This is a genomic window from Vibrio limimangrovi, assembly GCF_054064025.1.
Map to the genome: position 1 here is coordinate 346,029 of NZ_JBSUGF010000006.1, position 57,671 is coordinate 403,699.

The window sequence follows — 57,671 nt, forward strand, 5'->3', positions numbered from 1 at the left end:
ACCGTTAACCATTCGAACCCAAAATAATGAAGATTGGTCGCCGCGCAATTACGATCGTCAGTATCGTGGTCAGGTGACGCTATACCAATCTCTCGCTCACTCTTACAATGTTCCAACCGTCAATCTCGGTATGGCTTTGGGTTTAGGGAGCGTAACAAAAACGTTGATGTCATTAGGCGTCAAGCAAGATCAAATTCCTCAAGTACCATCAATGTTGCTGGGTGCCTTAACCCTATCGCCTTTGGAAGTCACCCAAATGTATCAGGCTCTGGGAAATAGAGGCGATAAACAAAATTTATTTGCGCTCAGTGCCGCACTCGACGAACACGGACAAGTACTATATCGCCACAAAACACAGACTCAGAAAGTGTTGGAACCTGAAGCGGCATGGCTGATTGAATACGCGATGGAACAGGTTGTTGAACAAGGCACCGCTCGTTATTTAAATCAGATAGTCCCTGCTCATGCTCATCTTGCGGGTAAAACGGGCACTTCTAACCAAGGCCGTGACAGCTGGTATGTGGGTCTTGATAACCGTGATGTAGTAACGGTTTGGGTTGGTCGTGATGATAACAATCCCGTGGCTTTGACTGGCGCTAGCGGACCATTACGCATCTACGGTGATTACCTTAAAAAAGCGGGCTACCAATCATTAGATCAAACAAAACCAAAACAGATTGGATTGGCGAACTATAGCCCTGACACCAGCGGTGGATTAAGAGAAAGCTGTTTTGGAGAAGTCAGCTTACCTGTCTGGAATGAAACCGGAGAAGCGAGCCCAAACTGTTTGCAACCTTTGGAAGATGGCCTGAAGGAAATAGGCCGTGGATTAGCAGAAGCACCAAAGCAGATCGGTGGTTTTTTCAAGCGCTTGTTTGACTAAACAGAAACGGCAATCAGATACGGAATGTCAGATGATTGCCGCCCATAAGCAGCGGTGACAGACGCTAATTACATTTCGTTGAGGAACCATGCCAATATCGCCACGTTCGGCGATACTGGCCTACGAGATAGACGTCTCTGAAATACATCTCCATTCAAAACAGAGCTATTCACCACCAATCAGCTTGGCGTCACCAACGAAGTAGCCATCTTCACCAAATCGCTTTATGGCATCACCGTCCAGAATAACCGTTAATCTACGTACATCCGCAAATTGCCAGTTACGCCATTGGTACATGAGGTGGTTGTTTTCAATCCACCAATAGCCCTCATCAGCATCATTTGGCCTGTCTGACACCCCTGTCATCTTACCATCTGCCTGAAAGGTAATGCGGTATGGGATATTAAAACAGTCTCTTGTCAGTACCACTCGGTCTGAAAGCAGCTCTCTGATACGCTGGCCGTTTAAGCGAACGCCTTCCGCATCTTCAACCCTCGGAGTAGGCAGTATTTTCTTAGCCAATTGGGCAAGTTTCTCGACACCATTACGAATGTCGGCGTTTTTTATCGACTGAAAACTCAGGCGGAAACTATTATTCCGTTTTTCACAGGTGTAATACTTTGCACCATTGTTGATCAATATTCCGTGAGATTTTGCCAACTCTTCCAGTAAACTGGCATCAAAACCTTCGCGGTAATCTATCCAGAAGGCCGTTCCCGCGAAAGAAGGGATCACACCCGACTGTGGAAAATACGTGTTGAGTGCTTTTTCCATGGTTAACCATTTTTCGCGGTACTTCTTCAGCATTTTCTGAATCAAAGCATCGTAATAACCAAGGCTGATGAAGAGCGCCAATGTTTGACAATTATTCTTCGGTGGCAGGCTGTGCATGCGAAGCTGAACCTGTCGTATCTGTTTGATAAGTGGCGGAGATGCCACAATAAAACCAAGCCTTAGCCCTGGCGCAATAACCGAAGAGAAACTGGAGATATAGATTATCCGCTCGCTCTGATATTCACCGCGAAGAGCGGGACATTTGTCGTTGATAAAATTGATGTCATGTTCGAAATCATCCTCAATGATCAACAAATCTGCCTGTTCAGCCTTGTCCATCAACTGCTTTCTTCGCTGTGATGACATCCGAACCGTTGTAGGAAACTGATTACTCGGTGTTGTATACACAAGCTGACATGAGTCAAGCCTGTCGTCGACCACCATTCCTTCCCGGTCCACTTCCAGCGGTTGTATGTTAGCCCTTCTGGCTCTGAATTGTTGCAGCGCTTCGGGGTAACCCGGGTTTTCAAAACCCACCTTGGTATAACGTGATACCAGCAGTTTGGAAATTAAATACAAGCTGTTCTGACAACCATGCGTCAGCGCTATCTGATCCGCATCGACAAAAATGCCGCGATTCGGCAAGACTCTGGTGCGAATTTGCTCAATGAGGTCGTGATAATCGTTGTCGTCTGAGGTCCAGCTTTTATGATTAATTTTATTGAGGGATTGAATACTGCATTTTCGCCATTCTGACACAGGAAAAAGATCTTCGTCGACCTGTCCATGAACGAAAAGGTAGGGATAATTTTTGAGATTATTAGAAGCCGAACCAAATGCTTCATCACCGTCTATCAGGTACTTTTCCCAGTCCAGTTGTTGTTCTGAATCAGGGACACGCTCCGGTGCTTTTTTGGTGCTGACTTCTAGCTCAGGATTGACAAAGTAGCCCTTTCTTTCTACTGAAATGAGCAAACCTTCATCGGTGAGTTGGTCATAGACTCTGAGTACTGTATTGCGGGAAACAGAGAGGGCCTGGGCGAGCTTTCGAGAAGACTCCAGACTACGGTCTTTCGAAATAAAACCGTCGAAAATTGCTTGAGAGATACTGCTTTTAATTTGCTCTTGTAGTGTGCGGGAATCCTGGGGATCGATGTGAATATAACCCTGAAGCATAAATGACCTGGCCTTTACTTCGCCGGCCATTTACACATGCCCGGCTTTAACTACTTAACCTGAATTCAGGTTACTAAACCGTACCGCTTAAAAGCAGCACATTAAGCGCTGCTTTTAAAAGTTTAATCAGCTATCGAGTTAAAGCCAGCAACTCTGCTTTGATGATCTCTAATCCTTTACAGATCAGTTCATCTTCAATCGTCAACGGTGGTAGGAAACGGATTACGTTGCCTTTAACGCCACACGAAAGTAGCACTACCCCGGCTTTATTCGCACTTGCAACAAGCCTTTTAGTCAGTTCAGACAATGGTTCTTTGGTATCAGGGTCGTTAAATTCGATAGCGATCATTGCACCAACTTGGCGAATATCCCCAATTTGGTGCACTTCTTTCTGCATCTCAGCTAACAACTCAGCAAATGTTTGACCAATATGCTCTGCTCTCTCGCACAAGGATTCTGACTCAATAATGTTCAGAACTTCAATACCTGCGACACAAGCTAACGGAGAACCAGCGTAAGTACCACCTAAACCACCTGGGTTTGCTGAATCCATGATCTCAGCCTTGCCAACTATACCCGATAGAGGGAATCCACCAGCGATACCTTTTGCCATTGTAGTGATATCAGGCACGATTCCAAGGTATTCTGAAGCAAACATCTTGCCAGTTCGGGCAAAACCAGTCTGAATTTCATCACAGATCAGTACGATACCGTGCTTGTCACAAACTTCTCTCAGTTTTTGTGCCCAAGAAGCAGGCGCTTGGTAGAAACCACCTTCACCTTGAATCGGTTCAAAGATAATTGCTGCTACTCGGCTCGGTTCGATATCACATGCGAACAAGTCATTTAACGCATCAAGGCTTTGCTGCTCAGTAATCCCATGGTAGGCATTTGGGAACGGCAAGTGATAGATTTCATTAGGAAAAGGACCAAAACCCGCTTTGTACGGCGCAATTTTACCGGTTAGCCCCATACACATATTGGTTCGGCCATGGAAACCACCTTTAAAAGCAATAACACCGCTACGACCAGTATGAGCACGCGCCACTTTCACTGCGTTTTCAACCGCTTCAGCACCAGTAGTCAGAAAAGCGACTTTTTTATCCCCTTCACCAGGAGCGATATCAACGATTTTCTCTGCCAGTTCAATAAAGCTGCTGTATGGCGTTACCATAGAGCAGGTATGACTGAACTTTTCTAACTGCGCTTTCACTGCTGAAATGATTTGAGGGTGCGAGTGGCCCGTGTTCGTTACTGCAATACCCGCGGCAAAATCGATGTATTCGTTACCTTCGATATCCGTCAGAAGCGCATTTTTAGCACTTTCGATGTATACCGCACTAAGGTTTGCCATTCCTTTAGCCACTACTTTTTCTTTACGTTCTTGCCATTGTGCATTTGTCATAGCCTTGTTCCTTTAAAACTATCGTTTATCTGTTGTCTGTTACATGCCGCCAAGGCAGATGTATTTAACGTTCAAGTATTCATCGATACCCTGTTTTGCACCTTCGCGGCCAAAACCGGATTGCTTCACGCCACCAAACGGTGCCACTTCATTCGAGATGATGCCTTCGTTCACCCCAACCATGCCGTACTCTAGTTTTTCAGCGATAGAGAAAGCGCGAGTCAGCGTATTGGTGTAGAAGTAACTGGCTAAGCCGTAGATAGTATCGTTCGCGAGCGTGACCAACTCTTCGTCATCGCTAAAACGGATAATTGGAGCAACCGGGCCAAATAGCTCAGTCTGTACAATATCCATGTCCTGCGTCACGTCAGTCAAAATGGTTGGCTGAACAAAAAGACCACCTAAGTCGTCGCCACCAAAGGCCACTTGTGCGCCCTGCTCAACTGCTTTGTCGATGTAACCCATCACTTGTGCTTTGGCTTTGCTGTCGATAAGCGGGCCGATTGTCACGTTAGGTTCAATACCGTTACCAACTTTGAGTTCTGCCACCGCGACTTTGAATTTTTCAACAAATTGATCGTAAACCGCATCCTGAACATAAAAGCGGTTTGCACAGACACAAGTTTGTCCGGCATTACGGAATTTGGATGCCATGGCACCTTTTACCGCTTCATCAATATCGGCGTCATCAAACACAATAAACGGTGCGTTTCCGCCAAGTTCCATCGAGGTTCGTTTAATGGTGTCGGCACACTGCTTAATCAGCTGGCGACCAACGCCCGTAGAACCGGTGAACGACAATTTTTGAATATCCGGGTGTTGGCAGAAAAGGTCACCAATCGCGACAGAAGAATGATTATTTACAACCACTAACAACTCTTTCGGCAACCCTGCCTGATACGCTAATTCTGCGATGGCATAAGCAGACAGTGGAGTCTGGTTTGCTGGTTTCACAATAAAACTACAGCCAGCAGCCAGAGCTGGAGCCGCTTTACGCGTGATCATTGCTGTAGGGAAGTTCCATGGTGTAATCGCTGCAGCAATACCAACTGGCTGCTTAATTGTCATGATTCTTTTATTGCCTGCAGGTGTTGGAATGGTGTCACCGTAAGTGCGTTTTGCTTCTTCCGCAAACCACTGAATAAATGAAGCACCGTAGACAATTTCACCTTTCGCTTCCGCTAACGGTTTGCCTTGTTCCAGGGTCATGATACGAGCAAGGTCTTCGCTATTCTCGATAACCAGGTCATACCAACGCTTTAAAATAACTGCACGCTCAGACGCAGTTCGCTCCTGCCACAACTTCTGAGCTTGCTTAGATTTTTCAATGAGCTCTTCAATTCGTGTTGGCTGCAGTGATGGCACATAGCCAATCACTTCATTGGTCGCTGGATTCACCACAGCGATAGCATCATCACTTGCATCACATGTTCCCTTTAACAGGGATTTGTTTGAAACCTTGTCCATAACTTACTCTCTCACTTTCGTTTACGAGAAGATGCTATCGACAAAAAAAACGACACCTAAGTACCAGTTTTAAATTATTCGTGGTACCAGCATAAAAATTCAAACTGGTACCATCGTATTTCCGTGACTGGTTCTATTCCTTTAGCAATCGACTCTTAATATGGACATCGAAAACGGATTCAAAAAACATTTAGAAGAGGACTTTCTATGCTAAAGGGAAAAGGGAAAAAACTACTGAGTAGCATGCTTGCGGCAACGCTAGGACTTGGCGCAATGGCGACCTCAGCAGCGAGTTTTGCTGCAGAGCAGAACTGGCGCTTTGCCAACCTTTATGGCCGTGGAACAGCTTATGGACAAGTTTACGAAGATCTCGCCAAGAATATTGAAACTATGTCTGACGGTCGAATTGCCGTTCAGGTCTTATATTCAGGTGAAGGTATAGGCACGACAGGCATCTTAGGTGCGGTTAAGTCTGGTCTGATCCAAATGGGTGCACCATTTCAATCTATGCACGCTGGCGAACTTCCGGTTGGTGTTGTGGAAATTGGCCTGCCGGGTGGTACGGCTGATGTTGGTGAACTTTCAACACTATTCCATGAGAAGGGTTGGTCTGATGTTCTGACAGAAGCCTACGGTTCACAAAATATGGTTTGGTTGGACCCGTACATTCAGCCTCCTGTATACATCATCACTAAAGAAGAAATTAAGTCTGTTGAAGACTTTAAAGGCATGAAAATCCGCGCACCAGGTGCTTACGGCAAGTTCCTGAGAAACCTTGGTGCCTCTCCTGTTTCACTGGCATGGAGCGAAATCTATACCTCTCTGGCAACGGGTGTTATCGACGGTTCGATTGGTTCAAACATGATTGACCACCGCGACGGTAACCACGTTGAAGTGGCGAAATACATGTACCCACTGCCATTGGCTGGCGCACAGGTACTGCCGATTGTCGTGAACAAGAAAGCGTGGGCAAAATTATCTCCGGATCTTCAAGCCATCGTGAAAGCCGCAACTACGGTTCACGCTCAAGAACAAATGACCAAATCTATCCTTTGGGAATCTCAGGCAATTGCTGACATGGAAGCGAAAGGCCTGAAGTGGAGCCCAGAACCATCTGAAGCGGATAAAAAAGCATGGAAAGAAGCTGGTAAGTCACTTGCTGCAGAATACGCAGCAGAGGACAAATACTCTAAACAGCTTATCGACATACTGGAAAAACAGTAATGAAGAATATTGAGGTGGACTTGGTTCCACCTCTATCTTTCTGTTTGCAAGGAGGCCACATGATTGAAAAAATTCTTATCGGATACTGCCGAATCGTTCAGAGTTTAATTAGAGGTATCGGACGTTCAGTCGCCTACCTTCTGCCAATACTCGCTTCGGTTGTCGCATACGAAGTATTCGCACGATACGTTCTGGACCAACCAACAATATGGGGGTATGACACCTCTCTGTTTCTGTTCGGTTATATCTCAGCACTCGGCGGCGCTTATGCACAACAAAAAGGCGCTCATATCAACGTCGATATTATTCACGCTAAGGTTTCCGAAAGAGTTCGACGCAGTTTCGACTTGTTAACAGCCGTCCTAGCCATTGGTTTCTTAGTTGTGATGGCAAAAGTGTGCAGTGGGATGTTTTTCGAAAGCCTGGAGCTGAACTACCGCACTCAAAGTGAATGGGCTCCACCTTTACATCATTTCTGGCTGATGATTACCGTATCTGCTGTCATTTTTATTGCTCAGTACTCTGTACAAATCATCTGCAATATTTTTTACCTACTGACAGGCAGAATACTCCTTCAACAGGCAACTGGCGACTCATCCAATAGTCTGGAAGAACAGCCATTTAAAATAGATTCAACAAAAGTTAAGAAAGAGCAAATCACAGAGGAAGTGGCATATGGAGATTGAAGTACTAACAGGCGTATTATTGGCCTGTATCCTTACCGCTTTTGCTTTGGGAGCACAAGTCGGGCTCGCACTAGCAGCAATCGCCATGGGCGTTGGCTACATGACCTGGGGAGATGGTTTATTTAATATTATTCCGACCACCGTCGAGAGTACGTTTTTTAACTTTATTCTTCTGGCAATCCCTCTATATATCTACATGGGTCAGATTCTTACACGATCTGGGATCGGGGACGCCATGTTTAACGCAAGTCAGTTAGTGATCGGACGTATTCGCGGCTCACTTGCTATCAGCGTGATCGGTGTCTGTTCAATGATCGGCGCAATGGTCGGCATTATCGGTGCAGGTATCATGACATCGAGCAGTATCGCCCTTAAACCTATGCTTGAGCGCGGCTATGACAAACGTCTGGCACTGGGTGTCATCATGGCGGGCGGTTCTTTAGGCATTCTGATCCCACCAAGTATCCCGATGATCATGTTTGCCTCTGCGACACAAAACTCGGTAGGTAAGATGTTTTTAGGCGCAATGGTGCCAGCCCTTATCACTATTGTGCTTCTGATCAGCTATGTGGTTATTTCATGTAAATTGAACCCTGACCGTGCACCACTGGATGTGGACAATGATGACATTGAGATCCCGAAAGGTTATGAGCTGTTCAAAACCATCCGCGACGGTGCATCTTCCCTTCTTTTGATTGTTGCCGTGTTGGGCAGTATTATCGCTGGTATCGCAACGCCAACAGAATCTGGCGCTATCGGTGTGGTCGGCGCAATTATTCTGTCTATCCTGTTTAAGCGTTTTAAACCAGCAATGGTTCAGAAAGCAGGCCTCCAGACTGCGACTTTGGTCAGCGTAGCAATGTGGATCATTCTTGGCGCATCAGTATTCAGTAACTTCCATCTTCTGATGGGCGTACAAGGCATGGTTTCAGATATCACCTCCAACCTAGACCTGCCGCCAATCATGATCATCATTATGTTCCAGATCATCATGTTACTCCTTGGCTTCATCATTGATGAGTTCATCATTGTACTGATGTGTGCACCCATCTTTACGCCAGTGGCCGTTGCTCTGGGCTACGACCCTATCTGGTTTGGTGTACTGATGATCCTGAACATCGTTATCGCCGTTCAAACACCGCCATATGGCTTTGCACTTTTCTACCTGAAAGGCATCGCACCTAAAGGCATTACCATGCTGGACATTTATAAGTCAGTCACGCCATTTATCCTGGTTCAGCTGCTGGTCCTGTGTATCGTAATGATGTTCCCTGATCTGGTAACCTGGCTGCCGAATACCGTGATGAATTCATAAAATCAGCTAACGTCCAAAGGCTGAGTATGGCAGCCTTTGGACTCATTTTCAGCAAGTGATCCAGGATTGAATCTTTTCAGCTTGAGGGACTCCGCCAGCATGTACCACCTCTTCATCCATTACCACTGCAGGCGTTGACATTACCCCGTAACTCATGATGGTTTCCATATCCGTCACTTTTTTCACTTCAACTTCAACCCCTTGCTCTGCTGCGATTTTCTCGATGAGCTTTGCCGTATTAACGCAGTTCGCACAGCCAGAACCCAGCACTTTAAACACTTTCATATTCGTCTCCTAAAATTGCCACACTGGTAAATTAAATATCCATCCCATTAAAGTGAACGCGAGAAGTAACAGTCCGAAAAGTATGCCAAGCAGTCGCCACTGCATGACTTGTTTTAGCATGACAAATTCAGGAATACTTGCCGCTACCGTACTCATACAAAACGCCAAGGTTGTCCCGATCGGTAACCCATTTCTAAGCAGACTTTCCATCACGGGTATCACGCCGGTGGCATTTGAATAAAGTGGAATACCTATGAGTACCGACGCAGGAACCGACCACCACTGGCCAGCACCTAAATAGGTTTCAATCCAACCGTCAGGCACAAAGCCATGTAGTCCCGCTCCGACACCGACGCCAATAAACACCCACTTCCACACGCGACCTACGATCTCAGCCATTTCTTGTTTCGCAAAACCATGACGTTCAGTCAGCGTCATCCCAGAACTCTCATTCGAACCGTGATAAACGTGACTTTGTTGAGGATTTTTAGCATTGTTCATTGCCTTGGTGGCCAGAGGTTGTAGCCAGCGCTGGGCACCAATAGCGTCTAGCAACCAGCCACTTAATATACCTATTAGCATCCCGATCACGACGTACATGACAGTGAACTTCCATCCAAGCAGACTAAATAGCAACAAGACGGCGATTTCATTGATTAATGGTGAGGTAATTAAAAATGCCATCGTAATGCCTATCGGGATACCAGCAGAGGTGAACCCCAAAAATATCGGAATACTCGAGCAGGAACAAAACGGGGTGATGGCCCCAAAAAAACTGCCTGCAAGATAACCGAATAAACGCCGTTTACCCGCGAGATAAAACCGTACTTTTTCAACGTTTAACGATGCTCTAAACAGGGCTATCACGTATATCATTACAACCAACAACACCATAATTTTACTGACATCTTCAATAAAGAAGTGAATAGCATCCGCCACTTTGGTATTTGGTTGCAAAGCAAATAGTTGGTATGTCATCCAGTCAGCAAGACGTGTGAAAACCTCGAACATGTCGGCTCCTTACACTTAAATCGATGACTTCTCCGTTCATCCTCGTGTAATGCTATTCGCCGTTCAGGCACAACGTATAACCACGCCTTCAAGGATGAGTTCTTTTACTCTAATTTTAGTGCATACCTCTGAAATACATTTGGTTTAATGTCGCATTTTAGAGTGTCCCTCACCGTTCACCTTTTCGTGCTTTTATTCAGTAATAAACGCCGTTATTAGCCATTCCTCAGCTATAGTTAGTCACAGAAACTCGGTTAAGGAGTGGCATGATGGTTAATGAGACAAATACCAAAGACAAAAGTAACTGGGCTATCGGTGGTGGCACATTACTTGGTTTAGGAGTGGGTATGATCTTTCTCCAACACTCGGTACTCGCCTTCGTCGGAGCGCTGATTTCCGGCATTGGTATTGGACTAATTATCGCGGCCTTGATTAGCTGCAAAAAGTAGACCCCTTGCTTGAACGATTGACCGATGAGTAAGTACGGATATTCCTGACTTTGTCATAGTATCCATGTTGAGATTTGTACTTATGATCAGGGTATCCGTAGCATTGTTCTTATCGCAAGGGGTTTGTTATTACACTTCGACGTACGTTTTACGGACACGCTTAGTCAGTTTGATAACAAGCTCATAGGGGATAGTACCGATATGTTTAGCAACCTTCTCAATAGGTAAGTTTTCACCCCAGAACTCAACGTTGTCTCCTACTTTATCACGTGCATCAGGCCCTAAATCAACGGTAATCATATCCATCGATACGCGGCCTGAGATAGGCACCATGCGTCCATTAATATAGACAGGTGTACCTTCCGGAGCACTTCGAGGATATCCATCCCCGTATCCCATCGCTACTACACCGATGTAGGTGTCACGGTTTGATGTCCAGCTTTCTCCATAACCAACAGGTTGGTTCGCCTTATGTTCACGAATAGCAATGAGTTTGGAATTCAGCGCCATTACGCAACGTAAACCATGCTGCTTACCCGTTTCATTTTCATTCGGGCTGATCCCATAAAGTGCAATACCCGTGCGCATGTAGTCTAAATGAGAGTCAGTCCAATATAAAATGCCCGCAGAGTTGGCTAACGTTTTCGGCCCAGGGAAACCGGCGGTTTGCGAAAGAAACAGATCGATCTGTTTTTGTGTTACAGAAGAAGATAAATCGTCAGCACAGCTAAAGTGGCTCATGAACCCTACTTGCCCTGATAGCTTATTCGTTGCTTCAATTTGTTGAACATAATCATTGAGTTCGCAAGGTTGGACACCTAATCTGTGCATACCTGTATCGAGCTTAAGCCAGACAGTAAGAGGCTGAGTAATCTCCGCATGCTTAAGATCTTCCAGCTGCTCTTTACAGTGAATCGCAGTGTGGAAACCTTCGCGAGCTGCCGTTTCGAGGTCAGTTTTACAGAAACAGCCTTCAAGAAGTAATATTGGCTGCTTAATTCCTTCGCTTCTTAGTTCTAGCGCTTCTTCGATGCGCGACACCGCAAACATGTCGGCTTGTGTCAACGTTTGAGCCGTTTTTACCGCATTGTGCCCGTATGCATCTCCTTTGATGACAGCGACAACCGATTTGTTAGCGCATTTTTTCTTAAGTAAGTTGTAGTTATCGCTAAGTGCTTTTAGATTGATAACAGCTTCTGCAGTAATCATTAACTCTTTCCTGTATTACATCTCTTCCTTGGCAGCTCAGCCAACACCATTTTTGATGGGGAATATGTTGTGCTGAGCTACTTCTTTTGCGGTTATACTTCTTCTTCCGCGATGCGTTGAGAGGTTTCTTCTGCGAAGAATTCCCTCGTCAACTTGTATACAACTGGGCTCAAAGCCAGTAACGCAATTAAGTTAGGGATCGCCATCATTGCGTTTAACGTATCGCTAAGCAGCCAAATAAAATCCAGTTCCATCGTTGCACCAATAGGTAATACCAATACAAAAATGACTCTGAAAGGCATGACCGCTTTCGAACCGAATAAATAAGACGCACAACGTTCACCATATACAGACCAGCCAACTATCGTGGTAAAGGCGAATATTGCCAGGCTAATTGCCACCAGATAGCTGCCAAAACCAGGCAAAACTTGGTCGAAGGCCGCTGAAGTTAAAGCTGCACCTGATTCACTGCCAGTCCATTGACCCGAAATGATGATGACCAAACCTGTGATGCTACAAATTAAAATGGTATCGATGAACGTACCTAACATAGCGATAAACCCTTGACGGACAGGATCATTTGTCTGCGCAGTAGCATGAGCAATAGGAGCCGACCCCAGACCAGCCTCGTTTGAGAAAATACCACGAGCTACGCCGAATCGAATTGCCATCCATACCGTTGCACCAGCAAAACCACCCTGTGCCGACGTTGGTGTAAACGCGTGTTGAACAACGAGTGCTAACGCATCACCAATCTGGTCAACATTCATGATAAGAATAACCACGCCACAGCCAACATAAGCAATACCCATGATCGGTACCAGCGAACCTGCAAATGCCCCAATACGCTTAACACCACCAAGTAGCACAGCGCCAGATAAAATCATTACGACAATGCCGACAAGTAATGGTGAGAAGCTGAACGTACTTTCCATCACTTGAGCGATCGAGTTGATTTGTACGCCATTACCGATCCCAAAGCAGGCAAATGTGCCAAACACTGCAAACGCTGTACCCAGCCAAGCCCACTTCTTACCCATACCATTTTTTATGTAGTACATAGGGCCACCCACGAAACTGCCTTTTGCGTCAGTTTCGCGATACTTTACCGCCAATACTGCTTCTGCATATTTTGTTGCCATCCCCAGCAATGCAGTTACCCACATCCAGAACAAGGCTCCTGGCCCACCAACAAACACTGCCGTTGCAACTCCGGCAATATTACCTGTACCGACTGTTGCAGACAGAGCGGTCATCAAAGCTTGAAAAGGAGGGATTTCTCCCTCACTACTTTCACTGGATTGGCGACCATTCCACATTAATTTGAATGCTCGGCCAATGTTGAATAGCGGCATAAACTTAAGGCCAATATTCAAGTAAATTCCGATACCCAGGATCATGACAAGCATGGGAACACCCCACACAACCCCATTAACTTGCCCAATAAACTGCTGTATTAATTCCATTTAACTCACTCCGATTAACTTCAAGACAAATATGCTTGAGGCAATCTAAGCAATATGCAGACCATATCAAAACTATCTTAACAACTGGCATATATGAACAACAGTCAGGAATTTTATAGATAAATATTCTAAAGAAAAATTCATCCTATATGTTCGGCTCAGCCACATCAAAATCTATACATTATTCCATAATTGTGTAGAAATTTGGTTATTAATAAAATCCAACCCAAATTCAACCTGAGTCTACAAGTAAGATTCAGCATGACATTCAATTTAACAATTAATACACATTTAAGCTATATACGCACCAAAATCAATCTTTTTGCGCATTTTTAGTGCATAAATGTTGATAAACATCTCGAACGTTGTTGGAGTTTTATTGAAATTACTGAATAAATTTGAACTAAATCACATAACAGAATTATCTATTTATTTATTTAAAAATGGCATAAATGACCAAAAAACAATCAAGACTATATTTTATAGATACGGCGTTGAATTGATTTCGTAAGAAAAGAATCTGTTGCGGCTGGAGGAATAAACTTTACGTAAAGTCTAATATTAGATAACAATTCAGAATATTATGAAATTTAAATAAAATGAATTTTTATTCATAATTTAAGATTTAAATGAATAATTAACGCTTTAAATCAGGTTAAATTGCTTATAATTTAAATATACTCATGCCATTTTAGATATTGCTGTCACGGATTTTGCACTGTAGTTTGTATTAAGAAGCAATATTAATGGCTATAACCAAACCAGTTTAACGAAATGGAGTAAACGTAAGATGGAACTTAAACAACCTTATCTATTATTTTTGGGTGATGCTGCAGATTCTCTCGCTGCGAAAGTGGCTCAAGGAATTAAAACATGGCGTCCAGAATATTGTGTTGGTCAGTTACGCTTAGAGGGCTGTAATGCTGATGTGGGTCTTGACGATTTAAGTGTTGCACAGGCCGTTGAAGCAGGTGCAAAAACCTTAGTCATTGGTGTCGCCAACCGCGGTGGCATCATTTCTAAAGAGTGGATTTCAATACTGCTCGAAGCGTTAGAATCCGGGATGGATATAGCCGCAGGCTTGCACAACAAGCTAAGTGACATCCCTGAACTGGTTGAATGTGCGAAGAAAAATGGTTGTAGCCTGTTTGACGTTCGTTACCCGACACAAGTTTACCCAGTTGCTAACGGCAAAAAGCGTACCGGTAAACGCTTACTTACCGTAGGTACGGATTGTTCTGTAGGTAAAATGTATACCTCTCTGGCAATTGAAAAAGAGATGAAAGCCCGAGGCATTGATGCCGATTTCCGCGCTACTGGTCAAACAGGCATCCTAATTACCGGTGACGGTGTGAGTGCAGACTGCGTAGTTGCAGATTTCATTGCAGGTGCCATTGAGACGATCACTCCGGATAATGATCCACAACATTGGGACGTCATTGAAGGTCAAGGCTCACTATTCCATGCTTCTTTTGCTGGTGTGACTACGGGTCTTATCCATGGTTCACAAGCAGACGCTTTAGTTTTGTGTCATGAACCAACCAGAACTCATATGCGCGGTCTGCCTGATTATCAATTGCCGGGCATTAAAACATGCATGGAAGCGAACATCGCAACGGCCAAGTTAACAAACCCAAATGTTGAATTTGTTGGTGTTTCGATCAACACCTCAGGACTGACTGAGAGCGAAGCGTTAGAGTATATGGACAAAGTTGAGTCTGAAGTAGGCTTGCCAGTTGTCGACCCATTCCGTCAAGGTGTTGCTCGTATTGTAGATAAATTAGCGGGGCTGTAATGAAGGTTAGTCTTTATACAAAAAGTTGGCCTATTCTTGGTAGTTTTACTATCTCTCGTGGTAGTAAAACCCATGCTGAGACCGTGATTGTTGAGATCGAGCATCAAGGTGTAATGGGGCGCGGAGAATGCGTCCCTTACGGACGATACGGTGAATCCATTCAAAACGTATTGGCTCAGATTGAGGGCATTATTCCAAAAATTGAAACGGGAATTAGCCGCGAAGATTTGCAACCACTGCTACCGTCGGGTGCAGCTCGTAATGCAGTAGACTGCGCAATGTGGGATTTGGAATGTAAACAGGCCAAGCAATCTATCTGGAATAACATTGATGTGGTCGCAAAAAGCTTAACTACCGCATATACACTTTCACTAGATACGCCCGAAAACATGGAAAAAAAGGCAATAGAACATTCGCATCGACCGCTGCTTAAGCTGAAGTTAGGCGGTCCGGATGATCTCGCGCGTGTTCAAGCCGTTCGCCGTGGCGCACCAAATTCTGCGATCATTCTGGATGCAAATGAAGCGTGGACGGTAGAGACATATCAGCAGCTTATTCCTGAGCTTATAAAACTTGATGTTTCAATGATTGAGCAGCCATTTCATGCTGATGACGATCATGTACTTGATGAACTTGAGCGCCCGATTGCAATTTGTGCCGACGAGTCTTGTCATGACCGAATGAGCCTTAATAAAGTGATTGGTCGATATGACATGATCAATATAAAGCTGGATAAAACAGGCGGTTTAACCGAAGCACTGGCCCTTAAAGAACAAGCTGAAGAGGCTGGTTTACGTATTATGGTCGGTTGTATGGTGGCTTCATCATTAAGTATGGCACCTGCATTTGTCGTCGCCCAAGGAGCAGAAGTTGTCGATTTAGATGGTCCACTACTGCTAAGTGAAGATATCGAAAACGGCTTTGAATTTGAAAATAATTCGATGCTGCCTTTCCACAGCGAATTGTGGGGATAAGGGGGGAAAATGGAACGTATTGTATATCTCAATGGAGAGTATCTTGCTGAAAGCGAAGCAAAAATTTCAATATTTGACAGAGGATTTCTTTTTGCCGACGCTGTCTATGAAGTAACCGCAGTATTGGATGGAAAATTGATTGACCATCAAGGCCACCTCGCCCGCTTAGAACGTTCATCTAAAGAACTTGGAATTAAAATGCCAGTAACTGGCGAGCAGTTGATGGATATTCAACGACAGCTGATTGAAAAAAATGGCTTAGTCGAAGGCGGTATCTACCTCCAGTTAACTCGCGGCGACGAAGGCGATCGCGATTTTTCATATAGCAAAGATATTGAACCAACACTGGTGCTGTTTACTCAATCGCGCGGTTTAATTGATAGCCCGAAAGCTCAGACCGGGATCAAAGTGATTTCGTTTGATGATATTCGCTGGCGTCGTCGTGATATCAAAACAACCAGTTTGCTACCTGCGTGTTTGGCGAAACAGGCAGCATATGCTGCTGGTGCAGAAGACGTATGGCTGATTGAAGATGGTTTTGTCACTGAAGGTGGCTCAAGTAACGCTTACATTGTTACGAAAGACAATGTATTGGTCACTCGCCCTTTAAGTAATGATATTCTACACGGCATTACTCGCGCATCATTGATGACACTCGCTAAAGAGTTGTGCCTAACCATTGAAGAACGTTTTTTCACAATAGAAGAAGCGTATCTAGCAAAAGAAGCGTTTATCAGCTCTGCAACGACCTTTGTGTGGCCTGTTGTTGCTATCGATGATAAACCAATTGGCAATGGAAAACCGGGGGAAATAGCCTTGAAACTGCGCGATATCTATATCAAGACTGCCAGAGAATTAGCGGTTTAATCCAACCAAAAAAACTTAACCATTGTGGCCAAGTAACATTGGCCACGGTTTTTTGGCGATCTTGTTCTTACTGACTAAGTGTCAGGATGCAGACTCAACGCGCTACGGCCGGATAAGTAAAGAAAAGAAGATGAACAAAGTTGAAAAGGAAGTGCACTAAGACCGCACACCAAAGACGCCCGGTAAAATGGAAAACTAAGCCATAACCTAATCCAGCCAGCGTTGCGAATAAGACCAGTAATCCTCCACCAGCAATATGCGCTACGCCAAATAATACACTTGCAATGGCTAACCCTATCATCCAGTTGAAACGGCGACTTAATGATTGTTGGATAAATCCCCGAAACAAAGCTTCTTCCGCAACACAGGTGATCATTAAGTTATTGATTGCAAATAACCACCACCAGTTTGGCAGACTTATCTCAACTTTTAACACTCCCAACAAACACGCTATCGGAAATAAAACGAACAAGAGAATAAGAATGACAGAAAGCCGTTGAAGCTCAACTCGCTTTTCACTCCCCAATAGTACCGGATAAGCGAAAAGAAGCGCAAAAAAAGCAAGCGGCTTATCCAAATTCAAATACATCGAAAAAGGAATACTTTGTGGACCAGCGAAAACCTTATCGAGCACTTGCAGGTTATTGAATCCCGGCATGAGATGGGTAAATAACATCGCACACCAAATCAATACTGTAATCCAACCGAATAAATAAATTGGCTTCCCTCTCTGCCTGTCAGCAAATTCTGGCAGCTTATAAGCGATACCAAGCGCGACCAGAGAAGTAATAAAAGCAATAGGCTCGATACGTTTAACAATTAACGCGCTCACTAACGTCACCGCCAACAATAGCAACATTGCTGACTTGTGCCGTGTGAATGCCGCTCCTATCGCAAGAAAAAGTGGCAGCCAAATCCATATCGTGGCTTCAAGAAACATGAAAATATCCCTATATAAATGGCGATTCGTTAATTGTGATTGAATTGTATAGGAAAATAGATGAACACGAGGAATAAACTGACCGTGCTATCGTGTAGATAAAAAAGACCTCTATGAAAGAGGCCTTAAAACAATTGTGACTTACTGTCGGGTTAATTGGCCGAATACACCGGATAATCAGTTAGGCCTTTTTCGCTCCCACCAAACAGTGTTGCTGGATCATGTGTAGCCAGTGGGTAACCATGTTTAATTCGAGCCGGGAGATCAGGATTTGATACAAATGGACGCCCGAATCCAATCATATCCGCTAACCCCGATTCTATTGTGTTTACGGCTTTTTCACTGTCGTAACGACCCGCGTAGATAATGACACCTTGGTATGCATCGCGCACAGCACGCTTAAACTCTGCAGGTGTATCTGGAGCATCATCCCAGTCAACTTCTGCAATATGCATGTAAACCACGTTAAGCTTGTTCAGTAGTGCTGCCGCAGCGGTGTAGGTTTCAACGGGCGTTTTATCAATCGTGCCATTTAGCGAGGTAAATGGAGCCAAACGAACGCCTACGCGATCTGCACCAATCTCATCTGTCATTGCTTCAACAACTTCACCCAAGAAACGTAAACGGTTTTCGATGCAGCCACCGTATTCATCACTGCGGTTATTCGCTTCTGAATCAATAAATTGGTTTACTAAGTAGCCGTTAGCGGCATGCAATTCTATACCATCAAAACCAGCTTCAACTGCATTGACTGCTGCCTGACGATATTCTTCAATCACTTGCTTAATATCTTCTTTGGTCATTTCACGTGGTTCTACAACATCAACAAAACCAGGTTCGTCAGTACCGTTGTCGATAAACACTTTTACGTTTTCAGCCTTAAGTGCCGAAGACGAAATCGGCTTATTACCGCCGATATTATCCGGGTGTGTAACGCGACCAACATGCCACAGTTGAGCGAAGATTGTGCCACCTTTTGCGTGTACTGCGTCTGTAACCAGTTTCCAGCCTTCAATTTGCTTCTGGCTATAAATACCCGGAGTCCAGGCATACCCTTGACCCATAGGAGAAATTTGTGTGCCTTCCGCAACAATCAAACCCGCACTCGCACGTTGAGCGTAGTATTGGGCCATCAATTCATTGGCCACGTTGCCTGGTTGACTTGCCCTCGAACGAGTCATCGGAGGCATAACAATCCGGTTAGACAACTGAAAACGACCTACTTTAAGCGGTTGAAATAATGCGTCAGTCATAAGTTCCTCAACTAATCTGTGAATACTCGTTTATGCCGAGGATTTTAGCAGCGAACCATAGACCGATTAACAAACGAAAAGACAAAATATTTTTGCAATAATTGCAAAAGTAGCAATTTTACAGCTGGCCGCTCTTACAGCGTAAGCCGGGGTTTAATAAAATCAATAAATGCCGATATGCGACGCGCGACATGGGAAGACTTGTAGTACACCGCATTAATTAACTCTCGCTCAGATGACGTCTTAGTATACGAATCCAAAAGTACCACTAAGCGCCCTGCAGCTATATCTTTATTCACCATATATCCAGAAAGACAACTGATGCCATTACCAGACAGAACAAGCTGGCGAACTGTTTCACCGCTGCTGCAGGCGATAGTGGGTTCAATATGATCAACACCTTGTACTGGCCATACATTCAAAGCTCTGGGAGAAGTAAAGCCAATGATATCGTGTTGCTTGAGATCTCCAGGTATAAAAGGAAAGCCTCTTCTGGCGAGGTAATCGGGAGATGCGACAACAAACAAAGCACTCTTACCTAAAAATGAAGAATGCAGAGAGGAATCCGACAGCTTACCGATACGGATGGCCACATCCGTGCGCTTTTCCAGCAGATCGACGTAACCTTCGTTGGAAGACAACTCTAGCTCAATATCGGGATAGGTATTCCTGAATTCTTGGGCAATAGGAACCAGTTGATTCAACATAAACGGACTGGCGGCATCAACCCGAAGCTTTCCGCGCGGCAATTCTCGGCTTATGACCAAGTCTTCTTCGGCCTGACGAAGATGCTGTAAACCAGAGCGAACCGAATCTACAAATCGCTTACCTTCTTCCGTTAACTCTAAGCGACGAGTCGTTCGATTTAAGATGGTTATTCCCAGCTGCTTTTCTACTCGGCTCACTGAGCGGGAGACTTTGGCAACTTGAATACCCAACACTTCAGCGGCTTGTGAAAAACTGCCACTGTCTATGACATTTACCAGTATTTCGAGATCATCGGATCGTGTCAGCATCTCAATTCCGTTTATTGCAAAAATGACAAAATTAGTCTCGCTATCATAACGAACCCAGTAAAGATGAAAAGCGCTGAGTGGCCATTTCTGCCTGTAAAGATATACCCCCTTGTCCGGATAACCAGCCGACTTGGTTTTTCTAAAATCGACAAATAACGTGCCTAATTCGGTCTTTTTTACCACTCTGACTCACTTCATCGCGTACTTGTGAGCTTGATCTCAGCATCAATTTTCTTATCCCATTCGCGTCGTAAACGCACCAAAATACGGCGCAATGCGACATATATGTGCATTGCGTGAGCGCTATTCTCCGACATGAAAGTAAACAAAAGCACCAATAAATCTTAACTAACATGAGCTGTGATGCTGTTTTCACCGTGGGCTAAAGTCGCCTTAATGGTCTGATAAATAGGTTAATTATACGCTGTAGTCATCGTTAAGGGATTTCACTGGTAAAGGAACCACTAGAACTATAATACGCCTCAACAAGGAGACCTTATGTCCTACGAAAAATCAAACCGCGCCGTTGTATACAAAGGCCCGGGCAAAGTTGCTGTCGAGTCGATCCCTTATCCGGAACTCGCGTTAGGCAATCGTAAGTGTGAACACGGCGTGATCCTTAAAGTGCTGACGACAAATATCTGTGGCAGCGACCAACATATGGTACGTGGACGTACGACCGCTGAGGAAGGCCTAGTACTCGGCCATGAAATCACAGGTATCATTTTAGAAAAAGGCCGCGATGTCGAATTTGTTGATGTTGGCGATATCGTTTCAGTACCGTTTAACATCGCTTGTGGCCGTTGCCGCAACTGTAAATCTGGAATGACTGGTATCTGTCTCAATGTAAACCCTGCTCGTCCTGGTGCGGCATACGGTTATGTTGATATGGGCGGCTGGGTTGGCGGTCAATCAGAATACGTGATGATCCCATATGCAGACTTTAACTTACTTAAGTTCCCAGACCCAGATCAGGCAAGAGAGAAAATTCAGGATTTAACACTACTGTCTGATATCTTCCCTACAGGTTTCCACGGTTGTGTAACCGCTGGCGTAGGCCCTGGTTCAACGGTTTATATTGCAGGCGCAGGCCCTGTTGGTCTGGCAGCAGCAGTATCGGCGCAACTACTTGGCGCAGCATGTGTCATCGTTGGAGACATGATCCCTGATCGTCTAGAGCAAGCACGTAGTTTTGGTTGCGAAACCATTGATCTACGTGAAGACGGCAGCATGGAAGACAAAATTGAAGCTATTCTTAATGAGCGTGAAGTTGACTGTTTTGTTGACTGTGTTGGTTTCGAAGCACATGGATGTGGCTGTGGCGGCCATACTCAAGAAGCTCCAGCTACGGTACTGAACTCAGCGATGCAGATAACTCGTGCAGGTGGTTCGATTGGTATTCCTGGTCTATACGTTACGGACGATCCGGGTGCGAAAGACGAAGCGGCTAAACAAGGTGCGCTGAGCATGCGCTTTGGTTTGGGCTGGGCGAAATCTCATTCATTCCATACTGGCCAATGCCCTGTAATGAAATATCACCGTGGTCTGATGCAATCAATTTTGTTCGATAAAGTAAAAATCGCTGATGCGGTAAACGTACAAATGATTTCACTCGATCAAGCACCGCAAGGCTATGCCGATTTTGATGGTGGAGCAGCGAAGAAATTCGTTATTGATCCACACGGCGAGTTTAGCTCTTAATTTAACCGAGCGTGAAGCTTAATCAAGGAATCAAGATTTTAGGGGCTCGGTTATTAAGTTAACTGAAATTCAACGATAATAACTGCGATCGTTTAAATGGGCTTGACTCCCCCTAATGCGGACTGATTTTCAGTCCGCTTTTTTATATTTAGCTTTCATTAACTTCCTTCAAGATAATTAAATAGTCAGTTCAATTTCCATCACCTAAAACTAGTCAACCGTTAATTAGTGTAATTTTATTCCATTTCCTTTTAAAATATATCAACTGATAATCAATCATTTTGTTGAAAATTTCAGGATCATCAACTTCACACGTTATCCCATGTTTAATCGCAACAACCTTATTGTAACGACAATTTAAATATTGATAATATCTGTCACATTGAACGTTCAGGTAATCACGTAGGTATACTCATGGATCTTGCAAGTAGATTGGATCTGCTACTCGAAGTTTCTATCCAGGGCTCATTCGCACAGGCTGCAGACGCGCGTGGCATTGACCGCTCAGTCCTATCCAAACAGATAAGAAAACTAGAGGAGTCCCTTGGTCTCAGGCTGCTTAACCGCTCAACGAGGTCTCTGTCACTAACTCCAGCTGGTGAAGTAATCGTCAAACAAGCGCAGCAAGTCCGGGATGTCTTAGACAAAACCCGGCTACTTGCAGATACGTTTAGTGATACACCCAAAGGTAACCTTAGAATTTCCAGTACATCGCTCTTTGGTCGGAAATACCTCAAAGACTGTATCGTTGCTTTTCTGAAAAAATACCCCGAGGTCAGTGTTGAAATCGTACTAAATGATCGAAAGGTTGATCTCATTGGAGAGCGGTTTGATTTAGCTTTTAGAGTTGGAAACCCGGTAGACTCTAATCTGGTAGCAAAAAAACTCGCGGATCATCAATTACTTTTACTTGCATCAAAAGAGTTTGTGTCCGAGTACGGCTATCCAGAGACTCCTGAAGATCTGGCTGCCTTACCTGCAGTTATTTATTCCAATGGCACTTACCAAATGAACAAAGTACAACTGTCGTCAATGAGAGACGAAGAAGAGCATACTGTTACCATTACGGCTCAAAGCCGCTATCATGTCAATGAAGTAGAGTTACTGATGGACGGAGCGCAGTCAGGTTTAGGCTACGCTATCGTTGGCCAATTAATGCTCACAAAACATATGGATGAGATGCAATTAATTCGGTTATTACCTGATTATAAAATTTCATATACAGGTGGCTTGTATGCCTTGTATCCGCACCGGAATCAACCTCCGCTCGTAAAGCTATTTATCGAAACGGTCGAAAACACGATTGGCAATCCACCCATATGGGAAAGCTATATGACGTAGATTAAATAAAGCGATTAATATGTAGAAATACTCAATTTACGTCAGCTTGGAAAAGAATAAGATTTAATATAGGGGACAAATCCCTGTCCCAAATTTATTCAAGACAATTTTTTGAGGTGTTTTTTGTTTCTAGGAGATACATAATTAGTCATGTAGTCTCATTGCGTTGAAATGATAGTCAACATTAAGAACTGCTCGATATTGGATATTATCGCGAGCATAAGCAACCTCATTAATCACGACCTGACTATCATCAATATTAATATTGCTTACGTTACTGTAACTAAACAAACCAAGTTTATTTCTTAATTGTGTTCCTGACATCGATTTTAGTGAATCCGACAAATCAAACCCTGCATTTAATGCTTGTTCTCTACTTTGGTAAGTGCCGACTTCCATATTTGTTTTTTCAGTAACGGTTGTATTTGAAGCAAATACTGATGATGCCATTAAAATACCAGCAGTTAGTACGAATAGTTTTTTCATAATAATACCCTTTATTGTGTAAATTAATATTGATAGGAGTCTATCTCGTTCTGTTGGGGTTATTATTAATGTTTAAAGTTAGAAGATAAAGAGAGGTTTCAGAATTTCACTATGGACTAAATGGCACCAATCAACCATCAGCCCAAAGCCAGTTGCGTTCCAGCTTACACCCTAAAGTCAGTTTGGAATTATGATTTGGATCAAAATCGCCCTATTTTCAAAAAATTCGCGCCCAACCAGTTAGATTGGGTGCTAATCGAAAAGACATTACTTCACTTTGACGATTTCAGGCATCTGGTATTCACCGCTTTGAATCTCTTCATCCGGTCCGTACAAACGCAATATTGAGTAGAACGGTTAGTTCGGAATTGGCAGGAAGTTATCGTCTGCCTCATTGCCGTTAGTATCTGCAGTGTAGTAACCGTCCGAATCCGGTGTTAACGTTCTGTCGCCACGGCTATGACGATTCATCGCGTTGTGTTCCATCGGACGAGTGTCATTAGCGTAAACCGTTACCGGCCAAAATTCACTGGCGTTTGGCGCTTTAAATCGCATCACATAATCGTGTTTAGAACCATCAAACTGGGCGCTCGCTACACAATCATCGATATAGACTGCAGCCTACCAACAATGGAAGGGCATTTTGGTTACGTTTATGGCGTGAAGTGGAGAAATGATCCACTCACAAAGAATACTTAATTGAAAAGCCTAATTTAGACAAAACTGATTGATAGATTCACATTTCCGACTTAACACCTCGAAATTTAGGACAATAGTTTTAAATAGGTTGCTATGCTAACTAAATGTAACAAGATATAAATATAGTACGCTCTAGTGGAATGAGGCGGTCTGCTAATCACCCATAAGAATGAATGGATTGGACTCATCCACTACGATTGACATTTAATAGCAGGAACAACAATGACATTCCGGAAGTCAACCTCATCTCTCTCCCTACACATTCAGTACACTGCTCTGGCACTATTCGCCGCGATATTTTTCATTGCCGTGAGCGTCTGGTTTCGACCAATTTTCCCCATAGACGAAACCCGCTACGTTTCTGTCGCTTGGGAAATGTGGTTCAACAACAACTGGCTAGTGCCACACCTCAATGGATTACCGTACGATCACAAACCACCGTTTATGTTCTGGTTGTTCAGTGTCGTTTGGTCCCTGTTTGGTACATCCGATACGGTAACTCGGATAGTGGTACCCGGCTTTTCTTTGCTTAACCTCTACCTGGTAGGGAAGCTGGCAGAGAAGATTTATCCAGAATCACCACAAGCAAAGTGGTTGTCACCTCTCATTCTGATCAGTTTCCTTGGTTGGTTCCTGTATTCAAGCATGATCATGTTTGATCTAATACTTGCGGTATTTGTTCAACTTGCCATGTTAACTTTTTGGCGATACACCGAGACTGATCGTGGAATATGGTCTTCTCTGAGTGGGGTGTGCCTCGGACTTGGAATGCTGACTAAGGGACCAGTCATCTTCGTTTATTTTATTCCTTTTCTGCTGTTAGCACGTCTTTGGCATCCTAGTCCTGCTTCTGTTAACAAAGCGTTTTTCAAAGCAGTTATCAAAACTGTGGGGATTGCAGTTGGAATCGTCTTACTCTGGGCAGTACCAGCGGCAATATCCGGAGGAGAAGAATACGCGAAGGCTATTTTCTGGGGACAATCTGCCGGGCGGATGCAAAACTCGTTCGCTCATGCACGACCTTTTTACTGGTATATTGCACTGTTACCCGCATTACTTTTCCCGTGGCTTTTCCTTATTAGTTTTTGGCGCACCCGTCCATGGATTTGGGTAGGACGAAGAGATACTTTTTGTTTCTCGTTGTTTGTGTTTGTCGTTGGCATATTTAGTTGTTTCAGCGGAAAGCAGATTCACTATTTACTTCCGATTTTCCCTTTTATTGCTGTTTGGATCGCGAAGCGATTAGATCCACAAAAGATGAAAACTGAACCAGCTATCGTAGGAATACTTGCGCTAATTACGGTCGCCATTTTCAGTGCCCCGCTATGGATTGAAAAAGCATTTCGCAGCACAGAAGTCACTGCTGTTTATTGGTTTTGGGGGCTATTACCCGCGCTGTTGATCATGATGCTGTTATGGAAGAAGAACCTTCCTGTTGATCGTCTTGCGCTTAACATCGGTGCATTGCTGTTGAGCTTATCCGCCTTGATAGCTAGCTTGTCTCCAGTATTAAGTAACGTTTATGACGTCACAGAGACAGGCCGTCAGATCCACCAGTTACAATCCCAAGGACAAAGTGTTTCGTACGTTGGTAAGTATCACAACACCTTTGGCTTTGCTGGTAAACTGGAGCAGCCGTTGAATTTGATTTCATCCTCAAAGGCTGATAGAAACGCATTTTTGAGCACTGAGCCGGGTTATACTATCTGGGTTCAACGTAATAGAACGCAACCACTGGCAGCTAATGCTATCTTCATGACACCGTACCGCGGTAGGTGGCTGTTCATTATAGATAATCAAGTACTTGCAAAAGTGCTACAAGAAGCGGATAACAAGAGCACGACTTCTGCCCCTTAACGAAAGTACTATCTAAAACTCATCATTTAGGACGCAAACCGATAATGGAGAGTGAATAAATCGACGATTATTTAGGTTTTTCTTCGATACGACTTCGTGACTCAGATCTGGATAGTTCCAGACCGGGAGTCACTGTTGGCTCTTCTTGGGATTAATCGATTCAAAACGATCAAGTGAAAACAGGAACTGTATATGCTTATTACATTTCGTTGCAAAAGCTATGCGAATGTCACGATGTTCGGTGACATTGGCCTGCATATGATAAAGATGATGGGCCATAGTGGCACAGTACCCGGTGCTATTCTTGCCCCAGACCTTCCTGAGGCACTTTCTAAGTTAACGTCGTCACTAACGGCTGAAAATAAAACGGCTCAAAAAGACACCTCTGCCACTTGGGAAGCAGAAAATGATGAAGAGGAAGCGCAATCTGAACAGCCAGTAAGCCTGAATCGCCGCGCCTTTCCACTAATCGAACTATTAAAGTCAGCGATAGATGCCCAATGTGACGTAATGTGGGACACCCCATAGCATTTGCGTCAGACAATCAGAGTATTTCATGCCAGCGAATCAAGGCTTTTGATACCGCAACGAGTTCATTCGCGGATGGTTGGGCATTCGCTCCAGCGGCGATTACTCCCAATTCGTAAACGGCACAGAAAACATGGAGTTGATTTAATTTCGTTCAATATCGCACATCGACTATAAGTTCTAATCAATATGACGTTATTAAAATAGAATGCGACAAATTTACAACGACTTTTGTTGCAACCAATAACTTAAAAAAGGTCAAACAAAGAGAAGAAATCAGTTCCATACTTATAAAAAATAATTGCTTCGGAGGATATATGTCGCTGTCTTCTTCCATTGATTCATTGTCGATATTCCTCGTGCTTCTCGTAATCTTTGTTTTGATCTGCCTAATTTTCGAAACTGGTTATCGAATGGCGAGAAAACTCTCCCGCGAAACCTTCAATCAGTCAATCGGCCCTATGGCAACGGGGTTAGCCAGTCTGCTTGCCTTTATATTAGCCATTACCTTCAGTATGGCAGCAGTCAAGTCCGCAGATCGCAAACAAATAGTTTTAACCGAATCTAATATCATTGGCACAACGGTATTGCGGACATCACTGCTATCAGAGCCTTACCGAAGCCAAAGCCGTGAGTTATTACGTGAATACGTGTCACTGCGAATCGTAAAAAATAATTCTGAAAATCAATATGATATCCCTGAAGCAATCCAACGTAGTGAACAAATCCACGTTGCTTTGTGGCAACAAGCCGTCGCGGCTCATGAAACGACACCGCCAGCACTGATAATGCTCTACATCGACTCACTTAATGAGTTGATAGATATTCACTCAGAACGTGTGAATAAAGGCACGCGCGGTCGCATACCTGTAAGTATATGGATCACGTTAGGCATATTGACCTTCTTGACTATTTCACTGAATGGGATTCAGGTAGGCTCGCAACACCAAGGCCGGGCGATGATAGCAGCAATCCCGTTTGCTTTAGCCTTTTCTTTAGTCCTTACATTAATTGTGGAGTTGGATAGACCTAACCGCAGTATTATCGTTATCAGCCAACAGCCATTGATCGATCTGGAAAGCAGCCTAGGAACTCTTATTCAACCTATGAACTTAGAAGCTCTCTCAGTCGGGAACGAATAATGGTCGCATTAACTCGATGACAGCCTACCACCGATTACATTGACAATAATCAGCTTCGAGTGTCGAAAGGATGATACTCGCTTTAGGTGCCTTCTGATATAAACATCGGTAGCGTCTTTATCACGCAGCCTGGCAACTACATGCTTAACGGAATAGTCCGATAATCTAATCTACAGCAGCTCACTTCTGGGTTTTATACATACAAGTTAAACTGATCATGAATATTTCTCATGTTGCATATTACGTAAAAACATTGTTCTTCTAGCTAGCATCTGGTTATAAAAAACACTCAGGAAATAACTATAAAACATACATAAGTTAAATGTCAGTTAGGTTATTTAATAAATAATTAAAGAAAGCCTGAGTGAAATCGCACCGAATTAACTTGGGTTTGGCCTCAAAAGTTGGATAGAAAAGCACCATGAATAAAGACTTCACATTTACCATTAAGAGCATCTGTCTTGATGAAAATTATCATCCTTCAGACAACACGCGTTTAACCACCAACTTTGCTAATTTGGCGCGGGGAGAACATCGTCAAGCGAATTTACGTAATGCTTTAAAAATGGTTGATGATCGCTTTAATTCATTGGCGACTTGGGATAATCCGACCGGAGACCGTTATTCTGTCGAGCTTGAAATCATCTCTGCTGATATCAACCTTGATGGCAGTGGCGAGACTTTCCCTTCAATTGAGGTATTGAAAACAAATATTGTTGATCATAAAACCAATCAACGTATTGAAGGCATCGTCGGCAATAATTTTTCTTCTTATGTTCGTGATTACGACTTTAGCGTATTACTTCTCGATCATAATAAAAATCAAGCTAAATTCAGCATTCCGGATAATTTCGGTGTTCTACATGGGAATATCTTTAAGTCTTTCGTCAACTCGGAAGCTTATAAAAATAATTTCAAGAAACCGCCCGTAATTTGTCTCAGTGTTTCAGATAGCAAAATCTATCATCGCACTGATAATCAGCATCCGGTACTGGGTTTTGAATACCAGCCAAATGAATCTTCATTGACTGAGCAATATTTCAAAAAAATGGGATTACAGGTTCGGTATTTTATGCCAGAAAATAGTGTGGCGCCTTTCGCTTTCTATTTCTTTGGTGATTTGCTCAATGACTACACGAACCTTGAGCTTATAAGCACGATAAGCACAATGGAAACATTTCAAAAGATTTACCGACCTGAAATTTATAATGCGCATACTACGGCGGGTAAATCCTATCAACCCAATTTGAAGAACAAAGATCATTCACTGACACAAATTATTTACGACCGTGAAGAACGCAGCCAATTGGCAATTGTGCAGGGCAAATTTGCTGAAGACCACTTCATCAAACCATACCAAACCGTTCTTGAGCAATGGTCTGCTAATTACGCTTAATAATTAACGAATATACAACGGCTTATACTATGAAAAAACTATTCCCTACCTCAACTGCGGGCAGCTTACCTAAGCCAACATGGCTTGCACAACCGGAAGTACTTTGGTCTCCTTGGAAATTAGAAGGCCAGGAACTCATTGACGGAAAACACGATGCATTACGCGTAGCATTACAAGAACAGCAACAAGCGGGTATTGATATCGTTAGTGATGGTGAACAAACACGCCAGCATTTTGTGACGACATTTATTGAGCATCTAAACGGTGTGGATTTTGAGAACCGTAAAACCGTTAAAATTCGTGATCGTTATGATGCAAGTGTCCCAACGGTTGTTGGTGCAGTTTCTCGCCAAAAACCTGTTTTTGTTGAAGATGCCAAATTTTTACGTCAGCAAACCAACAAACCTATTAAATGGGCGCTGCCTGGCCCTATGACCATGATCGATACACTTTATGATGATCATTATAAAAGTCGTGAAAAACTAGCCTGGGAATTTGCCAAAATTCTGAACGAGGAAGCCAAAGAGTTAGAAGCTGCAGGTGTTGATATTATCCAATTCGATGAGCCCGCATTTAATGTCTTTTTTGACGAGGTCAATGACTGGGGAATCGCAACGTTAGAAAGAGCAATTGAAGGGCTGAAATGCGAAACGGCGGTACATATTTGCTATGGCTACGGCATCAAAGCCAATACCGACTGGAAAAAGTCGCTAGGCTCTGAATGGAGACAATATGAAGAAGTGTTTCCTAAGCTGCAAAAATCTAACATCGATATCATCTCACTAGAATGTCACAACTCTCATGTGCCAATGGAACTACTTGAACTGATTCGAGGTAAAAAAGTGATGGTCGGAGCGATTGATGTCGCGAGCAATAGCATCGAAACTCCAGAGGACGTTGCCAACACCCTAAGAGAAGCGCTAAAGTATGTCGATGCAGATAAACTCTATCCTTGTACCAACTGTGGCATGGCACCTTTATCTCGCCAAGTAGCAACGGGCAAGCTGAACGCATTAAGTGCAGGTGTAGAAATCCTTAGAAAAGAACTCTCTGCCTAGTATTCACTGATTATATTATCTACGACAGGGTTACGTTGTTCACGCGTGATTAGATTCAACGCCAATGATCACACTCGTAACCCTTTGTAGATATGGGATGACAACCTTTTCGGTTTTTTCATCATTTCGTTTTCCCTTGCTCTGGTGACGTGACCTATCAGCATTGAAGTTCACGAATCACCCTAGCAGGATTACCACCAATGACAAGATTGTCACCGAAGCTTTTAGTGACCACACTTCCAGAGGCAACGACCACATTATTGCCTAAGGTTACGCCAGGGTTTATCGTCGCATGCCCACCGACCCAGCAATTATTTCCTATGTGAACAGGTTTTGCAGACTCAACCCCACTCGCTCGCTCAATGGGATCAAGTGGATGCGTCGCAGTATAGATCCCCACTTGCGGTCCCAGCATACAGTTATCACCAAAATGAACTTCGGCACAATCTAAAATGACACAATCATAATTAGCAAAAAAGTTAGAGCCAACATAGATATTACAGCCATAATCACAATAAAAGTTTTGATGAATTGAGATGTTATGACCCGCTTTTCCTAGCAAGTTTGACAGAATATTCAATCGATTCTCTTGTTCCTCAAACGCAGAATGATTGAATGCATAGAGCAATTTCCTAGCTCGCGAACGCATTAGACTCAAATTGTTATCACTTGGGTTATAGAGCTCTCCTGCGAGCATTTTCTGAAGTTCATCCACGAATCATTACCTTGTCTGAATTGAAAAAACTGAAATGATGCGATTAATACTTTCACCTATGGTCAAATATTGACGTTTTATTGAATTAATCACAACGCTGTAATCGGTAGTACTCACGAGTAACTTTTCATTACTTTGAAGACAAGAGCTGGCTTGTTCTTGTCTACTTTGAATAACAACCATTGGAATACCATCACAGAGTCCCGATTCAAATAATGAGGCGTCCAGATATGGATTATTGCCTGTGGACACGTGAATAATTCCCTCACATCTCTGCTCTATCAATGCCTGGAAGGTTTTCAATCGAGAGAAATGCTCGTTCTTGCTTCGAAGCACTATCAGAGGTTTATTCAATTGACTCGTGATCTCTAAGAGCTGAGAAAGAAATTCTGTTACTACAAGATTTTTATTCAGGCTTTCAGAGATGATGACTCCAATGACAGAGTTCTTTCTAGTCGTAAGCGCTCGTGCCAGTGCGTTAGGACGATATCCTAACCCCTGCATTGCAACGGTTACTTTTTGTGTAATTTCAGCTGATACCGAAAGACCATTCACCACTCTTGATACACTCGATTTAGATACTCCCGCATAATTTGCAACGTCCTGCATCGTTACCATTGCACAACTCTCCTGAAAAATTGGCTAATCTTTATTTCATAAGGCCATCAAGCACTACTCGGAAGCGAGTATACACAAAAATAGACAATAATGAACACATACAAACAATTTAAATGTTCAGGTGTTGATAAAAATGTTCATTTGTGTTCTTATCTTTTCAGTGAAAGCGATTAAATACATGGGAAAGGCAACAATGATTAAACTGATTATCACCGATATGGATGGCACTTTTCTTAACAGTCACGGGGATTACAACCGCGAATTATTTCGAGAAGTCGTCGCGACGATGCAAGAGCATGGTGTCAAATTCGCCCCTTGTACTGGCAAGCAAGTTGAACGTGTTGAAGAACTCTTCGGAGACCAAAGCAAAGATTTTTGGATACTCGGAGATAGTGCAACGCGTATCAAACATCAAGGAGAGTTTATTTATCAGTCTCTTCTCAACAATACGTTAGGCCTGAATATTATTCAGAAACTAGAAGCTATCGAAGGCTCCCACATTGTCATTGCGTGTACCCCTGAATTTGCAGCGATCAAACGAGATACGCCTGAACATCTACGCGCCTTAGTAAGACGCTCTTATGCTCAGGTGGAAATGGTCGATTCCTATGACGATATTTGCTCTGATTTCGTCAAAATCACCGTTTATGATGAGAATAAACAGTGCCCAACAATCCGCCCTCAACTTTCTCACTTTGATGAACAGGCGTATATCGTTGTATCGGAAGCCGCTTGGATAGATATTGCCAATGCAGGCGTACACAAAGGTACTACCGTTGAAAAGCTACAAACCATTATAGGTGCAACAAAAGCTGAAACTATGGTATTCGGAGATGGATTCAATGATATTGAACTGATGGAACGCGCTCACCTGAGCTTTGCTATGCGTAACGCTTTTGAAGAAACGAAAGCGGCGGCAAACTATATTACCCGTTCAAATGATGAAGATGGTGTGATGCACACGATTTTACAGTTCTTAGCACTCCAGCAAAAATCCTAAGCCGCTTTATAAGTGGTCATGGAAAAAGACATAGCCACTTTTAAAATCAAAACTCGACAAACATAAACGAACAGATATGAACATAAATCGCGTTTGTCTATAATGGTCGCATTTGCGCATGAATAGAAAATGATAATGGAAAAATTTTCACCAGAAGAACGCCATCAGTTAATCCTGAATTTACTGAAATCACATAATAAAGTGATGGCAACGGATCTCGCAGTACAGCTAGGGACGACCGAAGCTACGGTACGCCGCGACCTGCGTTTTCTCGCTAATGAAGGACGGTGTAAACGCATTCACGGTGGCGCGTTATCTCTTGTTCCACCTTCAGGGACTCAGGAGCAACGCCTTGAAAACCGCAACAGCGAAAAGCAAGCCTTAGCGCTCGCGGCATTATCCATTATCAAAGCAGAACAAGTTATATTCTTAGATGCGGGCAGTACCCATATGATGCTCGCAAATTTGTTACCTAACGACATAGGCTTAACCGTTGTCACCAATAGCCCTGCTATCGCGACACGATTGCTGGAAAGACAACATATCCGAACCATTCTTATCGGTGGCGAGCTGAATTATGCGGTTGGTGGGGCCATTGACATTACAGCGGTAGAAGCATTAAACAAATTTCGCTTTGATCTCTGTTTTATGGGGATCTGTGGTTGGTCATCTGAAGCAGGATTCAGCGCGATTCACTATCAAGATGGTGAATTCAAACGCCATGCGGCCTCGAAAGCGGGCGCTATTGTAGCGTTATGTACAGAAGACAAAATTGAGGCACTGGCGCCCTACCCATTTATGAGGTCTGAAGATGTGGATTACCTGATCTGCTCTTCAAACAATTCCGCCGTAAAAGATTACTTTAATCAACTAGACTGCACCGTGATTACTAGCCACCCTCTTTGATGGTAGAGACCAGATAGCAAATGGGTATTTTAACAAGTCAGAATGACCTGTTATTTATTGCGTAAGTCTCGCTTGATTAAATTCTGCCTGTAAAAAGAAAGGACTGAACGTATCCACATTAAGTCCTTTTTTGCTCCAGAGAAATCCGCTTTCCGATACAAGCTGTAGCGTTTATCCGAATATCAGCAATTCCAACGATTGGTATTATTAGCTAAGTGATTCAGCTTGTTGTTGGCGCATCTGCAGTCGACTCACCAACCACATCACAAAGCCACCAGCAAATAACATGGCTGCGACATAACCGGTGTAATTGGCACTATAACCATTGATAAACACTAAGCTACCCGCTAATGGACCAATCGCATTAGCCGAGTTAAAGGCACACTGCAGTAATGCCCCAATCACCGCGTGTCCCCCTTTGGCAACACGCATCAACATCGCTTGTATTACTGTGCTTAGACCTAGGCTTGCACCCAACAAAAACACTACCAGGTACAGGAACCAAAGATTATCGGCAGCCGATACGTACAAAATGGCTAGCAGCACACAATAAACTAAAGCAGCACCGGTCACTTTTGCGACCACCCTATCGTGCACATGACCAAACAGCCAGTTGCCCAAAGTCGATCCCACACCAAAAATCACCATCGCAATCGAGATGTAGTATTGAGGCACTTGAGTCACGTCGATCATAGTATCAGCTAGATAGGTATACAGGCAGAACACACCACCAAAGCCAATCACCGCGATGAATACAATTGGCCAGATCAACGGGTTTTTCAGTACTGCCAAATCACTTTTTAGCCCCTCACCTTCAGCCTGCAACGAAGGCAATACCCGCCATAACAGCACACAAGCGATAAAGGCTCCAATGGAAACCAGCATCAACGACCAACGCCAACTAATGTTTTGTGCCAATATAGTCGCTAATGGCACACCGACGATTGTGGCGATGGTGAGACCAGAAAATACCCGTGACATATATAACGTACTGCGTCCTTCTGGCGCTAGGCGGGCACCAAATAGCAGTGCCGTACCAAAATAAGCGCCATGAGGTAAACCACTTAAAAAGCGGAACAATACGATTTGCTCAAAAGAAGTTGCAGCAGCACTTAAACCATTAAAGGCAAAAATCAAAAAAGCGAACAACACCAGCGCAGTGCGACGATTCATCTTGGGAGTCAGCATCATAAGTAAAGGCGCACCGACTACTACGCCAGCAGCATAGGCACTGATAATATGCCCAGATTCCGCCGCTGAGACACCAAAGCTATCCGCCACCAACGGTAACATCGGCATCACCGAAAATTCTGTTAGCCCCAACAGAAAGGTGCCAATAGCTAGCACAAACAGTATAACGCCACGTGAACGGTTTAATGGAATGTGCGTACCATCTGAATTCATTGAGAACTCCAAAAATTGATCTGAAAAATACGAAATTAGACGACACTTGAATGACTACGCTGCTGCGGAGGGATATCGAAAAGGCTCATCAAGCGACAAAAAATTCACCGACATTCGTTATTTAACTATAACGCCACATCAGTTCGAATTACGGCAACAACGACATATCATTTTTTACATCTGTAGTTATATTACTCCAAGAATTCCAAGACTGATAGCCTGAACTGGCGATAAAGATGATTGACACTTGTCGTGGTGGGCAGCACTTAATAAGGCTTTGCATGCACATGCTATTTCGAGTCACGAATGACTGACGGGAGTATGATCATAAAGCAGTTCTAAACTGACACACAGAGAATGTTGAAAGTGTTTCCCACACTAGACAAAAGTCATTGATGAATCCCAGCAGCAACTGCGGTTACGCCCCCCTTTTTTAGCGGCATACATTGCTCTGTCAGCCCTGTCGATGGATTCCTCTACGCTCACATTGGGTTCAAGCATAGTAATCCCGAAAGAGGCGGTGACTTTAAGAGGCCTGGTGGGGTCACCATCAATATCAATCACAGCCATACCACTGCGTAGTCGTTCAACGACGTCGAAAATAGCCTCTCTATTCGTTGTCGGAAACGTCAGCAGAAATTCTTCGCCACCGTATCTATACACTTTGTCATAAGGCCTCAAATGCGCCTTGATATGACGCACCCAGGCCACTAATGCCTGATCCCCTACAGCATGACCATATGTATCGTTAACGGCCTTAAAATAATCTAAGTCCATCAATACAATTCCGCACTCCTGCACGCCTCTTTTCACCAACTCACGCATTGTTCTTAGTTGAGAAAGCATACTGATACGGTTTTCAGCCCCAGTCAGAACATCACGATTGTTGATTGACTCTTCCAGCTCTTTTTTGAGGGTGTAGACTTCCATTTGCAGACGATCAGAGGCTTTGTGGAAGTTATCGAAATCTACCGATGAACATGGCTCTGAATTGGTAGCAGTTAGAAGCAATCGCACTGCATACTGATGTAAGTGACGATGCTCAGCTTCAATAGCCAAAAATGCTGGATGCTCGCGGATAGTACGTGGTAACGATCCATAATACCACTGCCCAAACCGGCATTGTCGATGAGCGTCTCCCACCACATCTCGGTTATCAAAAGGTAGATGACATACTATGGATCGGATGATCTCCTTCGACCACTGTTCATGGTTATAAATAGCTTGATCCAACTGCTGTAATGCCGTTTGTAACTCAGTCCTATCCATATTGAGCATAATTTTCTCCAGTAATACAGGAACGCTATTTTGACGTAAGTGAACACATGAAAACTTCATCCTTTATGTCAACATTATGAACTCCATGGAATATTAAATCTAGTTTCTTAACCTTTACCTGAAAGTAAGCAATTTGCAGAAAGCCTGAGCAAAAGTGACACCGAAGAAGCTTATAAACAATCATACTAATTTATAACACTTCCAAATGTAATCGGTTACAATTTTCATTGACACACGCTTAACTGTTAATACAAAATAAAAATGAAACTTATGGCATACACTTAATTTGCATATAAATAATAAGGTTATGAATGCTTAGTTTTATGTATGAATCTGAGTCTTTATAGCTCTACTAGCTGTGTATGGACGATTTTATTTATACAAAAAAGTCAGGAATATGAAAAAAACAAAAGATACAGTTGGCCTAGGTAACGGTAGTCACTTACGAGAGAGACCACCCGGTGTTGAAGGAGAAATGAAAAGAGCGAACTTGCTTGAAACCATTCAAAGTAAACGTAGAACGCAATTACGAAAAATAATTGAAGAAAAGCAGAAGCGCTATCATAGCCCGCAATAATAAGTGCTCTTTGCGCTTCGTATAGACTGCCATATTTTTTTAATTTAAAACTTAGTTGCATTAAACCATGAGAATAACGAGTTACCATCGCAACCTAACTCATACCGAACCGTTTAATGCAACTCGCAATGTCCGTAACTTACGGACATTGCACCTTAAAACTCAAAGATAACTCTGCTATCAGTAACGTACTACGGTTTGATTCCTGCCATTGTGCTTCGCTTGATACAGCGCATCGTCAGCCGATTTAAGAACCGCGTTAATCGGCTCATTCGTGCCATCCCAGTGGGATACACCAACTGAAATCGTCACGTTACCAACGGTCAAAAATTCGTGTGATTCAATCGATTTTCTTACTCGTTCTGCAACCACGAGCGCCTGATCCAGATCCGTTTGCGTCAGAAAGACAATGAACTCTTCCCCACCAGCGCGACATACTGCATCACCCTCCCTCGCCTGATCCTGAATTAACGTCGCAACGCTCTTTAGTAACGCATCTCCCGCATCATGGCCGAAGGTATCATTCACTTTCTTAAAATAATCAACGTCCAATGCAAGTACGGAAAATGGCGTGTTTTGCTCGCGGAGACTTGCTACCGCCTTGTCTAACCCTCGACGATTTAATAAACCGGTCATCGAATCCGTTAAGGTGTCTAAGTGAAGCTGATCAATGGTGTTAGAGACAATATTCATCGCACTTACAAAACTGCGTTTCAGATAACTCGCCTCAAAGTACCACGGCTTGATCTGCGTGAAATCATTCTCGTCCGAAGTATGGTTCTCAAAGTTCTTCACTGCGCTGGCCAACTGCCACAATGGTTTGGATATGAATACTGAAGAAATCCAGATAAGTAAAAGTGTGAGTGCGCCGATAGGAAGCGTCTCTAGAAACACATTCCACATTTGCTGATCCAGCATCGATAGCGTGAGATCTTTAGGTCTCTGCGCAACGATCCCCCATCCCGCATGCTTTACTGGTGCGTATCCGGCAAGCATCTCCGTACCCAGAGAATTTACGATGTCCTGCTGCCCATATTTTCCCTCAATAACGGCATCGACGGCCTCATTGTTGACGACTTGCTGCCCTATCCTACGTTTGTCAGGATGGTATATCAGGGTGCGATTCTGGTCGACAACATAAAGATAAGAACCATCTTTATAGCTATGTTTACCCAGTAACGTCATCAGTATGTTTTTTTGCTCGAGATATATGGTGCCTGCAACGTACCCCATATACTCTCCATTACCCGAAAATATAGGATATGAAAGACTGGTTAAATAATTTCCAGCAGGAGAGACAAACGGATCCGTAATTTTCGGCGCTTGCGAGTGCAAAGATTGCATCAAACGCTCGCTGTTCAGACGCATACCTTTCACTTGCAACGTTTCAGGCGAAACAGAAACAATCACGCCTTCTGAATTGACGATAACAACCGAGTTAAAGGAATTGGTTTGGCGCCTTAAGCGATCTACTTCTCTCTCCAGAACCTCGGGATCATCCATTGTCGTACTGAGTGTACGAGCGCTGTATTCAAGCTGTGACATCGCAGAATCGATGAAGGAATCCGTCATTTCCGCCAATTTCTCAGCGTAAACACGATTCGACTCCATAGTGTTGCGCATAATCAGATCATGCTGCACTCGATAGATCGAGTAAAAAGCATTGAGCAATGTAACAACGACACTGAACACGCATAGAATCAGGATTAGCTTTCTTAAATTCAATTTGGCCCACATCTAACTATTCTCTACTACTTATTCTATGAATGCTCTGGCTAATCTAAACGTTCGAATGTCGCGGTCAAGTAAAATTGACTATAGTTTCAAAGTTTAATCAGTACTGCCTTGCTGATGCATGCATCCAACCTCAAAAACGCGTTGGTATTGGGGCAGGTAGTCAATATCTCGCTGGTGACCACTGGGATCAAGCTGGGTCATGGATATGTCATCCAGTAACAGCTGACCACTGTCAAGATCTTCTAATCCGGCAAGCACTCGCAACAGACTGAATTTTCCGGCTCCATTGCCACCCAGTAGAATGTTGTGACTTCCGGCTTTGATACTGAGCTTTTCGATCACCTCTATCATCAGCCCATGCTTAATGGTTATTTCCAACAAACATAAATGACAACAGTTATCATTTATATGCGAGTATTTAACTTCGTAATAGTGAAAATCTAGATAGGATTATTAATGCAATTTACCTAATAACCATAATGTATGCATTGAATAAAAAGCATCTGTTAATAAGAATATAAATTGATATTTATCACATTGACTCATTAGTCAATTACATTATATTTCATTTAAACCTATTTAATTCAGTCCGAATCCTGTTGTTCTACTTTACTTGATAGAGAGCATCTCAGGCTGTTATGTAAAAATAAACCGAGCAGCAATGCTGCTCGGCTTGGCATGTAAGTTCTTATTAAAATCGATACCTAATGTCGAATCCATTTAACCAGGGCGTTTAGAACTACCCTAGGAATTGAATAATCGGTTAGTGTGATATTACTCAGTAAAACGCGATTGCAACTCTGACAACGTCAGATTAACGCTTTGATAACCACCAGTTGCTAAATACCAGTTGGTAGGATTCAAATAGTAAACCTGATCTTCTTTCCATGCCGGTGTATGCGTAATCGCTTCTTTTGCAGCGAGCGTCTGTTCCGCTTGACCTTTCTCACCCGTAGCGGCTCCGCGATCAAGTACAATCAACCATTCAGGCTTACGATCCAACGCTCGTTTTAGCTTTTGTTCACCCAATAACTTGGCCGCTTTCGCTTCTTCAGAACCAGATTTTGGCCTTGATTGCGGCTTTGCCGCCGTAGAAGGCGCAACAACTGAAGACAAGCCCGATAACTCATACAGCATCCCGAATCGATCACCTGGGGCATGAAGCATAACGTTATCTTTTATGGTGAAGAGTACTAAACCACCACCTTCTTTGCTCCCTAGAGACTGGAGCGTCTTAATTGACTTGCTTAGATCAGTTGCTAATTTATTTGCTTGCTGTTCTCGGTTGAAGATTGCTCCTAACGTTGTCAGATTCTTGAGGATTCCGGCCTCATAAGCAGACGGGTCAATGCTCATATCAATCGTTGGTGCCAACTCTGTCAGTTCCGGATATGCTGAACTCGAACGTCCAGCAACAATGATAAGATCTGGATCGATGGCTTTGATTGCCGCGTAGTCTGGTTTGAATAGAGTTCCCACCTTTGCTACTTTCTCATCAGTGTACTGACTTAAATAAGTAGGAAATAACGCATCAGGAACTCCAACAGCGGATACTCCTAGCGCATCCATAGTGTCTAACGAAGCGAGGTCAAACACCACGACTCGTGTTGGTTGTTGTTCTATTGTCGTAACACCTTGTCTATGGTCAATATCGAGTGGGTAAGCCCATGCCAATGTTGCTGGAGAAATACTGGCGACAAGTGCCATAAGGGTAATTTTAATGCTCTTCATAAGTCTCTCTCGGCTGAAGTTCGCATCCGAATCATCAGTCCTGTTATTCATAAAAGGGAAAGTAATAATGCGGGACCATCGAGGGGACAGATCTCCCCTCGAATGAACATTCCGAATTAGAAGTTGTAAGCCACAGACACGTGATATTTACGCCCATCCAGGATGTAGCGATAATCCGCATCTTCTTCTGGATTCACTTCTTCGTTAAAGACGTTGTATACCCCTGCCTTTAGGTTAAGGTCACGTTTTGGCTTGTACACCAGACCTAAATCGTAAAAGGTGTAATCCGGAATAGTTAGACCATTAGTCGAACTGCCACTGGTACCAGTTTGCCAACGGCCGGAGGTCTCTCCTCGATAATTACCTTGCGTCCACAGCAACAGTCGCTCGGTCGCTTGCCATTCCAACGAAGCATTGAACATGTGTTTGGCGATATCGTTGAGTGGCTCACCTGCGTATTCACCCGTCTTTTGCTCAGTTTTGGTGTAAGTGTATGAGTTTCGGTACTTCAGGTCTTGAGTAAATTGGTAATCAAGGGTGAACTCAATCCCAGACATTTCCGCTTCTGCGATATTTTCATACGCCGTATAGCCATACTGATGTGCAGGGTAGTATGTGCCGTTGTAATAACACTCGACATCCGCTTCACATACACGGCCTGTGCGGTTGATCTTGTCTTTAAATTCAGAGATGTAAGCCGTTAGAGTTGTTGATAAACCAGAACCGTAAAGGTCGTCATAGCCGATACCAATTTCGTAGTTTAGACTCGTTTCCGGTTTTAACTCTGGGTTCCCAATAATTACACCCCCACGAGAGCTCGCGCCGAAATCATTCGCACTTTGACGTAAGCTAGGCGCTTTGTAGCCCGATGTCACACCGCCCTTAATGACTACTTCATCAGTTACGCCATAAACACCATAAATCTTAGGGCTAAATTGGCTACCAAAGTCTTGGTTGTCGTCGAAGCGGCCACTTAACACAATAGAAAGATCATCAATCGGTGCCCATTCGTTCTCCGCGAATATAGAGTATTGGTAGCGCTCCATTTTATTGACTGCATCAGCAACCGGAATCACAGGTGGGGTTAATCCATTGGTGGCACCATCTTCTAAACGCTCATTCTTATAGGTCGCGCCAATAGTCAATGTATTATGATCCCAAAACCAGTTAGCCTGAGAATTCAAAGTCAGCACATCAAATTGGATACCATTACCAGTAGTTTCGTTTGTGCGTGTTGAGTTATCGGAGTCATCGTAGTTAAGATACGTTTTCCAACGCATATCGTCATAATGACCTTCATGTTCGATGAAGAAAGTATCACGAACCGATTTGTCGTAACTCAATTCCGCATCACTGATACTACCATCGCGATTGGTCACCGTTTCAGCGATACTTACACCCGGCGTGTGAGTTCGTTCTTGCACATATCGGCTATATCCAGCAGCGATATTATTTTCCTCATTGATCACCCAGTTTAGTTTCGAAGAAAAGTTTTTACGTTTATATTCCGGATCTGATGCATAACTATCATCACCGCCGATAAAATGGCTTTCGTCTTGGTTTAAGAAAGATCCACTCAGTTGAAGAGAAAGTTTTTCCTCAATCAGAGGCGCATTCAGAACAAAGTTGGTTTGCATCGCATCTTCATTAACTTTGTTTGCGCTGTCTGCTTTAGTGTACTCTGTAGAAACACTTCCCCCCCACTCGTTGCGAACTTTTTTAGTGATAACGTTAATAACGCCACCCATCGCATCAGAGCCATACAGTGCAGAGGCTGGACCGCGAATAACCTCGATTCGTTCTATCTCTGAGACTGGCGGCAAAAAGTTGATCGGTGTGCCCGCTTGATTTCCATTGAGCCCGAATGCGTCGTTACCTTGTACAGGTCGGCCATCAATCAAAAATAACGTGTAGTCAGACGCCATGCCACGAATCATGATAGATTGCTCAACTCCGCCTCCCATCACTTGGACACCTGACATATTTTTTAAAACATCAGTAATATCGGTATACGCTCTTTTCTCAATTTCTTCCGCAGAAATCACCGACATCGTTGCAGGAGCACGCTGCAACGTTTGTTCGAAACCAGATGCCGTGACAACGACAGTTTCATCCGCAGAATTTTGTGCTTCTTCCGCCCAAGCTGCGCTTTGACTGATTAGGCCAAGTGACACTGCCAATGCAACTTGAGAGGGGGTCCAACTGAACATTTACAACTCCTTAATGTGAATAATTATCAATATCAAGCTTGATATGGGAATTATTCATAAAATTGATTTCGGAAATAGATCAATATGTGAGACACTTTGGACCACAAGTGGAACAATTCTCATTTGCAACACAATTCGGTGAATGCATAAGGAGCTGTATATGCAAGATCTAAGTGCTGTGCGCGCGTTTCATGCCCTTTGTCAGCATAAAAGTTTAACCGCAGCAGCAAAATCTTTGGGGCAACCAAAATCCACACTCAGTAGAAGACTCACGCAACTTGAAGAAGATCTTGGCCAGGCACTGGTAGCCAAACAAGGTAACCGGTTAACGCTAACCAAAGCGGGTGAAGTATTTTCAGTTTACTCTGAACAGTTATTAGAACTCGCAGGCAAAGGGAAAGAAGCACTCCATGAACTGAACAATCAAGTAACCGGAGAGATTACGCTTATCGTTCACCCAAACTTGACACGTCGATGGATGAGTCAAGTACTTGATATGTTTATGCAAAACCACCCAGACATTAAAATCCGCATATACAGTCAATTCCATCATGGAGAACACACTATTGATGCGGACCTCATTATTTGGATTGGAGACATTACTCCGATGGGATACCGCCGGGAACAACTCGGGCTTTGGCATTATGCCGCTTACGCTTCCCCTGCTTACTTGTCAAAGCACAGCAGACTCAGTCATCCAAAAGAGTTGATCAACCATCCTTGGATTGACTTTATTGCTGCGCGACAAGAAGCATTGTCATTGCATCATCCCACTTATGGCGATTATGAACTGCCTGCTTTAGAAAGCCGTCTACAAAGCGATAACTTAACGATGCAAGCGGACGCAATCGCAAAAGGAAGAGGTATCGGCTTACTGCCAACTTGGCTTGCGAATGGGTTTGAAAAATCCCATCCCGGCAGCTTAATGACTTGCCTTGACGGTTGGTTATCTACTCCAGCCACGGTGAACTGTTTTTACCCAATTGGCAGGCACCCGTTGAGATTGAAGTTGTTTATTGATGTATTACGTGAAACCCGCCCAGCAGAATGGGTATAGGCAAATAACAGGATACCCGTTGTTTTTCATATAATTGATTTATAATGTAAAAAATTAGGCGTCATCATTTTCTATCGTAATTACGTAACCAAGCTACCAGGATGATAAAAATAGTTTAAAGCCGAGCATCAAACTTGCTCGGCTTTAAACGTTGATTGGTTGTACCCCTGACAGCGTAACGCTAATGCGCCGGTAATTATCAATGGCTATTCCAAATAATCCTCTTAGCCCAATTGCAACTCCACGTTAAAGCTTCGTTAGAGCCAAACGGAGTACGATTACCAAGAGTAATTCAGTACCGCGTTCATCGATCGCCCAGGGTTGTAGTAGTTCGCTGTACCCGCACCCACAACATACTGCTTGTCAGTTAAGTTATGCACGTTAAGTGATAGTTGGGTAGATTTTGAAATACGGTAAGCGAATGCCGCATCAAAAAGCGTTGCTGCTTCGCTTTTTGCGGTATTGGCAGCATCAAAGTAATAAGTTCCCACGTAACGCGTACCTAAGCCGACATCCATCGTTTCATTAGGTAGAGTGTAGTAACCCCATAAAGAAGCACTATGATTTGGCGCTGCTGCAAATTCATTGCCATCCAAAACGTCACCGCCTCGAGTGCTACCACGAACCACTTCAGACTTCATGTATGAATAACCACCCGTTACATTGAAGCGATCGGTTATTTCCGCCTTCATTTCTAAATCAAGACCACGCACACGAGTTTCGCCAATAGTTTCACGTTCGATAGTGCCATTATCCTGAACGATCGCCATCGTGACATCATTCTTTTCGAGGTCGTAAACCGCAGCAGAGAACAGCGCATTCATAGCCAGTGGCGCGTATTTAACCCCTATTTCTAGTTGCTCGCCTCGTTCTGGTTTTACACCGATGCTTGGCGGTGCCACAGACTCAACCTGACTGAGATAGGTTGACCACTCATCCGTCACTTTTACCGTAAACGCACCACGCAGAGACGTCTCAGAGAAATCATCGCTTGAATAACTATTGCTGATGTCACGGCTCGATAGATCCATATAATCATGTCGCGCACCCAACGTTAGGATGTATCGGTCATCCAATGATAAATTTTGCTGAATGAACACCGATTTCGTTGTCTCATCCTGGTCATTTTTGCTGTATGGCGCTCCGATTGCGGGGATGCCCGAGTACGATGGATTAGCGATATCTATGTCACTCACATCACCAAATACTGATGCGTCCTGAGTCGAAGCATCACGGTACTCTAAGCCGATCAAGGAACTGCTATCAATACGCTCAAAACTTGCGTCGTATTGCATAATCATATTCCCGATGAGCTGCTCAGATTCAGTATCTGTCCCAAAGTAATCACGAGAGACAACGCTGCTTGTACGACTCTCAGAATCAGTCAAATACACATAACCGAAATCGTCTTCAAGTTTGCTGTAACGTAAGTTGCTGCTTAGAGAGATCCCGTTGTCAAAGTAATGTGCGAACTGGGCAGTAACATTGATACGTTCAACATCATGTTTGTTGTAATCAGGCTCACCGTAGAAATCACTGCGATCGTACTCTTTGTCCAATGGGTAACCACCGCTGTTAGGAGTCGTATCTCGACCAAGATAATCCACAATAAGGGTTGCTGTGGTTTGCACCGAAGGTTGCCAAGTAAGCCCGCCCATCACAAACTGAGAGATATTTTTTGAATGATCGTATTCGAGATCGCTGTCTTTGATTTTAGTCGTGAAACGATAAGCGACGGTTTCCGACTCGTTAAGCACGTCACCAAAATCCAATCCGAGTTCTTTATTATCGAAAGAACCATAAGAAGCATAAGTATTGCCAATACGTTCAAACTTAGGTCTTTTACTGACAAAGTTCACTGAACCACCAGGGTCTGCTGGGCCAAACAGCGTTGAGTTTGCACCACGAATGACTTCAACACGTTCATACGCATACGGATCTTCACGTACGCCACGCATAGAACCTAACGTCATACCATCACGGTAGGTTGTTGCCTGAAATCCCCGGATTTTGAAGTAGTCATTTCGATCATCAGAGCCGTAATAATCCGTGATTAAACCTGGGGAATACTGAAGAATTTCTTCTGTGGTGGACGCATTACGCTGGTTGATCTCTTTTTCAGTAATAACAGAAACTAGTGCAGGGGTATCCTGAACATTGGTGGCAACTTTACCGCCAACCCAGAGTTCTTCAGCAACCGTGGTATCAGCATCACTCGCTATTGGTTGCCCATAAACCGTAATAGTGTTTACACGATGAGCTTGATCTTCTTGAACACTATCTTGAACTTCTGAATAAACAAAACCTGAATAAGAAAGGACAGGCACAAAGCAGAGAAGTATGTGCATCGCACTAGAACGTTCCCTACGACTTCTAATATTTTCCATTTTTATAATCCTATACTGCTACTTTTATTGTTATTTTATACTATTGATAATGCAAACGATAATGCTTACTATTTGTGGTAATTTAAATTGATATATAGTTATCAACCGATGCCGAGAGAGAAATAACTCAATGGAGCTACGCCACCTCAAATACTTTTTAGCTGTCGCCGAAACACAAAATATTCGTTTAGCGGCTCAAAAGGTGCATGTCACTCAGCCTGCCATTTCGCGAAAAATCAAAGAATTAGAAACCGAGTTAGGCATTCAGCTATTCGACCGCTTACCTAAAGGATTACGCCTGAACCGCGCTGGAAAGATTTATCAAAAACAACTTGGAGCGATAATCAGGCAAATTGATGATGCGAATGAACGCGTCCGTCAGTTTACCCATACCGAATACGGATCTCTCGCGCTAGGAGCGCCTGACTTTGTACTGTGGGAAGGGCAAGTTAATCAATGTGTTAACCAGTTTCGCCATGATAATCATGAAGTAGAACTGGAAGTGTATTCAGACACACCAATGGTGCTGCTAAAGCGTTTAGAATTAGACCAAATTGATGGGGCTTTCCTGTATCATTTCTCTGATCTTTCTTCCGAATACTCCGTTCACCCTATTTCCCAAGACAGACTAGTTCTCGCCTATCCATCCGATTGGAAAAAGGCCATCTCACCGTCCATCAGCATCGATGAACTCAATCTCATCCCTTCTGTGCGCTTACCGAGAAGCGCTGATCCGTACTACTACGATTGGCAAGAAAACGTATTTAATGAGATAGGCTGGACGCCACAAGTGACTCAGTGGGCACATGGTGAAAGTACTATGCTTGGCTTAGTCGCGGCTGGCAATGGCGTTGCGATCGTTAACGAACGCCACTTTACACGACCATCGAATATGCTCTGCTATACACCACTGGATGTATTACCCCACACATCACCACTAAGCTTTGTGTATAAAAATACTTCTGATAATCCGGCCCTGATGGAGTTTTTGCAGCTACTGTCCAACTAACTGTTGTCTTTGGTGTATCCGCTATTTCAGCTTGTGCCGACCGATTGGAATCATCATAGGAATGTTCGAAACCGGATCGATAATGATGTGGTTGTTCAAACCAAATACCGTTTGAATGGTGTCATTGGTGAGCACGCTGGAAGGTTCACCATGGGCATGAACCTGCCCGTTAATCATCGCTAACAAATAGTCTGAATAGCGGGCAGCTAAATTGAGATCATGCAGAACCATCACTACGGTAATCCCTCGCTGAAGATTCAAATCCACCAGTAAATCCAGCACTTCAACCTGATGGGTCACATCTAAAAACGTGGTCGGTTCGTCGAGCAACAGAATATCTGTCTCTTGTGCAAGCGCCATTGCTATCCAAACACGCTGACGTTGCCCACCAGACAACTCATCCACTTCTCTGTCTATCAGGTCTGTAATCTTTGTGACTTCTAGCGCATTGGATACCGCTTCGTCATCTTTGCTATTCCAGCGGGACATTAATCCATGATGTGGGTGACGACCACGGCTCACAAGATCGCCAACCGTAATGCCTTCCGGAGCAACCGGAGACTGAGGCAATAAGCCCAAAGTGCGTGCCAAAGTTCGTGTCGGGCTTTGATGGACAGACTTTCCGTCCAGCAGCACCTGACCGCTAGATGGCGCAAGTAGGCGAGATATCGTTCTTAACAGCGTCGACTTACCACAAGCATTAGCGCCAACAATCGAGGTGATTTTTCCTGGAGAAATATTGATCGAGAGATCTTTTACTATGGTTTTTTCGCCATAACCAGCAGACAACTGCTCTACCACAAGTTCATGAGCTTTTGTCACAACGCTCCCCCTTTACGATTCACGCGTATAATTAAATAAATAAGATAAGGAGCACCTAACGCGCCCGTGATAACCCCAACCGGATAGCGGCTTGGAAGTAAGAACTGTCCAATGTAATCCCCAGTTAACACTAATACCGCACCGACTAGCGCAGCGGGAATGAGCAAAGAGCCGTTTGAACCAACGATGCGAGCTGCGATAGGTCCGGATAGAAAAGCCACAAATGCAATAGGGCCTGTCACAGCAGTGGCCACCGCAATTAAACCGACGGCACAGACAATAACGGCTATACGGGTAAAGGTGACATTCACACCCAGAGCGGCGGCTGTGTCGTCCCCCATACGCAACGCTTCTAATGACTTGGTTTGACTCAGCAGCAGGCCACCGAAGAAAATCAGTGAAACCAACAATGACACACTTTGATCTATTTGTACTGAATTGACACTTCCGGTTAACCAACGCATCGCCTCTTGCAAATCCCACGATGAGGCTTGCGACAGTAGGTAGGCGATATAACTTTCAATCATGGCTGAAACGCCTATACCGACCAAAATCAATCGAGTGCCCGCCACACCATTTTTGTACGACAGGCCATACACTGTCAGCGCAACCGCTAAGCCAGCCAGAATAGAGAAAACCGCAACGGCAGAGCCATCCATATTCAGAACAATAATCGCAAACACTGCCGCAGCACTTGCACCGGAACTCACGCCCACGATGTCAGGGCTGGCTAACGGGTTACGCAGCATGGTTTGAAATGCAACACCCGCTAAGCCAAAACTCATTCCAACTAATAACGAAATTATCGCTCTGGGTAATCGTAAATGCCCAACGGTAAAACTCGCGCCGGGGATATTTTCTCCCTGCAATACTTTCCAAACGATAGCCGGAGGGGTATAGGATTGTCCTAAAACCAACGTTAAACACCAGGCTGAAACCGCTAAAATCATTAAGCCAATAATGATCAACACCCAGCGTCGCATGCGTTGCTGACGAGCCGTTCTCACCCGTTGTAAAAGAAGTAACTCAGCGGACATCATAATTCCCTTACTCGCTGACAGCGCACTATCCAGATAAAACATGGCGCGCCAATAAATGCAGTAACCACACCGACAGATAACTCACTTGGACGGGAAATGATTCGCCCAATAATGTCTGCCAGCAGAAGCAAACTTGCACCGCCCACCGCCGAGAAAGGCAACAACCAGCGATGATCAACACCCACTAACAGACGACAGAAATGCGGTACAACCAAACCGACAAACCCAATCGGGCCACAAATTGCGGTAGTTGCACCACAGAGCAAAATAGCGCCAAGTCCGGCAGCACTTCGAGCCAGAACCACATTCTCACCCAAACCAGCGGCGAGATCGTCTCCCAATGCCAAGCTATTTAATTTTCTTGCCGTTAAAGCGGTAATCACTAAGCCGACGATCAGAAAAGGCGACACAAGAACGATGGTTTCAAATGTTGCCCCACCGACACCGCCGATCTGCCAAGAACGTGCCCCGCCCGCAATATCATTCCGTGGTAACACAACAGCAATAGTAAAGCAGGACAATGCGGCAGAGGTTGCTGCGCCTGCTAACGCCAGCTTAAGCGGTGTGGCCCCGCCTCGCCCCATTGAACCGATGGTGTAAACAAATACCGCGGTAAGTGCAGAGCCTAAAATCGCCATCCAGACATAGCTCTGGATTTGATTCATCCCAAACCAAGCCAATCCAATGACGACGAAAAATGAAGCGCCAATGTTGACACCGAGAATACCGGGGTCTGCGAGTGGATTGCGAGTAACTCCCTGCATCACCACGCCTGCTAATCCTAAAGAGCCTCCTGCAATGACTGCCAACACAGTACGTGGGATACGCATCGCGACCGCGGCTTCGCCCACGGTATTTAGGTTGCCTTGAATTGCGCTGAAAATTTCTGCCCAGGATACTTCTCTCGTCCCTAACGCAGCAGAGAGCAGGCACAGAAGAAGCAACATCACCAGCAAAGCAACGAAGGACACTGAGCGAGAAACCTCAATCCCCCACAACGAAAACTGATTACTTTTTGAAATAGAAGTGCTCATTGCGCTTTACGTGCCGCCGCGGCCAACGCCTCAAGATAATCATCTAACACCCATGAGATAGACAACGGAGTTGGATTGGCTGCGGTGGCTAACGGCCCACGGCCTAACATCACGATCGACCCCTGCTTAACCGCATTCATTTTTGCCATCAGCGGGTTGTTCTCAAGCGGCTTCAACAGTTGTTCATCACCGTAGGTAACGAAGATATCAACATCATTAAACGCATCGATGTGTTCAATACTGGCTTCACCGGAAAATTGGCCAGAACGGCTCAAATCGCGAATGCTTTGCGATGAAACGAGATTTAAGTCGCTGAAGAATTTCACTCGCGTATCGTTGCCAGTGTAAAAGTGCATAACACTCAAATCGGTTGGATCCAAATGGGTAATAAACATCGCAGATTTGCCTTTAAGTTCTGGATATTTTGCAGATCGCGATGCTATGTCTTGCTCAATGCTCGCAATCAGTTCTTCGCCTTGTTTCACCATTCCCATACCAGTGCTGTTTATGCGGATCATGCTTCTCCAGTCTGTTGCCCAAGGTGTGTTTGGATATGCCACGACAGGTGCAATTAGACTTAGTGTTTCATAGTCAGCACGGCTCAAACCTGAATACGCCGCAAGAATGACATCCGGTTGCGTCGCAGCAACCGCTTCAAAATCAATACCGTCCCCCTCATCAAACAGCGTCGGAGTTTCTGCACCAAGCGCATCCAATCTCGCATTCACCCAAGGAAGAACCCCATCCCCATCATCGTCACCGAATTTCGCCGCAGCAAAACCGACAGGGACCACACCAAGCGCCAGTGGAACTTCGTGATTCGCCCACGCGACTGTCGCAACTCGCACTGGTTCTTGTTTAATTATCGTGGTGCCAAAGGCATGCTCAATTTTGATGGGATACTGAACGCTATCGTTAGCCCAACTAAACGCAGTGGTTAAAGAAAAAAGTAAAACGGTAATAACGGCTTTGAGATTCAACATACGATTGGCTTCTATTTTGGCGTCAACTTTATAACAGCGGCATCTCGTCTGAGATGGCATTTGACTCTGTCCTATGAGTTAGAACATGATAATGCAAACTAATTTCAAATGACACTAAGTATCATTTACAAATAGTTTACGACTGATAACCAAAACGAATGTATAAAAAACAGAGAAAGTAAAATGACTCAAATAACGACACTGGAAGAACTAAGAGAGCTCTATAGCACACCTCATCCGCTGGCTGTGGCTAAAGACATTAAGCACTTTGACCAACACACTCGAACTTTCATTGAAAACAGCAGACTGTTTTTTCTCTCATCGACTAATCAAGACGGATTTTTAGATGTCTCTCCCCGCGGCGGTGACGCAGGGTTTGTCAAAGTATTAGATGATAAGACTCTGGCTTTTCCAGACAGTCCAGGTAACAACCGTTTAGATACCTTAACCAACCTCATCACCAACCCAAAAGTCGGCATGCTGTTTGTGGTTCCGGGCATTGAAGATGTTATACGTGTAAAAGGAACGGCTTCTATCCACTGTGATGACGAAATCCGAGAACGTTGCTTGGATGGAAAAACCAAACCGAAGCTGGTAATAACGGTGACCGTTGATTCTCTGTTGTTCCACTGCCCTAAAGCATTAATGAAGTCCAAAATCTGGAGTAACGAGTCGTTTGTAGACAGAGCGTTTTTACCTTCTCTGCTTAAGATTATTCAGGATCAACAAGTCGAAAAAGAACAACGAGGGGATTGATACTAGAGAAGTTTTAAAACAATATAACTTCGAGACGATTGGTTTTGCAAGAATAGCTTGGTTCTCTACCCCCAATAATCCCACTCTTCACCAAGTTTGGCAGCTCGAAGGTACAAAAAAGTCAGCCGGTAACCGGCTGACTTTGCATACACTGCAGATCGATCCTGAACGATAAAATCACTTCTTCATCATCTTTGCTAAATCAGCAAATGGGTTGTATGTTGCTCCTTGGTGTTCATCTTCACCCGGCTTGATTTCACTGCCGTAACGTTCATGCTCCAGGTATTTACTATGCTCATGGTCGTGGCAATAAAGACACAACAACTCCCAATTGCTGCCATCTTCTGGATTATTAGTGTGGTCATGATCTTTGTGGTGAACCGTCAATTCACGCAGATTTGAGTACACAAACTCTCTAGCGCACCTTCCGCACACCCAAGGATAGAGTTTAAGTGCTTTTTCTCGATAACCAGCCTCTTTACGTGCATAACTAGCACTGGTTCCGTAGTAATCTGATGACATGTTTGTATCCTATGAATTATTTAATCTCGGATGCTAGCACGAGCCAAAATTAGAAAAAGTGATCAATATTAAGCCTCTCGTTACTCTTCATGACCAGAGATACAGAGGCTTGCAATGTCGAGCGAGAAACCGCAATCAGGGCATTACAAAGTTATTTTAGTCCTGACTTCTAGCTTCCTCAATAGAGTCTAAACAGCCGTGGACAACAGAAAGCCACGCTCACTGTTAAAGGCCACGCATTTGAATTCGGCGCAAAAACTCAGTGACAATTCTGTCATAGAGAAGGTCGCCTAAGAACGCATCTTCAACATGATGGTCAATGCTTGGGTTGTCATTGACTTCAATAACATAAGCTTTATCGTCAATCTCTTTGACATCAACCCCATAGATACCACTACCAATTAAGTTCGCAGCCTTGATTGCGGCATCGATAACCGCTTTAGGGGCATTTTTTATATCAAGAGTTTCAAAGCCGCCTGAAGTCACTTTGCCAGTATCATGATGTTTATAAATTTGCCAGTGACCACGACTCATAAGGTATTTACACACAAAGATTGGTTGACGGTTTAGTATGCCAATGCGCCAATCAAAGTCGGTTGGTAAATACTCCTGAGCTAATACCAAGGCGCTTTTTTCAAAGACTTTCTGACATTGAACGGTCAGCTCTTCACGATTTTTTACCTTAACAACGCCAATGGAAAAAGCCCCATCTGGCACTTTTAAGACCATTGGAAAACCGATGTTGAGCGCTGCCTCTTCCAACATATTATCCGCACCAGCACGTAGGATCATACTGTTAGGGATTGGTACTTTATTTAAGGTAAGCAACTCGGTCAAAAACACCTTGTTTGTGCATTTCATGATCGATTCGGGATCGTCCATGACCACTAGACCTAGGTTTTCTGCGGCTTTCGCAAATTTGTAAGTAAAATTGGAAATATTGGTCGTTGCACGAATAAACAGACCATCAAACTCACCTAATCTGCCCAAGTCGTTCGGCCCAATGACTTCCATATTAATGCCTAAGCGATTCGCTGCACGTTGAAATCGTCGAATTGCTTTCGGATCAGAAGGCGGCATTTTCTCTTCTGGATCGATCAGAATTGCGATGTCGTAACGGTATTTTTTGCTTTTCTTTCTATTGCGCCATACTTTGTGTGAAAACATTTCTAATGATTCGGCAAAGAAATCTTGCTCGCTATCATTCAATGACTGAAACGCACACGCTTCTAGTCGCGCTAATTGCCATTTTTTATTTACACGGACGAAACTTGCATCAAGAACTGGAACCATGAAATGCTCAAATATCCGCTGAGCCGTATTTTCTAAACCTTTTGTCTCAGTTCGACCAAAATAAATCTTGGCATCTATCTTATCTTGATTGGCAAAGTGACGTTCAAAATCGTTTTGTCTCAGGTTTAGCATGAACTGTTGGCTGAGATCATTAATCGTCATGACTCGTGGTATGACTCGATGATTTCTTGCTTCGGCCATCAGCGAGCAATAATATCCATTACTCATGTATTCATAAGAACGGCAGAGGTTTATAAGCTGAATGCTTTTGTTTTCAGTGAAAGCACCGCTGGTCAGGTAATCATTAATTGAAACAACATTTTCAGATGGAAAATACTGTTTCCAGTCGCTTAGTTCATCGGTAACAATAAGGATGTTTGCCATGCGTTAATTCCTATTGAGAGATTTCCGTTTTTACTCTTAAATAACAGCATTAAACCGACTAATCGAGGCTGCAATGAACTATAGCAACGCTCAACTCTGTGATTTAGATGCACTGCTCCACTTGGAGAATCAGGTATTCACCAGTGATAAAATCAGCCCTAGACAAATGAAACGATTTATTCAATCCGATCACAGCCAACTCTTTGTCGCGAAAGAGGGTGAGCAGCTCGCTGGATATGCCTTAGTGCTTTTTAACCAAGCGACACAACTTGCACGTCTCTACTCTATCGCCGTGTCTCCTGATTTTAGAGGCAGAGGCGTTGCAGACAAGTTAATTACACAATGCGAAGAAAGCACTGTTGGACGCGGATACATTACTCTAAGACTCGAAGTTAGAGAAGATAATTCAGCAGCAATAAATCTGTATGAAAAGCATGGATTCAAACCGTTGAAAACGTTGATTCATTACTATGATGATCTGGTTGATGGGCTTAGGATGCAAAAGCGACTTGTGACGCTGGGTCCAAGATTGACGCTGCCGATGCCACTCTATGTGCAAACGCTTCCATTCACTTGTGGGGCAGCTTGTTTGCTAATGAGCTTTGCTGCTCTCGGCGGGACTAAGCAGCCGACCCGTAAGAAAGAAGTCCAGCTCTGGCGAGAAGCGACGACCATTTTTATGGCCGGTGGACATGGTGGTTGCAGTGGTCAGGGCTTAGCGCTCGCTGCACACCGCCGAGGTTTCTCTGTTGAGTTGTGGTCACACTCGAAAGATACGCCATTTATCCATTCCGTCCGCGACCCACTGAAAAAATCGGTCATTGAACTTGTCCATGCTGATTTTGTTGATCAAATCGCACAAACTGATATCAAAGTTCAGGAAGAGCCCCCAAAAATCAAGCAAATAGAAGAATGGATCGAAAAAGGAGCCGCGGTTTTATTATTGATTAGTACCTATCGTTTCAACGGTTGCAAAGAGCCACACTGGATTGTTCTTAGCGGAATGAGTGAACAATTTTTTTATTTTCACGATCCATTGGTGGAAGACCCTAAAAACGTGGTGTCTGCCGCTTCTATACCGGTAGGAAAAAGCGCTCTGGATCAAATAGTAGGATTTGGTAAACAAAAACATACCGCATGTGTTGTCATTTTTCCCAAATAAATTGAAGGAGCCGTTTTTGAAACTTCATTAGAAGACAGAGACTAAAAAAGAAATGACTGACTAATAACACTGGTAATAGCTGCGAATTTGTTGTCAACATAACATTCGACGACTATGAATATTATATTGAGATTAACACTGTGTTCGGCTCAAAATGGGTGAAAAAATGGCGTCGTCAAAGGAAATTAGATTTTGTGACCAGTGTCTATGCGAAACGACACATACTATCGTGCATAAAAGACCATCTTTACAGGCAAAAATGGTGGAACGTTTTGCGGAAAAGGCAAAAGAAGGGGTGATTGAAAAATTGGATGAGGAGTTAGATCTTTCAACGAGTCACAGTATTTGTGAGAAGTGTGGAAAGATAACGTCCTACTGAGTTTGGAAATAGCGCCCATATATTTATAGTTGCGTACATGTATAACAACAACTATTACGTGACTACACAATAAAATGGCCTGATTTAGACGGTAAATCAGGCAAACTTCTACGAAATACCAAGAGTTACGAAACAATTTTAATCAACTCAATAAGAGAAATAACTCTCAGATAAATGGCAAAAGTGACGGTCCGCCAAGTAACGGGATGGCTGCAAAGGTCCATTTCCTATTTTTCATAAAACGTCTTTGTTAAGGATTGATACACATAACCTTCAATCAGCAACGTAAAGCCAAAAGAACAATCCATTCCCCTTCACTTTCTAGCTTCAAACGGGAAAAGAGTAATGAAAATTGACTGCCGTATCATAACGACAATCTAGGTTGGATGAAGTCGATGAAAGCCGAGATTCGCCTTGAGACTGAAGACGACTTGTAATAAACAGCATTGACTTGCTCTCGTCCAATATCAGCAAACTGTTCAGACTCTAAAAGAGGGATTAGTCGTCCTTCTTCAATATCTTTTTTCACCATAAAACCGGATAAGCACGCAATACCATTGCCAGCTAAGACTAACTGACGAACCGTTTCACCATTGCTTGAGGTAAAAGTTGGCTTTAAGACATCAAACCCTTTTAATGGCCAGTTGTTGAGAATCTTAGGGCTAGAAAAACCGATAGTTTCGTAATGCGCTAAATCTGCGGTTAGCTTGGGAATCCCGCGACGAGAAATGTAGTCCGGAGAAGCGACAATATAGAGAGGACTCTTACCCAGTGGACGGGCATGTAATGTTGAATCCGTTAATTTCCCGATACGAATAGCAAGATCGGTTCTTTTCTCGATGAGGTCAACAAAGCCTTCGTTGGATGTGAGCTCGAGCTGAATATCAGGGTAAGAGTCCTTAAATCCCTGAACAAGAGGGACTAACTGATGGAATACGAAAGGGCTAGCGGCGTCGACACGTAACTTGCCTTTAGGCAGCTCTCCTCGCGAAATGATCTCTTCCTCAGCCTTCTGGAGTTGCGCTAACCCGATTCGAACAGAAGCAACAAATTGTCGTCCTTCATCCGTGAGTTCTACACGCCGAGTGGTGCGATTCAATATCGACACGCCAAGTTGTTTTTCTATCTTGCTTACCGAGCGGGATACTCGTGCTAGTTGAACATCTAGTACATCTGCAGCTGCCGAAAACCCACCACTGTCAACAACTGCTAATAAAATTCCCAAGTCATCAGAACGTGTCAACATCACTAACCCCACACAAGTCATACACCCAACAAACTATTGCACTTATAACAAATATCATTTGCCATAAACATCGTTTTTCACAATTAGTGATTTACGCATAATCCGACTCTCGAAAGAACAACAAAATATGACTCAATTAATAGGAAGAGAGATTATGCCGTTAGCACTTCTTGCATTGACGCTCAGCGCCTTTGCTATTGGAACAACCGAATTCGTTATTGTAGGGCTTATTCCAACCATGGCCTTAGACTTACAGGTATCCCTGCCCTCTGCAGGACTCTTAGTGAGCCTATATGCTCTTGGTGTTGCGGTTGGCGCACCAGTATTGACAGCACTAACAGGCAAGTGGAATCGAAAAAGTGTTTTACTTGCCGTCATGTCGCTATTTGTGGCAGGTAATGTATTGGCATGGCAAGCTCCGGGTTACAACACTCTGATTTTAGCTCGCATTCTTACTGGACTAGCACATGGTGTATTCTTTTCAATCGGTTCGACAATTGCTACAGGACTGGTTTCAAAAGAAAAAGCAGCTAGTGCCATCGCGATCATGTTTACAGGCTTAACAGTCGCGCTGGTAACAGGGGTGCCGCTAGGTACTTACATTGGACAATCTTTTGGTTGGCAGGCGACGTTCTTGATAGTAGCGGTTCTTGGTTTGGTTGCTTTAATCGGAAGCGCGTTTTTGGTGCCAAGTAACCTCAAGCAACCTCCTGTGACTAAGTTGACGTCACAACTAAAAGTATTGACGCAACCTCGCTTGCTACTGGTCTACGCAATCACTGCTTTGGGCTATGGCGGCACATTTACTGCCTTTACTTTTTTAGCCCCGATTTTGGAAGAAGTATCGGGATTTGATTCAAGTGCGATTAGCTTGATCATGTTGGTGTACGGCGTTTCTGTCGCAGTGGGCAACATTTGGGGTGGAAAAATGGCTGATAAAATGGGCCCGATTAAAGCACTCAAAGTTATCTTTTCTGCTCTTGCTACTGTTCTGCTTGTCTTTAACTTTTCTGCAGTC

The 57,671-nt window shown here is 43.9% G+C and carries 51 protein-coding genes (2 of these 51 cut by a window edge); 23 read left to right on the forward strand and 28 right to left on the reverse strand.

The annotated features are described in order from the left end of the window. Positions 1-883 carry the end of a penicillin-binding protein 1B gene (gene mrcB, locus ACWYU8_RS07470; protein ID WP_457518498.1) on the forward strand. Its footprint begins 1,460 nt before the window's first position, so only the last 883 of its 2,343 coding nucleotides appear in the window; the start codon falls outside the window, past its left edge; it ends in the stop codon at positions 881-883. Between the two features lie 165 nt (positions 884-1,048). Here the strand turns inward: mrcB and pdxR are convergent, their stop codons facing one another. The 3 genes from pdxR to ACWYU8_RS07485 form a co-directional block, all read right to left on the reverse strand. Next, positions 1,049-2,833: a MocR-like pyridoxine biosynthesis transcription factor PdxR gene (pdxR, locus tag ACWYU8_RS07475; RefSeq protein ID WP_457518500.1), complete on the reverse strand. Its 1,785-nt coding sequence runs from the start codon at positions 2,831-2,833 to the stop codon at positions 1,049-1,051. Between the two features lie 130 nt (positions 2,834-2,963). After that, on the reverse strand, positions 2,964-4,238 hold the full coding sequence (gene gabT / locus ACWYU8_RS07480) for a 4-aminobutyrate--2-oxoglutarate transaminase (protein ID WP_457518502.1): 1,275 nt from the start codon (positions 4,236-4,238) through the stop codon (positions 2,964-2,966). Positions 4,239-4,277: 39 nt separating this feature from the next. Further along, positions 4,278-5,705 carry an NAD-dependent succinate-semialdehyde dehydrogenase gene (locus ACWYU8_RS07485; RefSeq protein ID WP_457518504.1) on the reverse strand — a complete coding sequence of 476 codons (1,428 nt, stop codon included), beginning with the start codon at positions 5,703-5,705 and terminating at the stop codon, positions 4,278-4,280. A 207-nt stretch (positions 5,706-5,912) separates the two neighbouring features. Here ACWYU8_RS07485 and ACWYU8_RS07490 point away from each other — a divergent pair, with 207 nt between their 5' ends. From ACWYU8_RS07490 to ACWYU8_RS07500, 3 genes are read left to right on the forward strand one after another with little or no spacing between them, the layout of a single operon-like run. Further along, entirely contained in the window at positions 5,913-6,929 is a 1,017-nt protein-coding gene (locus tag ACWYU8_RS07490) for a TRAP transporter substrate-binding protein (protein ID WP_457518506.1), read from the forward strand. A 59-nt stretch (positions 6,930-6,988) separates the two neighbouring features. Continuing rightward, positions 6,989-7,615, forward strand: a complete 627-nt coding sequence (locus tag ACWYU8_RS07495; protein WP_457518508.1) for a TRAP transporter small permease subunit — start codon at positions 6,989-6,991, stop codon at positions 7,613-7,615. Continuing rightward, positions 7,605-8,930 carry a TRAP transporter large permease gene (locus ACWYU8_RS07500; RefSeq protein WP_457518510.1) on the forward strand — a complete coding sequence of 442 codons (1,326 nt, stop codon included), beginning with the start codon at positions 7,605-7,607 and terminating at the stop codon, positions 8,928-8,930. Before ACWYU8_RS07495 ends, ACWYU8_RS07500 begins: the two co-directional genes overlap by 11 nt. Positions 8,931-8,978: 48 nt before the next feature. Here the strand turns inward: ACWYU8_RS07500 and ACWYU8_RS07505 are convergent, their stop codons facing one another. Together ACWYU8_RS07505 and ACWYU8_RS07510 are read right to left on the reverse strand one after the other, a co-directional pair. After that, complete coding sequence (locus tag ACWYU8_RS07505; protein WP_457518512.1) at positions 8,979-9,215, reverse strand: thioredoxin family protein; 237 nt, start codon at positions 9,213-9,215, stop codon at positions 8,979-8,981. A gap of 9 nt (positions 9,216-9,224) precedes the next feature. Beyond that, on the reverse strand, positions 9,225-10,226 hold the full coding sequence (locus tag ACWYU8_RS07510) for a permease (protein WP_457518514.1): 1,002 nt from the start codon (positions 10,224-10,226) through the stop codon (positions 9,225-9,227). A 266-nt stretch (positions 10,227-10,492) separates the two neighbouring features. On the opposite strand from ACWYU8_RS07510, the gene ACWYU8_RS07515 reads away from it, so the two are divergent. Then, on the forward strand, positions 10,493-10,675 hold the full coding sequence (locus ACWYU8_RS07515) for a hypothetical protein (RefSeq protein ID WP_457518515.1): 183 nt from the start codon (positions 10,493-10,495) through the stop codon (positions 10,673-10,675). 129 nt (positions 10,676-10,804) lie between these two features. Here ACWYU8_RS07515 and alr read toward each other — a convergent pair whose 3' ends face one another. After that, positions 10,805-11,884, reverse strand: coding sequence for an alanine racemase (gene alr / locus ACWYU8_RS07520; protein WP_457518517.1), 1,080 nt, complete (start codon positions 11,882-11,884; stop codon positions 10,805-10,807). A 92-nt stretch (positions 11,885-11,976) separates the two neighbouring features. Beyond that, a complete protein-coding gene (locus ACWYU8_RS07525) occupies positions 11,977-13,350 on the reverse strand; it encodes an alanine/glycine:cation symporter family protein (protein WP_457518518.1) in 1,374 nt (457 codons plus the stop codon). A gap of 790 nt (positions 13,351-14,140) precedes the next feature. On the opposite strand from ACWYU8_RS07525, the gene dgcN reads away from it, so the two are divergent. From dgcN to ACWYU8_RS07540, 3 genes are read left to right on the forward strand one after another with little or no spacing between them, the layout of a single operon-like run. Beyond that, positions 14,141-15,145 (forward strand): N-acetyltransferase DgcN, encoded by a 1,005-nt coding sequence (gene dgcN / locus ACWYU8_RS07530; RefSeq protein ID WP_457518520.1) that lies wholly within the window; start codon positions 14,141-14,143, stop codon positions 15,143-15,145. Then, positions 15,145-16,119: an N-acetyl-D-Glu racemase DgcA gene (gene dgcA / locus ACWYU8_RS07535; RefSeq protein ID WP_457518522.1), complete on the forward strand. Its 975-nt coding sequence runs from the start codon at positions 15,145-15,147 to the stop codon at positions 16,117-16,119. Before dgcN ends, dgcA begins: the two co-directional genes overlap by 1 nt. A gap of 9 nt (positions 16,120-16,128) precedes the next feature. After that, entirely contained in the window at positions 16,129-16,986 is an 858-nt protein-coding gene (locus ACWYU8_RS07540; RefSeq protein ID WP_457518524.1) for a D-amino-acid transaminase, read from the forward strand. Positions 16,987-17,080: 94 nt separating this feature from the next. On the opposite strand, the gene ACWYU8_RS07545 is transcribed toward ACWYU8_RS07540, so the two are convergent. From ACWYU8_RS07545 to ACWYU8_RS07555, 3 genes are all read right to left on the reverse strand, one after another. Beyond that, positions 17,081-17,926 (reverse strand): CPBP family intramembrane glutamic endopeptidase, encoded by an 846-nt coding sequence (locus ACWYU8_RS07545; protein ID WP_457518526.1) that lies wholly within the window; start codon positions 17,924-17,926, stop codon positions 17,081-17,083. 152 nt (positions 17,927-18,078) lie between these two features. Further along, on the reverse strand, positions 18,079-19,179 hold the full coding sequence (locus ACWYU8_RS07550; RefSeq protein ID WP_457518528.1) for an alkene reductase: 1,101 nt from the start codon (positions 19,177-19,179) through the stop codon (positions 18,079-18,081). Between the two features lie 134 nt (positions 19,180-19,313). Beyond that, on the reverse strand, positions 19,314-20,195 hold the full coding sequence (locus ACWYU8_RS07555) for a LysR substrate-binding domain-containing protein (RefSeq protein WP_457518530.1): 882 nt from the start codon (positions 20,193-20,195) through the stop codon (positions 19,314-19,316). Positions 20,196-20,693: 498 nt separating this feature from the next. Between ACWYU8_RS07555 and fdhA the strand changes: the two genes are divergently transcribed. Further along, a complete protein-coding gene (gene fdhA, locus ACWYU8_RS07560) occupies positions 20,694-21,896 on the forward strand; it encodes a formaldehyde dehydrogenase, glutathione-independent (RefSeq protein WP_457518532.1) in 1,203 nt (400 codons plus the stop codon). Between the two features lie 414 nt (positions 21,897-22,310). Continuing rightward, a complete protein-coding gene (locus tag ACWYU8_RS07565; RefSeq protein ID WP_457518534.1) occupies positions 22,311-23,237 on the forward strand; it encodes a LysR family transcriptional regulator in 927 nt (308 codons plus the stop codon). A gap of 144 nt (positions 23,238-23,381) precedes the next feature. Here ACWYU8_RS07565 and ACWYU8_RS07570 read toward each other — a convergent pair whose 3' ends face one another. Together ACWYU8_RS07570 and ACWYU8_RS07575 are read right to left on the reverse strand one after the other, a co-directional pair. Further along, positions 23,382-23,723 (reverse strand): DUF3316 domain-containing protein, encoded by a 342-nt coding sequence (locus ACWYU8_RS07570; protein WP_457518536.1) that lies wholly within the window; start codon positions 23,721-23,723, stop codon positions 23,382-23,384. A 357-nt stretch (positions 23,724-24,080) separates the two neighbouring features. Continuing rightward, a complete protein-coding gene (locus tag ACWYU8_RS07575) occupies positions 24,081-24,332 on the reverse strand; it encodes a DUF1214 domain-containing protein (protein WP_457518637.1) in 252 nt (83 codons plus the stop codon). Positions 24,333-24,644: 312 nt separating this feature from the next. On the opposite strand from ACWYU8_RS07575, the gene ACWYU8_RS07580 reads away from it, so the two are divergent. The 5 genes from ACWYU8_RS07580 to ACWYU8_RS07600 all read left to right on the forward strand — a co-directional run bounded on the left by ACWYU8_RS07580 (position 24,645) and on the right by ACWYU8_RS07600 (position 30,403). Beyond that, positions 24,645-26,279, forward strand: a complete 1,635-nt coding sequence (locus ACWYU8_RS07580; RefSeq protein ID WP_457518538.1) for an ArnT family glycosyltransferase — start codon at positions 24,645-24,647, stop codon at positions 26,277-26,279. A 192-nt stretch (positions 26,280-26,471) separates the two neighbouring features. Beyond that, a complete protein-coding gene (locus ACWYU8_RS07585; protein ID WP_457518540.1) occupies positions 26,472-26,807 on the forward strand; it encodes a DUF1840 domain-containing protein in 336 nt (111 codons plus the stop codon). 317 nt (positions 26,808-27,124) lie between these two features. Continuing rightward, the gene (locus ACWYU8_RS07590; protein WP_457518541.1) at positions 27,125-27,949 is read left to right on the forward strand and encodes a bestrophin-like domain; all 825 of its coding nucleotides are present in this window, start codon (positions 27,125-27,127) and stop codon (positions 27,947-27,949) included. Between the two features lie 421 nt (positions 27,950-28,370). Continuing rightward, positions 28,371-29,345, forward strand: coding sequence for a DUF1852 domain-containing protein (locus tag ACWYU8_RS07595; RefSeq protein WP_457518543.1), 975 nt, complete (start codon positions 28,371-28,373; stop codon positions 29,343-29,345). Positions 29,346-29,374: 29 nt separating this feature from the next. Then, complete coding sequence (locus ACWYU8_RS07600) at positions 29,375-30,403, forward strand: methionine synthase (RefSeq protein ID WP_457518545.1); 1,029 nt, start codon at positions 29,375-29,377, stop codon at positions 30,401-30,403. 157 nt (positions 30,404-30,560) lie between these two features. On the opposite strand, the gene ACWYU8_RS07605 is transcribed toward ACWYU8_RS07600, so the two are convergent. Together ACWYU8_RS07605 and ACWYU8_RS07610 are read right to left on the reverse strand one after the other, a co-directional pair. Next, on the reverse strand, positions 30,561-31,118 hold the full coding sequence (locus ACWYU8_RS07605) for a sugar O-acetyltransferase (RefSeq protein ID WP_457518547.1): 558 nt from the start codon (positions 31,116-31,118) through the stop codon (positions 30,561-30,563). Positions 31,119-31,124: 6 nt separating this feature from the next. After that, positions 31,125-31,736, reverse strand: a complete 612-nt coding sequence (locus ACWYU8_RS07610) for a LacI family DNA-binding transcriptional regulator (RefSeq protein WP_457518549.1) — start codon at positions 31,734-31,736, stop codon at positions 31,125-31,127. A gap of 193 nt (positions 31,737-31,929) precedes the next feature. On the opposite strand from ACWYU8_RS07610, the gene ACWYU8_RS07615 reads away from it, so the two are divergent. Both ACWYU8_RS07615 and ACWYU8_RS07620 read left to right on the forward strand, forming a co-directional pair. Continuing rightward, positions 31,930-32,736, forward strand: a complete 807-nt coding sequence (locus ACWYU8_RS07615; protein WP_457518551.1) for an HAD family hydrolase — start codon at positions 31,930-31,932, stop codon at positions 32,734-32,736. Between the two features lie 135 nt (positions 32,737-32,871). Further along, on the forward strand, positions 32,872-33,642 hold the full coding sequence (locus ACWYU8_RS07620) for a DeoR/GlpR family DNA-binding transcription regulator (RefSeq protein WP_457518553.1): 771 nt from the start codon (positions 32,872-32,874) through the stop codon (positions 33,640-33,642). Between the two features lie 207 nt (positions 33,643-33,849). Here the strand turns inward: ACWYU8_RS07620 and ACWYU8_RS07625 are convergent, their stop codons facing one another. Then, complete coding sequence (locus ACWYU8_RS07625; RefSeq protein WP_457518555.1) at positions 33,850-35,046, reverse strand: MFS transporter; 1,197 nt, start codon at positions 35,044-35,046, stop codon at positions 33,850-33,852. A gap of 378 nt (positions 35,047-35,424) precedes the next feature. Continuing rightward, positions 35,425-36,384, reverse strand: a complete 960-nt coding sequence (locus ACWYU8_RS07630; RefSeq protein ID WP_457518557.1) for a diguanylate cyclase — start codon at positions 36,382-36,384, stop codon at positions 35,425-35,427. 337 nt (positions 36,385-36,721) lie between these two features. Here ACWYU8_RS07630 and ACWYU8_RS07635 point away from each other — a divergent pair, with 337 nt between their 5' ends. Next, complete coding sequence (locus ACWYU8_RS07635) at positions 36,722-36,901, forward strand: hypothetical protein (RefSeq protein ID WP_457518559.1); 180 nt, start codon at positions 36,722-36,724, stop codon at positions 36,899-36,901. 180 nt (positions 36,902-37,081) lie between these two features. On the opposite strand, the gene ACWYU8_RS07640 is transcribed toward ACWYU8_RS07635, so the two are convergent. From ACWYU8_RS07640 to ACWYU8_RS07655, 4 genes are all read right to left on the reverse strand, one after another. Then, positions 37,082-38,638 (reverse strand): sensor domain-containing diguanylate cyclase, encoded by a 1,557-nt coding sequence (locus ACWYU8_RS07640; protein ID WP_457518561.1) that lies wholly within the window; start codon positions 38,636-38,638, stop codon positions 37,082-37,084. Between the two features lie 93 nt (positions 38,639-38,731). After that, complete coding sequence (locus tag ACWYU8_RS07645) at positions 38,732-38,989, reverse strand: ATP-binding cassette domain-containing protein (protein WP_457518563.1); 258 nt, start codon at positions 38,987-38,989, stop codon at positions 38,732-38,734. Between the two features lie 423 nt (positions 38,990-39,412). Further along, positions 39,413-40,369: a siderophore ABC transporter substrate-binding protein gene (locus ACWYU8_RS07650; protein WP_457518565.1), complete on the reverse strand. Its 957-nt coding sequence runs from the start codon at positions 40,367-40,369 to the stop codon at positions 39,413-39,415. A gap of 116 nt (positions 40,370-40,485) precedes the next feature. Then, positions 40,486-42,579, reverse strand: a complete 2,094-nt coding sequence (locus ACWYU8_RS07655) for a TonB-dependent receptor domain-containing protein (RefSeq protein WP_457518567.1) — start codon at positions 42,577-42,579, stop codon at positions 40,486-40,488. A 160-nt stretch (positions 42,580-42,739) separates the two neighbouring features. On the opposite strand from ACWYU8_RS07655, the gene ACWYU8_RS07660 reads away from it, so the two are divergent. Beyond that, positions 42,740-43,636, forward strand: a complete 897-nt coding sequence (locus tag ACWYU8_RS07660) for a LysR family transcriptional regulator (RefSeq protein WP_457518569.1) — start codon at positions 42,740-42,742, stop codon at positions 43,634-43,636. A gap of 278 nt (positions 43,637-43,914) precedes the next feature. Here the strand turns inward: ACWYU8_RS07660 and ACWYU8_RS07665 are convergent, their stop codons facing one another. Next, positions 43,915-46,023: a TonB-dependent siderophore receptor gene (locus tag ACWYU8_RS07665; protein ID WP_457518571.1), complete on the reverse strand. Its 2,109-nt coding sequence runs from the start codon at positions 46,021-46,023 to the stop codon at positions 43,915-43,917. A gap of 130 nt (positions 46,024-46,153) precedes the next feature. On the opposite strand from ACWYU8_RS07665, the gene ACWYU8_RS07670 reads away from it, so the two are divergent. Further along, positions 46,154-47,032 carry a LysR family transcriptional regulator gene (locus tag ACWYU8_RS07670; RefSeq protein ID WP_457518573.1) on the forward strand — a complete coding sequence of 293 codons (879 nt, stop codon included), beginning with the start codon at positions 46,154-46,156 and terminating at the stop codon, positions 47,030-47,032. Between the two features lie 21 nt (positions 47,033-47,053). Here ACWYU8_RS07670 and ACWYU8_RS07675 read toward each other — a convergent pair whose 3' ends face one another. Genes ACWYU8_RS07675 through ACWYU8_RS07690 form a run of 4 tightly spaced genes read right to left on the reverse strand, consistent with a single transcriptional unit; the run spans position 47,054 to position 50,911 of the window. Next, positions 47,054-47,854, reverse strand: coding sequence for an ABC transporter ATP-binding protein (locus ACWYU8_RS07675; RefSeq protein WP_457518575.1), 801 nt, complete (start codon positions 47,852-47,854; stop codon positions 47,054-47,056). Next, complete coding sequence (locus ACWYU8_RS07680; protein WP_457518577.1) at positions 47,851-48,891, reverse strand: FecCD family ABC transporter permease; 1,041 nt, start codon at positions 48,889-48,891, stop codon at positions 47,851-47,853. The genes ACWYU8_RS07675 and ACWYU8_RS07680 overlap by 4 nt, the downstream gene beginning before the upstream one ends. After that, on the reverse strand, positions 48,891-49,928 hold the full coding sequence (locus tag ACWYU8_RS07685) for a FecCD family ABC transporter permease (RefSeq protein WP_457518579.1): 1,038 nt from the start codon (positions 49,926-49,928) through the stop codon (positions 48,891-48,893). Before ACWYU8_RS07685 ends, ACWYU8_RS07680 begins: the two co-directional genes overlap by 1 nt. After that, a complete protein-coding gene (locus ACWYU8_RS07690) occupies positions 49,925-50,911 on the reverse strand; it encodes an iron-siderophore ABC transporter substrate-binding protein (RefSeq protein WP_457518581.1) in 987 nt (328 codons plus the stop codon). Before ACWYU8_RS07690 ends, ACWYU8_RS07685 begins: the two co-directional genes overlap by 4 nt. Before the next feature lie 183 nt (positions 50,912-51,094). On the opposite strand from ACWYU8_RS07690, the gene ACWYU8_RS07695 reads away from it, so the two are divergent. Further along, on the forward strand, positions 51,095-51,667 hold the full coding sequence (locus ACWYU8_RS07695; protein WP_457518582.1) for an MSMEG_1061 family FMN-dependent PPOX-type flavoprotein: 573 nt from the start codon (positions 51,095-51,097) through the stop codon (positions 51,665-51,667). 177 nt (positions 51,668-51,844) lie between these two features. Here ACWYU8_RS07695 and ACWYU8_RS07700 read toward each other — a convergent pair whose 3' ends face one another. Next, positions 51,845-52,189, reverse strand: coding sequence for a YajD family HNH nuclease (locus tag ACWYU8_RS07700; protein WP_444493613.1), 345 nt, complete (start codon positions 52,187-52,189; stop codon positions 51,845-51,847). Positions 52,190-52,414: 225 nt separating this feature from the next. After that, on the reverse strand, positions 52,415-53,866 hold the full coding sequence (locus ACWYU8_RS07705) for a RimK family protein (RefSeq protein WP_457518584.1): 1,452 nt from the start codon (positions 53,864-53,866) through the stop codon (positions 52,415-52,417). Positions 53,867-53,939: 73 nt separating this feature from the next. Here ACWYU8_RS07705 and rimI point away from each other — a divergent pair, with 73 nt between their 5' ends. Further along, entirely contained in the window at positions 53,940-55,028 is a 1,089-nt protein-coding gene (gene rimI / locus ACWYU8_RS07710) for a ribosomal protein S18-alanine N-acetyltransferase (protein WP_457518586.1), read from the forward strand. Between the two features lie 743 nt (positions 55,029-55,771). Here rimI and ACWYU8_RS07715 read toward each other — a convergent pair. Then, entirely contained in the window at positions 55,772-56,653 is an 882-nt protein-coding gene (locus tag ACWYU8_RS07715) for a LysR substrate-binding domain-containing protein (RefSeq protein ID WP_457518588.1), read from the reverse strand. Between the two features lie 154 nt (positions 56,654-56,807). Between ACWYU8_RS07715 and ACWYU8_RS07720 the strand changes: the two genes are divergently transcribed. Further along, positions 56,808-57,671 carry the 5' portion of an MFS transporter gene (locus tag ACWYU8_RS07720; RefSeq protein ID WP_457518590.1) on the forward strand. Its footprint extends 336 nt past the window's final position, so the window shows 864 of its 1,200 coding nt (coding positions 1-864); the start codon lies at positions 56,808-56,810; the stop codon falls past the right edge of the window.

Bases quoted from the DNA above. Each gene is read 5' to 3' on its own strand.
- ACWYU8_RS07510 (WP_457518514.1), bottom strand. From the start codon at position 10,226: ATGTTCGAGGTTTTCACACGTCTTGCTGACTGGATGACATACCAACTA.
- ACWYU8_RS07705 (WP_457518584.1), bottom strand. From the start codon at position 53,866: ATGGCAAACATCCTTATTGTTACCGATGAACTAAGCGACTGGAAACAG.
- ACWYU8_RS07655 (WP_457518567.1), bottom strand. From the start codon at position 42,579: ATGTTCAGTTGGACCCCCTCTCAAGTTGCATTGGCAGTGTCACTTGGC.
- fdhA (WP_457518532.1), top strand. From the start codon at position 20,694: ATGTCCTACGAAAAATCAAACCGCGCCGTTGTATACAAAGGCCCGGGC.
- ACWYU8_RS07635 (WP_457518559.1), top strand. From the start codon at position 36,722: ATGAAAAAAACAAAAGATACAGTTGGCCTAGGTAACGGTAGTCACTTA.
- ACWYU8_RS07650 (WP_457518565.1), bottom strand. From the start codon at position 40,369: ATGAAGAGCATTAAAATTACCCTTATGGCACTTGTCGCCAGTATTTCT.
- ACWYU8_RS07680 (WP_457518577.1), bottom strand. From the start codon at position 48,891: ATGTCCGCTGAGTTACTTCTTTTACAACGGGTGAGAACGGCTCGTCAG.
- rimI (WP_457518586.1), top strand. From the start codon at position 53,940: ATGAACTATAGCAACGCTCAACTCTGTGATTTAGATGCACTGCTCCAC.
- ACWYU8_RS07620 (WP_457518553.1), top strand. From the start codon at position 32,872: ATGGAAAAATTTTCACCAGAAGAACGCCATCAGTTAATCCTGAATTTA.
- dgcN (WP_457518520.1), top strand. From the start codon at position 14,141: ATGGAACTTAAACAACCTTATCTATTATTTTTGGGTGATGCTGCAGAT.
- ACWYU8_RS07615 (WP_457518551.1), top strand. From the start codon at position 31,930: ATGATTAAACTGATTATCACCGATATGGATGGCACTTTTCTTAACAGT.
- ACWYU8_RS07695 (WP_457518582.1), top strand. From the start codon at position 51,095: ATGACTCAAATAACGACACTGGAAGAACTAAGAGAGCTCTATAGCACA.
- ACWYU8_RS07700 (WP_444493613.1), bottom strand. From the start codon at position 52,189: ATGTCATCAGATTACTACGGAACCAGTGCTAGTTATGCACGTAAAGAG.
- alr (WP_457518517.1), bottom strand. From the start codon at position 11,884: ATGATTACTGCAGAAGCTGTTATCAATCTAAAAGCACTTAGCGATAAC.
- ACWYU8_RS07565 (WP_457518534.1), top strand. From the start codon at position 22,311: ATGGATCTTGCAAGTAGATTGGATCTGCTACTCGAAGTTTCTATCCAG.
- pdxR (WP_457518500.1), bottom strand. From the start codon at position 2,833: ATGCTTCAGGGTTATATTCACATCGATCCCCAGGATTCCCGCACACTA.
- ACWYU8_RS07715 (WP_457518588.1), bottom strand. From the start codon at position 56,653: ATGTTGACACGTTCTGATGACTTGGGAATTTTATTAGCAGTTGTTGAC.
- ACWYU8_RS07600 (WP_457518545.1), top strand. From the start codon at position 29,375: ATGAAAAAACTATTCCCTACCTCAACTGCGGGCAGCTTACCTAAGCCA.
- ACWYU8_RS07660 (WP_457518569.1), top strand. From the start codon at position 42,740: ATGCAAGATCTAAGTGCTGTGCGCGCGTTTCATGCCCTTTGTCAGCAT.
- ACWYU8_RS07610 (WP_457518549.1), bottom strand. From the start codon at position 31,736: ATGGTAACGATGCAGGACGTTGCAAATTATGCGGGAGTATCTAAATCG.
- ACWYU8_RS07625 (WP_457518555.1), bottom strand. From the start codon at position 35,046: ATGAATTCAGATGGTACGCACATTCCATTAAACCGTTCACGTGGCGTT.
- ACWYU8_RS07640 (WP_457518561.1), bottom strand. From the start codon at position 38,638: ATGTGGGCCAAATTGAATTTAAGAAAGCTAATCCTGATTCTATGCGTG.
- ACWYU8_RS07580 (WP_457518538.1), top strand. From the start codon at position 24,645: ATGACATTCCGGAAGTCAACCTCATCTCTCTCCCTACACATTCAGTAC.
- ACWYU8_RS07685 (WP_457518579.1), bottom strand. From the start codon at position 49,928: ATGAGCACTTCTATTTCAAAAAGTAATCAGTTTTCGTTGTGGGGGATT.
- ACWYU8_RS07550 (WP_457518528.1), bottom strand. From the start codon at position 19,179: ATGACTGACGCATTATTTCAACCGCTTAAAGTAGGTCGTTTTCAGTTG.
- ACWYU8_RS07500 (WP_457518510.1), top strand. From the start codon at position 7,605: ATGGAGATTGAAGTACTAACAGGCGTATTATTGGCCTGTATCCTTACC.
- ACWYU8_RS07570 (WP_457518536.1), bottom strand. From the start codon at position 23,723: ATGAAAAAACTATTCGTACTAACTGCTGGTATTTTAATGGCATCATCA.
- gabT (WP_457518502.1), bottom strand. From the start codon at position 4,238: ATGACAAATGCACAATGGCAAGAACGTAAAGAAAAAGTAGTGGCTAAA.
- ACWYU8_RS07630 (WP_457518557.1), bottom strand. From the start codon at position 36,384: ATGAAGTTTTCATGTGTTCACTTACGTCAAAATAGCGTTCCTGTATTA.
- ACWYU8_RS07665 (WP_457518571.1), bottom strand. From the start codon at position 46,023: ATGGAAAATATTAGAAGTCGTAGGGAACGTTCTAGTGCGATGCACATA.
- ACWYU8_RS07495 (WP_457518508.1), top strand. From the start codon at position 6,989: ATGATTGAAAAAATTCTTATCGGATACTGCCGAATCGTTCAGAGTTTA.
- ACWYU8_RS07595 (WP_457518543.1), top strand. From the start codon at position 28,371: ATGAATAAAGACTTCACATTTACCATTAAGAGCATCTGTCTTGATGAA.
- ACWYU8_RS07545 (WP_457518526.1), bottom strand. From the start codon at position 17,926: ATGTTTCTTGAAGCCACGATATGGATTTGGCTGCCACTTTTTCTTGCG.
- ACWYU8_RS07525 (WP_457518518.1), bottom strand. From the start codon at position 13,350: ATGGAATTAATACAGCAGTTTATTGGGCAAGTTAATGGGGTTGTGTGG.
- ACWYU8_RS07670 (WP_457518573.1), top strand. From the start codon at position 46,154: ATGGAGCTACGCCACCTCAAATACTTTTTAGCTGTCGCCGAAACACAA.
- ACWYU8_RS07485 (WP_457518504.1), bottom strand. From the start codon at position 5,705: ATGGACAAGGTTTCAAACAAATCCCTGTTAAAGGGAACATGTGATGCA.
- ACWYU8_RS07585 (WP_457518540.1), top strand. From the start codon at position 26,472: ATGCTTATTACATTTCGTTGCAAAAGCTATGCGAATGTCACGATGTTC.
- ACWYU8_RS07490 (WP_457518506.1), top strand. From the start codon at position 5,913: ATGCTAAAGGGAAAAGGGAAAAAACTACTGAGTAGCATGCTTGCGGCA.
- ACWYU8_RS07690 (WP_457518581.1), bottom strand. From the start codon at position 50,911: ATGTTGAATCTCAAAGCCGTTATTACCGTTTTACTTTTTTCTTTAACC.
- ACWYU8_RS07645 (WP_457518563.1), bottom strand. From the start codon at position 38,989: ATGATAGAGGTGATCGAAAAGCTCAGTATCAAAGCCGGAAGTCACAAC.
- ACWYU8_RS07540 (WP_457518524.1), top strand. From the start codon at position 16,129: ATGGAACGTATTGTATATCTCAATGGAGAGTATCTTGCTGAAAGCGAA.
- dgcA (WP_457518522.1), top strand. From the start codon at position 15,145: ATGAAGGTTAGTCTTTATACAAAAAGTTGGCCTATTCTTGGTAGTTTT.
- ACWYU8_RS07590 (WP_457518541.1), top strand. From the start codon at position 27,125: ATGTCGCTGTCTTCTTCCATTGATTCATTGTCGATATTCCTCGTGCTT.
- ACWYU8_RS07515 (WP_457518515.1), top strand. From the start codon at position 10,493: ATGATGGTTAATGAGACAAATACCAAAGACAAAAGTAACTGGGCTATC.
- ACWYU8_RS07555 (WP_457518530.1), bottom strand. From the start codon at position 20,195: ATGCTGACACGATCCGATGATCTCGAAATACTGGTAAATGTCATAGAC.
- ACWYU8_RS07505 (WP_457518512.1), bottom strand. From the start codon at position 9,215: ATGAAAGTGTTTAAAGTGCTGGGTTCTGGCTGTGCGAACTGCGTTAAT.